Raw genomic sequence first — 57671 nt, forward strand, 5'->3', positions numbered from 1 at the left:
AAGTTCTTGAAACTGTTCAGCTTGCTGGGTTGGTTCGTGGCTTACCTGATGGGCTAGATACCGTGCTTGGTGAACAGGGAAATACCCTGTCTGTAGGGCAAAGACAGTTATTAGCGATGGCCCGGGTACTTGTGGTGACACCCAAAATTTTAATTTTGGATGAAGCAACCGCGAATATTGACTCAGGGACAGAGCAAGCGATACAAAAAGCGTTACGAGTGATTCGCCAACATACTACGTTAGTTGTGATCGCCCACCGTTTATCGACAATTGTCGACGCTGACCAAGTCGTTGTGTTACATCGTGGTGCAATTGTTGAGCAAGGTAAACATTTACAGCTTTTGCAACAAAAAGGACGTTATTATCAAATGTACCAGTTGCAGCAAGTTGGAGAATCATTAAATGCCCATAGTGATGCTGAAATTGAGGCTATACCTAGTTAATTATTCTGCACTCTTATAATGCATACCTTAAAGCCACTCATTCGAGTGGTTTTTTATTTTGTTCTTTCCTATTGAATTTTATGGATAAATATATTTTGGCACACGGTTTGCTATAAAGTCAGTGCTGTCCGAAGTATTAAGCAGCTTATTCATATGACTTATAGGAGTGAACATGAAATATATCATCGCGATCATTAAGCCATTTAAATTAGATGAAGTTCGAGAGGCACTATCAGATATTGGGGTTCAAGGGCTTACGATTACTGAAGTTCGAGGGTTTGGGCGGCAAAAAGGACATGCCGAATTATATAGAGGAGCTGAATATACCGTCGATTTTTTACCTAAAGTACGTATGGAAATAGCGGTTTCTGATGAGTTGGTAGAGCAGGTGATTGAAACAATTGAAAAAAAAGCTTATACGGGCCAAGTCGGGGATGGAAAAATATTTATTTTGTCATTAGAGCAAGCAGTACGTATTCGTACAGGTGAAAAACAAGACGAAGCACTGTAGGAGAGCAAATATGAGCAAAGGGTTCCAATACTTATTTTTATTGATATCAATGGGTGGTTTTCCAATAACCGTGTTTGCAGCAGAGGAAACCCTAGATAAAGCTGATAACGCATTTATGATGATAGCGACTGCTTTAGTTATTTTTATGATACTGCCAGGTATCGCATTATTTTATGGTGGGTTACTGAGAAGTAAAAATGTTCTTTCTTTAATGGCTCAAACTGCGGTTATTTTCGCTTTAGTGTCTGTTATTTGGATTGTTTATGGATACAGTTTAGCTTTTAGTGAGGGGAATGATTTTATAGGTGGTTTTAGTCAGATTATGTTGAAAAACATCACTGTAGATAGTTTATCTGGGCCGATCCCTCAATTTATTCACGTTGTATTCCAAGGTGCATTTGCATGCTTAACAGTTGCATTAGTGATAGGTGCACTAGGGGAGCGCATTAAATTTTCTGCAATTTTAATATTTACCGTTATCTGGACTACATTTGCTTATTTACCAATGGCACACATGGTATGGGGCGGCGGTATTTTATCCCAAGATGGTGCACTAGATTTTGCAGGGGGGACGGTTGTTCATATTAATGCGGCTGTTGCAGGTTTAGTTGGTGCTTACTTACTTGGACATCGTACCGGATTAGGGAAAGAAGCCATTAAACCTCATAACTTACCTATGGTATTTATGGGAACCTCTATATTATTTATTGGCTGGTTTGGTTTCAATGCAGGTTCGGCAGGAAGTGCAAATAGTATTGCAGCCTTAGCGTTTGTGAACACTATTGCAGCGGCGGCTGGCGCTATTTTATCATGGACTTTAGCAGAGTGGATTTTCAGGGAAAAACCTTCATTATTAGGTGCTTGCTCTGGGTGCTTGGCCGGGTTAGTCGGTGTTACGCCAGCGGCGGGCACTGTGGGTGTCGGCGGGGCATTAATCATCGGGCTGCTTTCTGGGCTAGCGGGTTTATGGGGGGTTGTGATTTTAAAACGCCGGTTAAAAGTTGATGATGTGTGCGATGTTTTTGGGGTTCATGGTGTCTGCGGAATTTTAGGTTGTTTACTAACGGGGGTGTTTACCTCAACTGCATTAGGTGGAAGTGGCTATGCAGAAGGTATTACGATGATGAAACAAGTGGGAATTCAAGCTATTAGTATTCTAGTTTGTGTTGTTTGGACTGCAATTGTTGCTTATATTGCATTTAAAATCGCAGAGAAAACGTCTGGCTTACGCATTAATGTTGAAAAAGAAAGGGAAGGTTTAGATATTACTTCTCATGGTGAAAGTGCCTACAATTAACCTTAATGTAATGATAATGACAGGATAATACTGTGTTTTATGTAAATTGATAATGGCAGCGTATTGCTGGCTGCCATTACCTTTTTAAACTGACAATTTTATTTTTCTAAGTAAGTAATCACTTACTTGAAGTCCCTTCTATTTTTGAGGTTACCTATGGCGGATTACGCCCTCTTGGACAGCCGTTGCAACAAGATCACCTTGTAAATTATAGATTTGTCCTTTCACAAAACCCCTCCCTCCTGATGCTGAAGGGCTTTCTACGGCATACAGTAACCAATCATCAATTTTAAATGGACGATGGAACCACATTGAATGGTCAATCGTTGCAACCTGTAAGTCGCGTTCCATAAAGCCTCTACCATGCGGTTGTAATGCGGCTGGAAGGAAATTGTAATCAGAAGCATAACCTAATAAATAGTGATGAAGTGAAGGTAGGTCAGGTAGCTGCCCTTTTGCTTTGAACCAAATATAGCGAAATGGTTCTTGAGGGGCGGAATCGAATGGGCTGTAAAACTCAACAGGGCGAAACTCAAAGGGAGTTGGCCTAAGAGCGTATTTTTTAACTGCTTCCGGTAATTTATCAGCCAAACTTTGAACAATATCATCTTGAGAAATTAATTTTGTCGGTGGTGGCACATCCGGCATTAAGTTTTGATGGCTATAACCTTCTTCTTGAGATTGAAATGATGCGGTCATAAAAAAGATAGGCTTGCCATTTTGAATGGCACTTACTCGGCGTGCACTAAAGCTTCCACCATCGCGCAAAATTTCAACGTCATAAACAATAGGACGAGAGCTGTCACCGGGGCGCAAAAAATAACTATGAAAAGAATTAATCGCTCTTTCTTCAGGTATGGTTTGTTTCGCAGCATACATGGCTTGCCCAACAACCTGCCCGCCAAAAACTTGAGGCAATCCAAGGTCTTCACTTTGTCCTCGAAAAATCCCTTCTTCAATTTTTTCGAGTTCAATTAGGCTAATTAAATTCTGTAATTCTGGGCTCATAGTCATCTTAGTTCTGTTATATGTAAATGAGATACAGGTATTTTCCCATTATTTACCCTGAATAGGTAGATTAATTGCTATCGAATAAATTGGGGTTACGTATTGTTACATTTAGAAATATAAATGTATTATTCTACCAATATTAGTTATACTTTTTATCATTCCTTGTCAGAAAATGATTTGTCTATTCCGATTATTTAAAAATGTTTTAGTAAACATTGTATTATAGGTAATAACTATGAAGTTTTTTCGCTACATTGTTAGCTTATTAGTGCTTTTAACGTTGGTTGGCTGTGAAGGGAATAGCACAAAGCCCAGTGAAAAAACACTTAATGCTAAAAATAGCAATAATAACCAGACGGTAGATTCAGGGAAAATTGAGGGCCGTGTGGTAATCTTACAGGATACTGTTTTACCCGAAGGTGCGGTTGTTACAATCACTTTGGCAGATACAACAGTTGCGGACTTACCTGCTCTAATATTATCTCAAAAATATTATAATTCGGTGAACAATCGGCCGACAATTCCTTTTGAACTAACTTACCAAAAAAGTGAAGTTAGGCAAGAAGGCACGCTAGTTGTGAATGCAACTATAAGCGCAAACGGAAAACTATTGTATATCAGTGATAGTGTTGTAGAGGTTATCAACAACGGTATTACAAAAAATGTTGAATTATTGATGGTCTCTGCGAATTAGCCAATGTACCGGCTCTTAGTTGAGTCTCTATTTTTATAGGTGTTTGTGTGATAAATCGCCACTTAGCTATGGGTTTCTTGCTATTTCAATGACTATCAAGCATAATGCCCCTGCTTTGAAAGAAGCAATCAATGGGGGCTCTGTTGGTTCTCCCGCAACGCTAACTTGTTAACTTGGTCAGGTCCGGAAGGAAGCAGCCATAGCAGGGGTCGTGTGTGCCGGGATGTCGCTGGCAGGGCTCCCACCCAATTCTAAGACCTTTCCTTGTATATCAATCTCCCTATTCCAATTTATTATAAATATAATTTTTAATTGTTTTTTCTGTTTATTCTTTTTTATTTTTATAAATGTAAATTAAACTTTAAGGTTTAAATGAATTCAAAAGTTAAAAAGAAAAGTTAAGAATACAACATTAATTGTTGAGTATTGTGATAAGAAAAAGTTGGCAGGCTAAAATTTAAAGTAAGAAAATCCTATTAGCATAATAATTATGCCAATAATAAAATGACAAATACATTGCGTTCAGCCGATAAGTGGATTTACCGGCTATAACCATTCACTATCTGTGCGTGTTAATAAGATATTATCTAACAAACTTCCAAACAGACGCTGGGATTTTATCATAAAGCTTATTCATTGTGAGTTCAGCTAAGCGGTGATCTGCTGCTGAATAGAATAGCTCTAGCTCATCATCAGATAATTCATACTTATTTTTTTCAATGACACGCTCAAGTGTTTCAATTGTGGTGCATTTTCTTAAACGCATCAGATAATCAGATTTGGTCATAATACCCTTTCTTTTATGCAAAATTACTTATTAATATACGGTTTTATAGTCTGAACTAAAGGTAAATAATACCTTTAAGTTTTGCTGGTTAGGCACTTTAGGTCATCATCCAGCACAGCGACAAGGCTGTGATTCATTGCTTCCCAGTCTATAATTTCACTAAGTGTGATAACTGGGCTGCCGAATAAATCATAGGTCTCATCGAGGTATTCTTCGATAAGTGATATAACAAGATTTTCTTTTGGGTATTTGATTTTAAACCGCCATACAAATGCAGCGATATGTTCAATGAGTTCATTCAAGGCTGCGCTTTGCGGGGAGCTTAAATCATTAATCCAGTGTGTATTTGTTTTTTGTAAGCTTAAAATAGCGTCTCTATTGAGACTATTACATAAGTATTTTAGTTCTGCTATATCATGTCTTTTGGGTGAGTATTCATCCATAATCACCTCCGCAGGCGAATCTGACTTTTGCTGTGTGTATTTTTTATCAATAATGTCATGTTAACTAATTAAAGCACCTATGTTCAATATAAAAGTTTGCACGTTAGTATATTGAAAAATATAAGATTATTGCTAGTTCGTTAAACTTTCGAAAATTATTAATATAATACATAAGCGATGTTCGAATACGGACTGGCTGCTCGGACTAAACTAGCCGCGATATAATAATAGCATTATTACCACATATGTCACCACCAATAAACGACTTTTTTCTAATTTATTAGTGAGTAGTTGAGGTTTGAGTTACGTATGTTCTGTTTAAACTCAATTTTATGAAGTATTTAAACTATAGTTTAACCATCGGTTATTCTAGTACAGCGAATATGAAACGTTTATACAAAAGATGTTATAAAAATTATTATCCTATTTAATTCATTCAAATAATTAATTTTTACTAATAAGAGAATTCAAAATAAAAAAGCTTTTATCTGAAATAGACAAAAGCTTTTTTGCTGAGATTAACTTAAAGGTAGAGGTTTAAGGTCACCCCTGGTTTCAGGTCGGCCATTTTAACACCTGAATTCCAAGTCATTAAATCATTGAGCTTTATGCCATGACGCTTAGCAATGCTATAGTAGGAATCGCCTTTTCTTACTTTATAGGTTTTTGCCTTACGGCTACTTGCTGTAGACGCTGGGCTAGCAACTTTTAATACTTGCCCAGGTTTGATAACGCTTGCGGTTTTTAATCCATTTAGCTTTTGAATATCTTTCGCAGTAGTATTGAATTTTTTTGCAATACTTGCGACGGATTCGCCTTTGCGTACTTTATATGTCGCTATTTTAGCTCGATTTTGACGCGCACTAGAAATTGCAGTAGGTTGTGCTGTTTTTATCTGCTGATTTTGTTGCGCTGCTAAGCGAATCGTGTTTAAAACGTCTTGGTCTGAAAGAGATGTTTTGAATTGTTCGGCTTTAGCCGTAGGTAGCATAATATAATGAGGGCCACTTGGTGATGTTATACCGCGAGTGTAACCAGAATTATATGTTTTTACCGATTCAACTGTTAACCCAGCCAACTCAGCAGCTTGAGATAACGTGATTTGTTGGCCAACATCAATTTGAGTGAGTGCTCTATTTTTATTACTTGTTGGCAAATTAACTTGATACCTTTCAGGATTTTTTAATACTTGGCTAAGCGCTAAGATTTTTGGTACATATTGTTTGGTTTCTTTCGGTAAAGAGAGTGACCAGAAATCAGTTGGTAACCCGGCAGCCTCATTTTTCTTGATAGCATTTTGTACACAGCCTTCACCACAGTTATAGGCAGCTAGAGTGAGCTCCCAGTCATGGCCGAACATAACATTTAAGTTTTCGAGAAGATCGAAGGCCGCTTTAGTTGAAGAAACGACATCTCTGCGTTCATCAACCCATTGTGTTTGTTTTAGGCCATATGAGCGAGCCGTGATAGGGACGATTTGCCATAGGCCTGCAGCTTGTGCCGGAGAAGTTGCTTTAGGATTAAACGAGCTTTCAATAATAGGAATTAAAGCTAACTCCATTGGTAAATTGCGCTCATTAATTTCGTCTACGATGAGGTACATGTATGGCTCAGCTCTTAATGCCACATCGTAGACAAAACGTTGTTTATTTAAATAACTATTTGCTAACTCCCTAATTTGAGGTTTATCAGGGACATCCATTTTTAGTTCATCACTAATATAACCCCATAGGTCATAATCAGATTTAGGTAATTGTCTACTGGCGGCTTGGTTATGTGGTGCAACAGTTTCAATTGTATGATTACTAGGAGTTTTGTTCTGCTTAATTTTTTTCGGGGCAGTTTGGCATCCGGCCAACAGAACAATGGCGATAAGCGTCGCGATTATCTTCATTCTTTTCTATTGTTCTTCATTTTAATGTTTAAAAGTCGAACAATAATACTTATCCCACCCCGATATGACAATCATTAAACTTTAATATTGGTCTTTTAATTGACGCAGTAGGGTAAAAATTGCTCTTAAAGGTGGGTTTTGTAGATTAATATTGAGTTTTTTCTGTAGTTGAGGGTTGTCACATTGCAGAAAAATATTTATTTTTTTCTCTATTTTCAATGTGGTAGGTACTGTTGGTTGATGTTTGTCACGTATTTGCGTTATTTTTTGTAAATATTGTGTAATCGCTTCATTTTCAGGCCATATATGGTGTGCAAATTTGAGATTAGATAAAGTATATTCATGAGCACAACAAATTAAGGTTTCATCAGGGAGTGCTGCAATTTTTTGGATAGATTCAAACATTTGCTCGGGCGTTCCTTCAAATATCCGCCCACAACCCGCAGAGAATAGGGTGTCACCACAGAATAAATAAGGTGCTTGGTAAAAGCCAATATGCTCAGATGTATGGCCTGATAATGAAATAACCTGTAGGTTGAACTCGTCAATTATGACTTTATCACCATTTTCGACTATTTCTGTTGCTCCTTTAGATTGAGTTTCTTTTGGGCCAAAAACGGGAAGAGTTGTAAATTTGCTTAAAATCCCTTTTACGCCACCCGTATGGTCATTATGGTGGTGAGTTAATAGGATTGCGACTGGGGTCAATCGCTTGGCTGTAATTATTTCAAGCACAGGCTCTGCCTCTGCAGGGTCAACGATGATACACTGTTGGTGGCTATCAGCTAAAACCCAAATGTAGTTATCGTTTAAGGCTGGTACTCGAATTAACTCCATAATGACCTCGATACTTGTTAATAGTTAATAGGGGAATTTCATGAAGCCTGCGCGTATTGATAAAAAAATTCAAATGCCTGTTAGTTGGTCTGACATTCCTTTTGGAGAACAATACCGTCAAGCCATAGAAAATCAACTTAGCCCTTGGTGGCCAAAGATATTTGGCTTTCATCTGCTTAAGTTAGGTCATTTAAGTACTGAAATCCAGACCGAAGGCTGTCTTATCTCTCACCAATTTAATGTTGGTACCGGCGATCCGCGTTTTAACCTTGTTGCCAAACCCGAAGCTTTACCATTAACCCAAAAATCTATAGATGCCTGCCTAATGACTCACTGTTTGGCTTATAGCCATGATCCTCATTGGCTCTTACGGGAGGTTGACCGGGTATTAATCGACGATGGCTGGTTAATTATTTCAGGTTTTAACCCTTTCAGTCTTCTTGGAATGGCGAAACTCGTGCCTGTTTTACGTAAACGGCAGCCTTATTGTAGCCGTTTTTTTCCATCCGTTAGGGTATTTGATTGGCTCAGCTTATTAAATTATGAAGTTTTGTATCATCGCAATTGCCAAATAATCCCTTGGCTGGGGGCGAATAGACGAGTGAATAAAAGCTGTGGGGGAGTTGGTGTTTTAAGCGTGATTGTGGCGCGGAAACGGACTTACCCACTAACTCCGACACCACTAAAATTTAAGCAACCAAAAGTTAAGATTGGAACAGCACTCGGTACAGCAAAGGAGATCAGTAAATCAATGAAGGTAAACGACCCTTCTTAGTTTTGTGCGGGTTGGTAACCCGTGTCTTCTTTAGTTGGTGCTGAAGCCGCAGCTCGAGCTAATTCATCACATTTCTCGTTTTCGGGGTGGCCAGCATGGCCTTTAACCCAACGCCAATCAATAGTATGTCGTTGGATGGCATCATCGAGGCGTTTCCATAAATCGACATTAACGACAGGGGATTTATCTGCTTTTCGCCATTGTTTACGCTTCCAGCCGTGGATCCATTGTGTTATTCCTTGTCGTACGTACTGGCTATCAGTGGTTAAAATAATATCACAAGGTCTTGTTAGCGATTCTAATGCTTTGATGGCTGCAAGTAGTTCCATTCGGTTATTTGTGGTTAAAAAATAACCTTCACTCAACGTTTTTTCATGCTGTTGGTAGCGTAAAACAACGCCATATCCACCAGGGCCAGGATTGCCCAAACAGGAACCATCCGTGAAAATTTCTACCTGCTTTGTCATTTCTGTTACACTCTATATTATTCGTTCCCCTCTAGTTTGACACAAAAAAACATTATGAGCACGGTGATAACCAGACAAATTGTCCTTGATACTGAAACAACCGGTATGAATAAACTCGGTGTTCATTATGAAGGGCACAACATTATAGAGATTGGTGCGGTTGAAGTGATTAACCGCCGACTAACAGGGCGTAATTTTCATGTGTACATTAAACCTGACCGTTTAGTGGATCCTGAAGCATTCGAAGTGCATGGGATAAGTGATGAATTTTTACAAGATAAACCTGTTTTTGCAGAAATTGCGGATGAGTTCCTTGAATTTATTCGAGGTGCAGAGCTTGTTATTCATAATGCTCCCTTTGATATCGGTTTTATGGATTATGAATTCCGTAAACTCAATAAAGGAATTCCACCCACGCAAGATTTTTGTACCATCACTGATAGCTTAGTATTGGCTCGCAAACTTTTCCCGGGTAAACGGAATAACTTGGATGCGCTATGTGACCGCTATTTAATTGATAACTCTAAGCGAACACTGCACGGGGCTTTACTCGATGCTGAGATTCTGTCAGATGTCTATTTGGCAATGACAGGCGGGCAAACTTCATTATCATTTTCGATGGATTCGGAATCGGCTAATAATGAGCAAGAGTATGAAATTCAAAGAATTGAACGTCCCCAAACTGGCCTTAGGGTGATTTTTGCTTCCGATGAAGAGCTTATTGCTCATGAAGCCCGGCTGGATATTGTTGATAAGAAGGGTGGCAAACCCTGCCTTTGGCGGCAATCTTCCGATGAGGCTGAAAATTTACACTAATGATTGGTGTTATCATTAATGGTTGCTTAGGAAAATGCATAGAAAAGCCTCTCAAGGCTAAAAACTGTTCAACTGCGCGATTTAACAAGAAAAAGTGTTGACGGGGTCCTTAAGTATTCGTAATATGCATGGCGTTCCCAGTAGGGAACATCAGGAGCGGTAGTTCAGTTGGTTAGAATACCTGCCTGTCACGCAGGGGGTCGCGGGTTCGAGTCCCGTCCGTTCCGCCAAATTATAATGCCACGCTAATATATTAGCGTGGCGTTTTTTTTATCATGACTGTATTTAACTGCATTAAGAGTTCCTTTCTTTTTGTATCACTTTTTTGTTGAATGATACATTTTTTGCTTCTAATGACTTCTTTGAGTTAATTTTTGATATAATGAGATCTATAAATAATAGATTTATGAGAATAATTCATATTCTTTTTAATCATATTAACTATTCTTAGGTTTTGTCGCGATTTTATCGAAATGTATAAGTTTGAGTTTTTTATGACTGTATTAATAATAATTCGCATGAACTCTAACTAAGATAACAGATCTGAAATAATCTAACCAATCTTTACCTAATGCTTTAAGGTATATATGAAGGCTATCAATAGAAATAGCAGATTGGCCATTCTCATACCTTGATATTTGTTGTTGGCTCAAATTTAATAATTTTCCTAATTCTGTTCCTGTTAATGATTTTTCAATACGTGCGGATTTCAAGTATTTTGCGGTAGCCATAACAATATCTAGGTCATTACTTTTATTCAATTCTTTAGTATTGATATATTTCATTTCATATTCTCTCTATTAGGAACTTATTATTTTAAAGTTAGCTATTGAAGATGGCATTACTTTAAATTTTTTGATTTTCTCTATGAGGAATAGATTATATTTTTTAGTTACTAATGTGAAATTGTTTTAATGAATCAAAAATAGTTTATTTGATAGCTTCCGTCTATTGATATAGGTATAAATAATGAATATAGACTATTGAATCAAAATATAGGTTTTTATAATTCAATAAAAACAATGCGTTATGTTAATCTTAGGGATTGGCTTAAAAGTGAGAATATAATAAATAATAAATGAAAAAAATGCATTTATAGTCATATAAAAGTAAGTATTTATATTTTTACATAAAATTACAAAAAAATATTTATAGATTAAGTTGAAATAGTGATTTATTTAGGGTTGATTTGGTACTTATCGGTAGGTAGCATATAAATTTAATTATAGGTAAAAGTATAATCAAGCCTGCTTAGTTGGAGAAAAAATGAAAAGGTTAATAGGAATCAGAGATGTAATATTAGCGATTACCTGAGCGAACTACTTTATAAGTAGAACGCTATGTGTTAAATTGTATTTAATTTATCTTGCCTGCTACAGACAAAATAAGGGCCAAACGAACTGGAAAAAAGGTACCAATCAGAAGTTATCTCATCAATTTCTACATATGCAATTGAGTTTAGATTGAATGCTTTAAAATATTTTTCGAATATATCATCAGGAACATTGTCATTTGAAGATTTTCTATCATAACTTATGGTTAACTTTAAATCTTTTATATACTTTCTTGATGATTGATTGAAATGAACAACTCGATTAACAGTATATGTCTTATCAGTTGTAATTGTTCCTAATAATTTAATATATCCACTGTTATCATTGTTTTTTACTAATTTCATATTTAGTGTATATGATGATTTATTATTAGCTAATATGAAATTAGAGGAAACAGTTGCTTCACAATATTGTGTTTTACTTTTTTCTAAATTCAAGTTAAATAACAAGAAAACGATAATTAATGAAAATAATAGTATCAATGAATATAGTGTTTTATTAGTCATTTTTATCCTGCCAATTTACTCTTGTTGAAATGCATTCTTTATTTTTTTTGCATTTTACTAATAAGCTATGTTTGTTTTTACCTAAGTTTTGTATATTGTTATAATAATAAAAAACATCAGAATCTTCACAGGTTAAGTTAAAATCAATTGCTTGTTTGCTTATTGTGTCACTCATATTTTTTTCATAGTTATCTTTAAACCCATAAACAGGGCAATCTCCAATTGTGCTAATTTTGTATGACTGTATTGATGCATATGGAAATTTTATTGCATGAATTTGATTTATAAGGTAAATAATCACCAAAAGTAAAAAAACACTAATTATCAATAATGTTTTTTTAATAATATGATTTTTATCACTAAGTAATAGTGATTTGTTAGATTTATTGCTTGAAGTGGGAGGGGGGGCTAGGCTTTTCTCTATTTTATTATTGAATTTGGCAATCGATTCTTCAATTTGAATTTCAGAAGAGATAACAAGGCCTTTTTTTGATATGCTTAGAATTGCATTTTCAACTAAAAGCTGTTGATGTAATACTTTTCTTAATGTACTAATGTATTGGTTAAGGGTGTTTATCGAAACTTTTAGGTCATATTTATTTAGTATTTTTTTTAATATCTCTTCACGAGTGATAGTCGTTTTATTATTCTGAATTAGTATTATAAAAATATAATTCAACACGGGTGTTAATTTCATTACACTGAGTTCTGTGTCCACCCTAAATATTTCACCTAAGTCAGAGTTATATTTTATTATGTTGTTCAGTATATATATCATACATGACTCTTATTTAGTTATTAAAATATGTGCTTAGTTTGATCACTTTAGCTAACATGATAGTCATTGATTTTAAAGTAATTATATCAGTGTAATATACTACTCTTTTTTTGAGAAGAAAATATGAAAATAAATTTTTGTTTATAACGATTGGTTATATATGTAATGACAAAAATTTCAGTGTATTGTATTAATGAAACTGACATTTTTTGTTTTGATGTTTTATATACAGATAAAAAGCAGTATTAACCACTATTTCAAGTCATGGAAACCTAAATTAATTTGCTATTTTTAATAGGCGGAAATGATTTTTTAGAACTGAATTTTATGAATTTGTAATGCTTTAAGGTAATTATAGATACAGAGTACCTGTCGAATTATGATTAGGTAATTCAATGTTTATTTTAATAGTAGTATAGCCAAATTTGTCATTTTATTTTTTTAATTAATTGATATGATTGAATTTTAGGTGCAGTTGCCAATTGGGTAATATTTATCAAATATTACAATATATTTACGGCTTTTCTTTTTAAGACGCTCATCTTTAGATTCTTGGCCGGGTAATAAGTAAAATATATAAGGCTCGGAATCATCATTAGCATCACAGTTTTCATGTAATAGCACTCTAAAATAGGTATTACCCGTATTTTTTAGAATACTAGTGCTTGGATTAAGCTCATATTTAAAATCTGGTTTTTTAGGTCTCACAACAAAATAGGTTTCTAGGCTAACCGTTGGATAAAATAAAGGTCGCTTTTTTTGTTCATTATCACTACGCATATCAAGAGGGGTTTCGCTAATGATAATCTTATAATAGCGCTCGGTCTCATCGGCTTCTCCTCGATAAAAAATCTTAAAAAATTCTTGTTCCCCAGGTAATAAAATTTTCTTCAATGGAGTAAAAATAATCTCGCCGTTATGGAGAGGTGCCCCATGTTCTTGGTTACCTGGTTTATCAATTTTGTAGGCACTAAAATTATATAAATTAGTTTTATCTGTGTCGTTGATGTATGGCTTAGAAAAAAACTCTTGCCCTGACTCCATCGAAGAAATATCTGCATTGATATATAAAGCAATAGCATTATTGCAAGACACTGATAGCAAAACCAATAATAGGATTTTAAGTAAATAAAATGGTTTCATATTAAAAAATCCAACTAAAATTTAAGAGTATATGGGGTTCAATAAAAGGGCCACTTGAACTTTTACAAGTAGCCCTAAAAGTAGTCATTAGATATTATTGAATATCGGGCCCAGTCCAAATTGCTTTGACAGTTATTGTGCCACTTGCAGAAACGGTTCCTAACCAATCAATACCATCCAATGTAAAAAATGATTCAGAGTCATTCATTGGGAATGATAAATCTAAGTTAGTTCGATAAAAAGATCCTAAATCCTCATTAGGTCTATCCCATGGTGTTTCAGACCATAATGCATTTTTTAATGAAATTTCATTATTATCACAACTTGCTCGGTGTGATTCTTTAGTGCCACTTTCATTTTTAAATGAAAGATAAGCGGAAAAAGGGACATTAAGTTTATTATCACTCGAGGTAAATAAGCAGTATGACTGTCCTTTTAATGTTGTGTTTGGTCCTTCAACTTTTGCCGTAATAGAATCCGCTTGCCTTGGCCCGCTAGTCGTAACGATATAATTAAATTCTATCGGTGGTTCATCATTGCCGACTTTTCCTGTTTTGGATTGGTTTGGATTAAAATCTGCAGGAATAATGCTAATTCCATAATCTCTCGGCTTAATTATTAAGAAATTTGAAGGTGTAAATTCGTAAAATCCAGATTGAGGAAGTGGTGATTGAAAACCAAAAGTATATACACTATCAGCAAGTGTGACTGTTGAATTAGGTGAAGCGTCAACAATTGATTTTAAATATTCATTTGAGAGAAAAACTTCAATATTTTGTGAACCATTATTAAAGATCTCTGACATGTTTGTTGTTGATGACCAATTTGTCCAGCGCGTGCTGTTACTTCCTTTATATTGAATAAGTGCAGCACGGGGGTCCCTAGCTAAACCTAACTTTGCACTATCAATATACATACGAACTGTAAATGTTCCGCCGATAGATTGTCCTTGGGTTTCTAATTCAACTAACTTACAAATAATTCCAGAAGTATTTCCAACAATCCCTGTCGAGCAAAAATTAGAACCGAGTCCAATAGTTGGATTGCCATTGCTATCCACAAAGACTTCTTGTAAGGCGCCCGTTCCTTTTAGAATAATATTGCCTTTTTTATTGGTTGGAATGTAGTGTTGTTGTGTTGTCGTTCTTCCTCCACTCGTCATACAGGTCGTATTACTTAAATCATAATCGTCGCGGCTTGTGCAGGTTCTTAAATCAAAAGTATATTCTGTTCCTGGTGGTATTTCGGCTAACCAGCGATAAAAAGATTCAGAAAATATCGGTCTTGAATATCCAGACTCACCCGGTGTTCCTGTTTGTTGGATTTTATATGCACCATTATCTCGTAACTGCTGAGCTGACCAATAAGACGTTGCCGGGCAATTTCGGTTATTTGTCATGCAACGATTTCCGATAAAAGGTTGGCTTACGGGAGAATTTTCTAACCAGATATCACCTGTATTATATGTTGAGCTAAAAGGTGTTCCTGTATATCCCATATAGCCTAAACTATATTGTCTATTGCGCTGGTATTTTGTGAATACATTTGAGCCCGAGAAGCGAGGGTCAACTCTATTAGCAACAATAAAGAATTCGTTATCAACTTGGTTTTCAACAATGACATACTCTTGTAATGGTGCTGTTGCAGAAAACGAATTCGGTATTAGAACCGAAAATGAAATAAAAAGTGCTGTTATCGATAATAATCGCATATTAAATTAGCCTTTAAAGTGATAATTAACGTTTAGCAAATGCTTCTTGAGGTTCACATGTCACCTCACCGACCCACAATGCACCACGTGCACCTTGAAGGTTTAAATCTGCTTCGCAAATTGTTTGCTGATCATCTTGTAATAACGATATCACTGGATATCGGACGTCAACATCCATGGAAAACTCACCATTTTGATCTGTTTTTGTGCGACCAATATGATTTCGAATTGAGGCATATTTTATGTATTCACCATTTGGTGATTTCAGACGGCCAAATACCGTGACTAATTGCCTTACCTCTGGTTGATAAAGAGCAATGTTTCCTGGGTATAATGTGACGGATTTATTTCGCCCTGAGACAATATCAAAGCTGTCTTTTGATTTTCCGTCATTCATTAACTGAATGTCATAATCCGAATAAGGGGATAATGGAATAAAGGTATTTTTTCCGCTAATTGGGTAATTTTGCCCATTTACTTTTGCGACCATGCTGCCGCTACCTTTTATATCGGAATTAATAATGACGCCTGATTTACCTTGCTGCCCACTTGGCATGATCATGCCGTTGCTATATGCCACAGAGCCACGAGAGGTTAAATTGCCATTAAGTCTGTTATTATCGGGGCGATTAATCGTTACGGTACCTGAATTATATTTAGTATCATAAGAAGCATAGCCTAATGTTGAAAAATTGGATTCACCATTATCTTTATCTCGGACTAATTTGGAGACAGAAACCCCTGCATTGGTAATCACCGAATTTTCAAAGTTTTTATTCGCATAAATATTTGCTTTCACATTACCATTTGTTGAGGAAACACCCGTACTCAACCATGTTGATAAAGGTAAGGAAAAATCGAGGTTAATATATTTTTCGTTGGTACTATTTTGGTTATCATAATGATAGCGCTGTACACCCGCTCTTAGCCCCACCGTTCCATAACGGCCAGAGAATAATGTATTCGCATATTCATAGTTAATTGAATCACTGCCAATACGGCGATCTTTAGTATTACTAATAGTCAGTGACCCAGTTCTATCAATTATTTTGTCAAAATTAATGGTTCCGCCATAAGAATAACTGTCAGCATCATAAAGTGGTAAATCACCACTCACTACAGTTTTTTCTTTAGATGCCCATAAAGAACCATAACCTTCCGGTATATTGATAGAAAGAGTCGCAATGTTCCGATAACTACCATGGTTTTCTAGCATCCCTTGCCAGTTAACTGAGATATAGTTATTTAAAGCCGCGTTGATACTCGTTTCTTGTACAACAAATTTATCAAACCCATAATTTGACATTTGAAAACGCACGCCAGACAACACTGGGAAGTTATAAGCGAAAGAGGCTCCGATTAAATGGCTTTTACTCGGAGTTTGACTCGTTGAGCCTTCATTTCTTACATAATGGCGCTTATCAAAGTCAATATAACCACCATAAATTTCCCAATTGAGTTTATCAAAACCGCCTGTTATCGCACCGAAGGATTTATTAATTGTTTGGTGCTGTGTTGTGACAATTTTGCCATCGATAACCGTCTCAATAGTGACGTCGTAAATACCATAGGGTAGTACACTGGTATCAACTTCAAAATTACCCATTGGAAAATTTTGAATATTTAATAATTTACCTTGTCGATAAATGCGTACTTCGCCTGGGCTATTTAAAAAAGCATAAATCGGCGTAAGTGATTGCTGCTTATTTGTCACCATACTTGAGGAATTGTTTCCTATTGATGCCGCATAAATTTTACTGCTGCTAAGGGTAGTTAAGCTGGCAATAGACTGTAAATTCCACGTACTCATGAGCCCAAGTGCAAAACGAAATCCGTTGAAATCACGCTCATACATTGCGCGATACAGCTCAACATTAGAATTAGATTTTCCAATGCTATATGCTGATGCATTTACATTAAAGTGATGTTCCGCAGCTGCGAATAATGTATCTAAATTGAAATAGCTGCTGGATGTATCTTTTGAATCTTTAACACGGCTCTGGAATACCCCTAAATCATAGTTAGCTACCGCTGAAAATGAATTAACTGAAGAATTTCCTAGTACAGATTGCCGCGCATGTTCTTTTGGCGAAAAAGCAGCTTTATCAACATCTAATGATAAATTAAAAGAAGAAATGTTTAATTGAAGGGTTGCATTATTATCAATAATAATACCATTACTTTCATTAAAAATGGCATCCTTTTTTTCTTCAAGTTTATCAACTAGTAAATTATTTAATTTCGCACCTTGCTCATTTTCAATGAGATGAATACTTGATAATTTAATATTACCATGATCGATTACAATAACTGCATCTGCAATTTTACTTTCGCTCTGATTGGTTGCTGCATCATCATTTAGTCGTAAAAAAACAGGTACAGACATTCCTTCTTCCAATGCACTAACAAATGCAGGAGGAATAATATATCCACCGATCTTAACGCTTTTCATTTCATTGGCATTAATTGTATTCGAAAAAATAATACTTAATATTGATAAAGCAATAGCACTCTTACGCATAATTTAAGTCCATTCTTAATTATTTGACAACAATGAACTCTCCTTTGTGCCAAATACCTACGCTTGATTTTTTATTTGTGACATCGACAAATTGTAATTTGACGGCTAAGTTTGGCATGAGGTAATAACGCTCGCGACAAATGCCATCCACTCCGTATTTTTGTTTTTCTGCTAAACAAGGGCCTGAAGCCACTACACGGAAGGTGCTATTTCCAGTATTTGAAATTTGGGAATTAGTATATTTATAATTAAAGTTTTCAATTCTTGGTGCGACAACAAGAATTGTGCTAATGGTTGCTGATGTTGTTGCTGATGCCGATTTCGCACTTTGTGTAACACCACTCTCGCCAATAGGATCATCTTTCCAATTTAATCGATAGTAACGTTCTTTATTATCTTTTGGGCCTTGATAAATTATCTTAAATATATCTTTTGCATGGCCTGGAAGAATTAAATTAGCGGGTGTTGATAATATTTCATTAGGATCAGTAACTGTAATTACTTTTCCAGTATCAAGTGGTGAATCTATTTTTTCTATCGTTAAATTTACCAATCTTGCTGTATCTACTGTATTTTCAATTTCTTTAGATAAGGTGTCTTCATTCGATGATATTATTTCAGTAATATTTCCCACGTTGACAGCAAAACTGCTTTTTAATGGTAACAATGATAATAAAATTAATGCTAATGTTATCTTTTTCATAATCGTAAATTTCAAAAATGAATGACGATAAAGATATTATTTCCCTATAGTATCTTTATCGTAATATTTAGTTATCTAATAAGGGGATATTGAATTAAGGAGCTGGCGTGAAATCACCGTCCCAAGTTGCAGTAAATTGAACTTTCACATCACCATCCCATGTACCATCAGTCAGTGCTTTAAAGTCAGTCGCTGCACCATCAGCTTCAGCGCCAGCAATAACAAAGGTGAATTCACCGCGATCTGCTGCACGCTCAGAGCCATTATAGATGCCATCAGCCGCTAAATTGTCTAAACCAGAAGTTAAACCGGTTGATGTATCAATTAATACTAAATCATTATTTTTAGTCAAGTCTTCGCCATTCCATTTAACCCCAACAGTTAATTTAGAATCGTCAGTTGTTCTTGCTAATGTATTAGCAATAATTTTTGACGCTAATTTAAAATCTGTTGCACCAGCTTGGCCTTGAATAGCGATATCAAATGCTCCATTCTGTTGGTTAAAGCTTTTTTGGCCTTCGGCATAATTAAAAGTTAAACTTCTTAATGGAGTTACAACTAACATACTTGTCGTGTCTTTAATTGCAGTCGCTTGCCATGTTGCTGTTGCTTGAGCGGTACGTGTATCTGCATTTGCAGCTGTAGTAAAAGAAGCTGCGATAATTGTTGATAACAATACAGAAGCCATTTTTTTATTTAACATACTAATCTCTCTTTTTATATTGATAGAAAACAATAGTAAAATTAGTTATTTAATTTTTACATATTGATATGGTTTTATTGAATTTAAAATAGAATATTTAAATATCTTTCATGCTGTTTAGTAATATTTCGATTGTTTTTTTACTTAAATTTATATTGTTTCTTTTATTTTCTTCAGAGAAACAATCAATATAGTAAATCATTTCAATCCATCTTTTGTCTAAAACGGTTAATATTTCATTTAATTGATCTAGCGATAATGAACTACTACCAGTTTCATAGCGAGATACCTGTTGTTGGCTAATGTTAATTAATTCTGCCAACTGTTTTCCTGTCATGTTTTTTTCTTTGCGTGATTTTCGTAAATAATTTCCTACATGACTACTAATTATATTAGCTTTCATTTTTTCAGCCTCTAATATTAATAGATCTATTTATATGATATTCGTTAGCTCACTCGCTTGCTTAATTGAGTGTTATAATAAATACATTAAAAAAAGAGTAAATGGTAGGATTTCTATTAAAGATTAACTTTTAATAGGTTTTTTCTATTAAATCTGTTTTTTTTAGCATTATCTAATTAAAAAATATCTTCTCACCAGTTTAATTGGTTAAAAATACACTTAATAGTGTTGAAATCAGGGGGATCAATAAAAAAATACACTAAATAAGCGTAAAATTATTATAATTGTTAACAAATGTATATTTAATTAAGAAGTATAAAGAATCTACATTGAAAGTTACAATTTATTACAATTAAAGGGTGGGAAGAATTTAGAATAAAGGTAGGAAACCAGTTATATTGGTAAAATTATAATTTGTAATGTGTTTTTAGCCCTCTTATTTATTAATAACTCAACTAACTAGTTTAATGTGTATGATGTTAAAATTACACTTTGCTAACTAGATATATGATATGACATAAGTGTCTAGTAGGTTGATACTATAGTATCAACTTTTTAATATCATGACCCTATTGTGGCACATAGGGTTTAGACCTGAAATTTTGTCTTACAGGCCAATTTATTTTCTATAGTCTCATCAGATATTTTACCAGTGAAAATAGAATCAGCGATAGGTTACTACGTTCTCTAGTGCCCCTTATTTTAATTTCAGCAATATCAATTATGATGTCTTTATCTGTGGATGTCGTGTGCTATAGAAATAATAATGGGAAAGCTTCCTCTTTGTAATTAGGTCACTAAATGAATATAGGTTTTGCAGTGCCTAATACTATACACGTTTGTTCTAAAAGCAATTCTTCACTTAGAGATTCGCTAATTATTACTTAATAAGTTAGATATACCGATTTACCTAGCCGCTAATTAAGATTGCACTGCGGGCTTTTGAAAGCCACTTTTATTCAAAACTATACATATAAGAACTGTGATCTGTATAGGAATTTCTGTTGTAAAAACGTTGGTTGTTAGAAGTGCACGCATTATCTATATATGATGAGCAATCTAGATAAGCTTTGCAGAATAGCTTATCTAGATTATTTTGAACGATTCTTATTTTCTCCTTGTTAGGTGTGGAGATAGACCATTCTATAGGCTATAGGCAACTGCGATTAGCCAGTAATATTTATTGCTACTGTTTTTTCAATTCATGTTACTTCTATTTATTTCTAATCATTGGAAGGGTTGGGTATTTGACTTAATCTAAACAAAAATATTCGGGCATATTGAGGCTTTTTTTTGTCTAAAACTTTGCCAATTATCACTAATGTGGCAGCTAAATGCGCTAGATGCATAAATCACCTTGATCCCAGACACTGAACTCAGGTTTAATAAGGTTAGTCACTTGCGCAAAAATGTAAGCATTAAGGGATATTTTGCGCAATGGAATGGATTCAGCTTTGCGGCAGTTCAATTTATTAGCGATCTGCTGCCATGAACATAGCAAATATTGCGGTATGGGTAGAATTGGGTTACTTTCAATCGCTCTATTCGTGAAATGCTCAGTTTGTTGTCGATGCGCTATGGCCCCTTAAAGTAGGGTACATATGGGATACATCGCTAAATTGATGTTTTCATGTTACAGCGAAATTAAAGTAGCACTATCCGTATTGCGTTGTAAAAATTGGTTTAAGTACGTTTTTATCCTACCTGGAGTATACTGATGACGACTCGTAAAACCCTTGCTAATGCTATCCGCTTTCTAAGTATGGATGCGGTTCAAAAAGCAAAATCAGGGCATCCTGGCGCGCCAATGGGCATGGCTGATATTGCTGAAGTACTGTGGCGTGACCATATGAATCATAACCCAGCTGACCCACACTGGGCAGATCGTGACCGTTTTGTACTGTCAAACGGCCATGGCTCAATGTTGATTTATAGCTTACTGCACCTCACTGGTTATGACTTATCTATTGAAGAGTTAAAAAATTTCCGCCAATTACACTCTAAAACACCGGGCCACCCAGAATATGGCTATACTCCAGGTGTTGAAACAACAACCGGTCCTTTAGGTCAAGGTATTGCAAATGCAGTGGGTTTTGCGATTGCAGAACGTACATTAGCAGCGCAATTTAACCGCCCTAACCATGACATTGTTGACCACCACACTTATGTGTTCATGGGTGATGGTTGTATGATGGAAGGTATCTCGCACGAAGCGTGTTCTTTAGCGGGTACACTGAAATTAAATAAACTGATCGCATTCTATGATGACAACGGTATCTCTATTGATGGTGAAGTTGAAGGTTGGTTTACTGACGATACCGCTGCACGTTTCGAATCTTACGGTTGGCATGTTATCCGTGATATCGACGGCCATGATGCATCACAGATCAACGCGGCAGTGAATGAAGCGAAAAGCCAAACTGATAAACCAACACTGATTATGTGTAAAACTATTATTGGTTTTGGTTCACCAAACAAAGCGGGTTCTGAGTCTGTTCACGGTGCGCCTTTAGGTGATGCTGAAATTGCAGCAACTCGTGAAGCTCTGGGGTGGAGCTACGGCCCATTCGAAATTCCTAAAGATATCTATGAAGCTTGGGATGCTCGTACTGCAGGTAAAGAAAAACAAAGCGCATGGGATAAAAAATTCGCCGCATATGCAGCGCAATTCCCTGAACTAGCTGCGGAATTCACTCGTCGTATGAATGGTGAATTACCTGCTAACTTTGACGCGGATGCGAAACAATTTGTTGAAAATCTGCAACAAAACCCAGCAAATATCGCAAGCCGTAAAGCATCACAAAATGCATTAGAAGCATTTGGTAAAGTATTACCTGAATTTATGGGCGGTTCTGCGGACTTAGCGCCAAGTAACTTAACCATGTGGTCAGGCTCCAAAGCACTGAACGTAGACCCAGCGGGTAACTACATTCACTATGGTGTTCGTGAATTTGGTATGTCAGCTATCATGAACGGTATTGCGTTACATGGCGGTTTCATTCCTTACGGTGCGACATTCCTGATGTTCGTTGAATACGCACGTAATGCGGTTCGTATGGCAGCACTGATGAAAGTGCGTAGCATCTTTGTTTATACTCACGACTCTATTGGTCTGGGTGAAGATGGCCCAACTCACCAACCGGTTGAGCAACTGGCAAGTCTGCGTGTGACACCAAATGTCAGCACATGGCGCCCTTGTGACCAAGTTGAATCTGCTGTGGCGTGGAAATATGCTATCGAACGTAAAGATGGCCCAAGCGCATTAATCTTCTCTCGTCAAAATTTAGAGCAACAACCTCGTACTGCTGAGCAATTAGCCAATATTGAGAAAGGGGCTTACATTCTGAAAGATTGCGCAGGCACGCCTGAGTTAATCTTTATTGCGACAGGTTCTGAAGTGGAACTGGCCGTTAAAGCGGCTGAGCAATTAACATCAGAAGGCCGTAAGGTCCGTGTTGTTTCTATGCCATCAACCGATGCATTTGATAAACAAGATGCGGCATACCGCGAAGCTGTTTTACCTGCCAATGTGACAGCACGTGTTGCTATCGAAGCGGGTATTGCAGATTACTGGTTCAAGTACACTGGTTTAAACGGTGCCATCATCGGTATGCATACCTTTGGTGAATCTGCTCCAGCCGAAGTTCTGTTTAAAGAATTCGGTATTACAGTAGAGAAAGCGGTTGAAGCTGCAAAATCTTTACTGAAATAAAATAAGAAGGAATGAGCCCCGAATTTTGGTTCTCATTTCTAATTATCTTGCTGAACAACGCCTAGTGATAAGCTAGGCGTTGTTTTTTTGTGCACCAATATAGGATTTTCTATTGCGTTCTGTAAATATATCCCTTAATCTAACCTTAGATAAGCTGAACCGTTTCAGTCATGTATTGCTGAATGAAAATATTTTTTAAAAATGTCGGTTGAAGCACACTTTTGATGTTTGACAGCTAAAATGAGCAGTAGAGTTGGTGTGAGTCAGTTATCCTTAGCAACCGTGTGATTTTGCTCAGATACAAGGTGTAGAATGGCAATCAGGGTAGCAATAAACGGCTTTGGCCGCATTGGTCGAAGTGTTCTAAGAGCGTTGTATGAATCTGGCCGTCGGGCAGAGATTATCGTGGTGGCGGTTAACGAACTTGCTGAACCTGAAGGTATTGCGCATTTGCTGAAGTATGATTCCAGCCATGGGCGTTTTGCTTGGGATGTACGGCTTAACGGAACACTTTTACAAGTTGGTGATGATAATATTCGTTTATTTCATCAACGTGAGCTGCATGAGTTGCCTTGGAAAGAGTTGGGTATTGATGTCGTTTTAGATTGCAGTGGGGCTTATGGCTCACGGGATGATGGGTTACTGCATTTAGCAGCAGGGGCGAAAAAAGTGTTATTTTCTCACCCGGGTACTGACGACCTTGATGCCACTATCGTTTATGGTGTTAACCATGAAAGCCTAACCGCTCAAGACAAGATTGTTTCCAATGCTTCTTGTACCACCAATTGTATTATTCCAATTATTAAATTACTTGATGAGGCATTTTCGATTGAATCGGGAACCGTGACGACGATTCACGCGTCAATGAATGACCAGCCCGTTATCGATGCCTATCATAAAGATTTACGCAGAACTCGCGCAGCGAGTCAGTCTATCATTCCTGTTGATACCAAGTTAGCCGCAGGAATTACACGAATTTTTCCGAAATTTAAAGACCACTTTGAAGCCATTTCTGTTCGTGTACCGACGACGAATGTGACAGCGATTGATTTGAGTGTTACCGTACATGACGATGTTTGTGTTGAAAAAGTTAACCAACTACTGCGAAGCGCTGCACAAGGGCATTTTCGTGGTATAGTGGACTACACAGAATTACCGCTAGTCTCGATGGATTTCAATCATGATCCACACAGTGCTATTATTGATGGTACACAAACGCGAGTTAGTGGTAAGCATTTAATTAAAACCCTGGTTTGGTGTGATAACGAATGGGGGTTTGCTAACCGGATGCTAGATACAACATTAGCAATGGCAGCGACAGGTTTAAACTAATTGGCGACTGACAGACAGCAGGGCATGATAACTTTATTGTTTTGCACAGTCGCTGATGGAAACTTTATAGAGAATCAACGAGAGGATTCACCATGTCTGTAATTAAGATGACCGATTTAGACTTAGCGGGTAAACGCGTATTCATCCGTTCTGACTTAAACGTTCCTGTAAAAGATGGCAAAGTTACTTCTGATGCGCGTATTCGTGCTTCATTACCAACAATTGAAGCTGCTCTGAAACAAGGCGCTAAAGTCATGGTCACTTCTCACCTTGGTCGCCCGACCGAAGGCGAGTACAACGAAGAGTTTTCACTGCAACCTGTTGTTGACTATCTGGCCGATAAAATGGATTACCCAGTCCGTTTAGTTAAAGACTACCTTAACGGTGTTGACATCGAAGCTGGCGAGTTAGTTGTGCTGGAAAACGTTCGCTTTAATAAAGGCGAGAAAAAAGACGACGAAACGCTGTCAAAACAATATGCGGCATTGTGTGATGTTTATGTGATGGATGCGTTTGGTACGGCTCACCGTGCACAAGCGTCAACACATGGTGTTGCTAAATTCTCTCCAGTGGCTTGTGCTGGCCCACTACTGAGTGGTGAGTTAGAAGCATTAGGTAAAGCATTAGATAACCCAGCTCGCCCAATGGTTGCGATTGTTGGTGGTTCTAAAGTGTCAACTAAACTGACTGTATTAGATTCTCTATCTAAAATTGCAGACCAGTTAATTGTTGGTGGCGGTATTGCGAATACCTTTATCGCAGCGGAAGGCAACAATGTTGGTCGCTCATTATATGAAGCAGACTTAATCCCTGAAGCGAAAAAATTACTGGCAAACTGCCAAATTCCAGTACCGACTGATGTTCGCGTTGCAACTGAGTTCTCCGAAACTGCACCTGCAACTCTGAAAGCAAGTACTGAAATTAAAGACGACGAACAAATTCTGGATTTAGGTGACGAATCTGCACAGCGTTTGGCTGAGATCCTGAAAAATGCCAAAACCATTCTTTGGAATGGCCCAGTAGGCGTGTTTGAGTTCCCTAACTTCCGTAAAGGTACTGAGATCGTTGCAAAAGCGATTGCTGATAGCGACGCATTCTCTATCGCTGGTGGTGGTGACACCCTAGCGGCTATCGATTTATTCGACATTGCTGACAAAATTTCATATATCTCTACTGGTGGCGGTGCTTTCCTTGAGTTCGTTGAAGGCAAAAAGCTCCCTGCCGTTGTGATGCTAGAAGAACGTGCTAAAGCGTAATTAATTGTTCATACACAACAGGCAGCGTAGGCTGCCTGTTTACCACAGGACCTTTTCACATGTCTAAAATTTTTGATTTTGTTAAACCGGGTGTTCTTACTGGTGATGATGTACAGAAAGTTTTCGCAGTTGCTAAAGAAAATAACTTTGCATTGCCAGCGGTGAACTGTGTTGGTACGGATTCAATTAACGCCGTACTTGAAGCGGCCGCTAAAGTTCGTGCTCCAGTTATTGTTCAGTTTTCTAATGGCGGTGCTGCATTTATCGCAGGTAAAGGCCTGAAAGCTGAAGGCCAACAAGCTGCAATTTTAGGTGCGATCTCTGGTGCTTATCATGTACACCAAATGGCTGAGCACTATGGTGTTCCTGTTATTCTGCATACTGACCACTGTGCGAAGAAATTACTGCCATGGATCGATGGCCTGTTAGATGCAGGTGAAAAACACTACGCAAAAACCGGTAAACCACTGTTCTCTTCTCACATGATTGACCTGTCAGAAGAAACACTGGAAGAAAATATCGAAATCTGTGCTAAATATTTAGCGCGTATGGCTAAAATCGATATGACTCTGGAAATCGAACTAGGCTGTACTGGTGGTGAAGAAGACGGTGTTGATAACACAGGTATGGACAGTTCTGAGCTGTATACTCAACCAGAAGATGTTGCATATGCATACGAAAAACTGAATGCAGTAAGCCCGCGTTTCACTATCGCGGCTTCTTTCGGTAACGTTCACGGTGTTTATAAACCAGGTAACGTTCAGTTAACGCCAAAAATCCTGCGTAATTCACAAGACTACGTTTCAGAAAAATATAACCTGCCACACAACAGCTTAGACTTCGTATTCCACGGTGGTTCTGGCTCAAGTGCTGCTGAAATCAAAGAAGCAGTTAGCTACGGTGTTATCAAAATGAACATCGATACTGATACTCAGTGGGCAACTTGGGATGGTATTTTACAGTACTACAAAAAGAACGAAGGCTATCTGCAAGGTCAGTTAGGTAACCCAGAAGGTGCGGATAAACCTAACAAAAAATACTATGACCCACGTGTGTGGCTGCGTAAAGCACAAGATTCAATGGTTGTTCGTTTAGAACAAGCATTCAAAGAACTGAACTGTGTTGATGTACTGTAATTAACGCGCATTAAGTTTTTTGTGATTAATCCCCTAGTAAGGTAACTTGCTGGGGGATTTTTTGATCATGTAGATACTGGTGCTTTACTTAATTGTGAAAGTAGTTTTAAAAACAGCGCTTCACTTTGTGTTAGCGGTTTACTCGCCTCGGTGATTGCACATATGTGGTTATGAAAGACAGGGGAGTCGCTCATTTCTATGAGTGAATGGCGGAAATTAATATGTGAGGCATAGTTTTCCGGTAAAATACCCACATAGTGGCCTGAAGCGATAAAGGTAGCTACAGCCTCAAGGCCAGCGGCTTCAGGGCCTCGGCTAAATTCACCCGATGCTAAAATACTTTCAGTGAATGGGTGTGGCCGATAAACTAATGCTAGATTATGTTTGTTGTTGGCGGTATTGGCAGAAACATAAAGTTTATGGTTTTCTATAAATAAGAATTGATAATTATAACGGTTATTTTCGTGATATTGCCCGCGAATACCGATTTGAATTGTTCTGTCACTAAGCGCTTTATTTAATTGATTATGGTTGAGGATGCTTAGCTCTAATTTAACATTAGGCGCCTCTTGGGTAAATTGAGCAATAGTGGCTGATAGATGACAGAGTGGATCCGTTAATATATGTTCAATAACACCAATAACTAATGTTCCAGATAAAATCCCATGGCGTTCATCGACTTCAGTTTTGATATTATCTAATGCTTTCAAAGCAGTATTGGCTTTTTCGATAACAAATAAACCTGACTCAGTTAGCTTAAAACCAGAAGGGCCTCTTTCACACAATTGGACACCGAGTTTTTCTTCAATTTCACGGATATGGCGGCTTATTGATGCTTTTGACATATTTAGTTTTTTTTCTGCAATGGTAAAGCCACCAGCTTCTGCAACGGAAGTAAAAACACGTAATGATTTTAAGTCTTTTTCAGTTAATTTTTTATTATGCATATTTATACCTATTACGTGAAATCAATCACTAAATGCTAATCTATCTTATTTTTTATTGGGATACAAATAGCATAATTAATACTATTTTATTTTAATTATTAAAATTGTTTTTATTTATATAAAAGGTTTCATTTTATGAAACCATAGGATCAAAAATATCACTTTTATTCCTAGCGGATACGTATATCTTAAAGTTGTAGTTGTTAATAGATTATTACCAAAGTGGCGCCACAAAATAATAATTAATCCAAATATATATAAATACAAAAGGATTCTAATTTATGGTCACAGATGAATTGTTAACAATAAAATTAGATATGATTACATTTACAGCATTAGGGGCCTTATTATTAATTGCTAGTAATGTAATCATAAAGAAATTTCCATTTTTTATGAAATATTCAATTCCTAGTCCGGTGATCGGCGGGTTTATGTTTTCTATTGTAATGTGGTTAGCTTATCAATTTAATATTGTTGAGCTTAATTTTGATAACACATTATATGACTTATCGATGTATATATTTTTCGTCACAATAGGTTTAATGACAGGTGTTAAATTATTAGTGAGTGGTGGAAAAATATTGCTAATTTATATGGTGATTTGCTGGGGGCTGGCATTTATGCAAAATGGCGTCAGCATTGGTTTATCATATGTTTTAGATATTGAACCACTAGTTGCTATGATGGCAGGCCAAGCCTCGATGCAAGGTGGTCATGGTATGGCGGCATCTTTAGCACCGCTGATTGAGTCCTTTGGTCACGACCAAGCCCTGAATGTTGGGTTAGCGGCTTCGACTTTTGGTTTGATTGCAGGGTCAATTCTAGGAGGGCCTGTTGGGAACTGGTTGATCCAAAGAAATAAATTAAAAATTGAAACTGACCATGTTGATTTGGACAATTTAGCGGAAAGTAACGATACCGAAGATAAAATTACGGCTCAACAATGTATTATTACAGGAGCAGTTATTTTAAGTATACTCGCTATCGGAATGCCGACAGCAAAATGGATAAGTACAGTAACAGGGTTTACTATTCCTGGACATATTTTTAGTTTGTTTGTTGGTGTTATATTTCATTCAATCAATGAAAGAAAACCAATAATTAAAATATCTCGCAATACAGTAGTATTAATTTCTACTTTATCACTAGAAATGTTTTTAGTGATGGCTATGATGAAGTTAAAACTTTGGGAATTATATGAGTTAGCGTTACCTCTAACTATCATATTAATATCACAAGTTATTACAACAATATTAGTTGCCATATTTGTTGTTTATCGCGCATTAGGTAAAAACTATGATGCTGCTGTTATGTCCGCTGGTTTTATTGGACATGGTTTAGGTGCAACACCAAATGGCTTAGTGGTTATGGACGCTATTTGTAATAAATATGGTTTATTCTCACGAAAGGCATTCATTATTATACCAATCGCCGGAACAGTATTAACGGATATTGTTGGTGTCCCTCTATTTGTATTCCTAGCTAACACATTTGGTGGCTAAGAAATAAAAAAACAACAAAAGAAAGAAAACTAAATCTAAGAAGGAATAGTTTGTATGAAAAAATTAACGACACCCCCACATGTTGGCCATAAAACATTTTTATATTCAGAATTAGTGACTGAATTGACCAACATTGAAGCGGATATTGCCATACTAGGGATGCCATTTAGTTCAGCTTATAGTGCTCATGCATTTACCAACGACCAATCTCGTGCTCCACAATATTTACGTGATATGAGTGACCGAATTGTTAGGCATCCAGATCATTATGATTTTGATATTGATGGGCCACTACTCCAAGGCCGTAAAGATATTAAATTTGTTGACTGTGGTGATGTTATTCCTGATTTATCAAAGCCTTTGGGGGAGCACCATCAGCGTGCAGCTGAGGCAATTCGACAGTTATTAAGAGCTAAAGCACTTCCCATTGTTTTAGGGGGCGATCATGGGATCACAACGCCTATTTTGCAGGGATTTGATGAAGTAGGGCCAATTACACTTGTGCATATTGATGCACATTTAGATTGGCGTGAAGAGGTTAATGGGGTGGATACCGGCCTTTCAAGCCCGATCCGCCGCGCTTCTGAAATGAAGCATATAGGTGAAATTTTCCAAATTGGTTTACGTGCACAAGGTAGCGGACGCCCTGCGGATTACCAAGCGGCTAAAGACCATGGTGCGCATGTTATTCCGGCCTATGAACTGCATGAGGTTGGCATGCAAGCCATTTTAGACCGCATTCCAGATAATTCGAACTACTATATTAGTATTGATGCCGATGGTATTGACCCGAGTATCATGCCTGGAGTTGATGGCCCGGCTCCTGGTGGGGTGACTTATTTGCAAGCTCGTAGCCTAATTCACGGTTTAGTGAAAAAAGGTCGCGTTGTTGGTATGGATATCGTTGAAATTACACCCGCAAAAGATATTCCCTCTAAGCTAACTGGGGTGACTGCTGGGCGTTTTGTTGTGAATTTAATTGGAGCATCCATTCGCGCAGGCTATTTTAATAAGAAATAACGCAGCCAATTAATGTTGTGCTAACAATAAAGTGGGAGATACATTTCCACTTTATTGTTAATTTGCAGGTGTCCCTTGATGAAACCTTAATTGCCATTGGTTTGCTGAATTTTTTAGCCAAATAGATGAGCGGTTAGTTAGCTTGGTTTTATCCCCATCTTGCTGTTCAAAACTGATATAAGTCATCAACACCGTATTATCACTCAATTGCGAACAGTGGAAATTTTCGGCGTAAATCGTTTTAGCTGTTTCATTAGCCAATGACGCTAAGGTATCGAGTTTATCGGTTGAAAAGCCAGAACGACCAAATTCAAAAAAATCCTCATGTAATATCTCGCGAAGAAAATCGCTATTCTGTCGGTTAGTACTGTTATGTAATTTTTTTTCTAATTCAATCAGTTTATTCATCACTCGCGTGCCCCCAATTGTTGTGCCAGTTTCTCAGCGAGTTGAGTCACCGTATCCGAAGTATTTGCTTGGAAATGCATCGCAATTTCCATTTCTTGAGCAGCAGGGAAACCTTCTTCTTCTGTTAAAATTCGATGTTGAGGAAGTTTTGCTCGTAAAGGTAATAAACTAACACCTAACCCATCTGCGATAGCACTTTGAATACCTGCAAGGCTAGAACAAGTATAAGTTATGTGCCAAGGGCGCTGTTCACTATCTAATAATTTGAACATATCATTACGGTAGAGACCGTTTTCAGGAAAAACCACCAAAGGTACTGAATCATTACTTAAACGTTTATATTGGTTGCTTGTTAGCCAGCACAAAGGCTCCGGCCAATGGTAATCACTTTTAAATTCCCCTTTTTTCTGTTTCACAATAATTAAATCTAATTCGCCATGTTGGTAGCGCTGATGAAGTTGTCGGCTTAGGCCACTCGTGACTTCTAACCGCACATTGGGGTTAGCTTGCATAAATGCGGCCAGTGTCGGCGTGACTTGGCCAGAAGCGAGGTCTTCAGGAAAACCGAGCCGAATAGTTTGAATGACGGCATTGCCAGTGATTTTCATAAAGAAGGTATCATTGAGCGCCAATATATTTTTTGCATAACTCAACAAAACTTCACCAGTTTCGGTTAAGGTTAGTATGCGGTGCCCTCGGACAAATAAAGGCTGACCGACTAAAGCTTCTAGCCGTTGAATTTGCTGGCTCAATGTTGATTGTGTTGAATTTAAATGCTGTGAAGCCACGGTGAAATTCCCTGTTTCAGCAACAGTGACAAAGGTTTTTAACAAAACAAGATTGAGCAATGGATTCATTTTATAAATACCAATCATTTAGTTATTTAATTTTTAAATAGCATACTTTTTCAGTAGATTAAAGGGTCATAGTGGAGATTAATCATGAAAACATTCTTTTTACGTGCAAAATGGTTGGTTCACTTAGCTAGCATTCTTATGATTTCATTGATATTTATGGGGAAAGGTATGGCAAACCCACAAGCTAACTCTTTGGTATCATTGGCTGAGCAAGGTAACTTACAAGGTGTTAAGTCCTTAGTTGAGCAAGGCGTGGATATTGAACAGCGCGATTCGCGCCAACGTACTGCGTTGATGGCGGCAACCCATGAAAACCATCTTGAAGTTGCCCGTTTTTTGATTGAGCAAGGTGCGGACGTGAATGCACGGGATAATATGCAAGATTCCCCTTATTTGTACGCAGGAGCGCGTGGTTTGCAAGAGATACTAATATTGACTCTACAACATGGCGCTGATTTAAAAAGTACCAATCGCTACGGGGGAACTGCTTTGATCCCTGCGGCAGAACGTGGACATGTTGCAACGGTTAAAACCTTGATTGATGCGGGTGTTGATGTCAATCATGTTAATCGATTGGGTTGGACGGCACTAATTGAAGCGATTATTTTGGGTGATGGTAGCGATAAGTATGCACAAATTGTCACTGAATTAATCAAAGGTGGCGCAGATGTTAACTTAGCTGATGGTTCGGGGATATCACCGCTGACGTTGGCAAAAAGTAAAGGTTACCGTAACTTGATTGAAATTCTTGAGAATTCAGGAGCGAAATAATGTCGGATACGCAATTTTTACAACAAGCTATCAACTTAGCAATGGAAAACGTGCGAGCTGGCGGGCGGCCTTTTGGCGCAATTGTTGTCTGTGATGGGCAAGTCGTTGCGAGTGGCGTTAATCAAATGCTTGAGCTCAATGACCCAACCGCCCATGCGGAGCTGATGGCATTGCGTCAAGCAGGGCAAAAATTAAGCCGCGTGAAATTAGATGACTGTGTGGTTTATGCAAGTGGGCAGCCTTGCCCGATGTGCTTGGCCGCGATGCGAATGGCGGGTATCTCTCGGGTCGTCTACGCCTATTCAAATGATGATGCCGCACCTTTTGGGCTTTCTACGGATGCGATTGCAAAAGCGCTGAGGGTCATTCCTGAGCAGCAATCAGGTTTACGGTTTGAGCAACTAAAACCCAATGATGAAACGCGCAGTACACTGTACCAACAGTGGTGGGAACGGCAATCTAAATGAGTAAAGCGGCACCATCTTCGCTGGCGTTAGTACTGACCATTGTTTTAGTCGGGGTGAACTTACGCCCCTTTATGACGGGCCCAGGGCCTGTTATCGACAATATCATTCAAACGACAGGGATGAGTTATCAAAGCATTTCGCTTTTAACATTGTTACCCATGTTATTGATGGGGGTTGGCGCATTGGTTGTACCAATGCTAAACCAACGAATAGGTGAACGTGCGGGTATCAGTAGCGCAATGCTATTACTGCTGGTCGGTTCACTCGCTCGTTACTTTGTGGTTGATGGTGCAGCTTTATTATTAACCGCTTTTTTATGTGGAGTGGGTGCGGCTTATATCCAGTCGGTATTTCCAGGGCTCATCAAAGCGAATTTCCCCCAAAAAATGGCGATGATGACAGGGTTATATTCAGCCACGTTAATGGCGGGGGGAGCTATCGGCGCACAGCTCACCCCGTTGGTTGAGAAAATAACAGGCCATTGGCAGAGTGCCTTAGCGTGGCTTGCTTTCCCTGCTTTGTTGGCGCTGTTGGCGATTTGGGCGAATGTACACACGGAGCGGGGCTCAAAAGCAGATCGGGTCTCAGTATTGACATTCTTACGCAAGCCGAGAGCATGGTTGTTGATGGCAGGCTTTGGGCTGATTAATGCAGGATATGGCACTGTAGTGACTTGGCTAGCGCCTTTTTTCCAAGAACAGGGAATGAGTGCTGCACAAAGTGGCACTTTTGTTGCCATATTAACGGTGTTTCAGGCGTTATCTGCACTCATGATCCCCGTGTTTGCTTCGCATAATATTGATCGTCGTTTTTGGCTGATTGTCACGCTCAGTTGCCAAGCTCTTGGTTTTTCTGGGTTGATGCTGTTTGCCAGCGATGTGCCACTTTTATGGGTCGCGTTATTAGGTATGGGGCTAGGCGGCTGCTTTGCATTAAGTATTATTACTGCTTTAGATCATTTGCCTCATCCCGTTAGCGCAGGCGCATTGACTTCGTTGATGCAGGCTGGAGGATTTATTATTGCAGCCTTTGGGCCATTATGCGCCGCGTGGATACAGCAATTGAGCCAGAGTTTTACATGGGTATGGGCAATGCATGTGATTTTTGTATTAGTAACATTGATTCTTTATTTGCGTTTGAACCCTAAAAGCTACAGTCAAATCTTCAATTTAAAATAATTAATTTCCTCTTTATTTATTGCGAATGATAATTATTGTTATCTTGGTGTTTTTTTGTCACTATACTGTTTATTTATTCGTCTAGGTAAGAGCCCTATGCAGCAGCGTATCGAAGATAAATTCACACAAGCGCATTCAGCCCGTGAAGAACACTCTGTTGGTGAGTTTATTCTGGCGGTTTTATATTGGGGGCGTTAATTGCCTTTATAGCGTTGCTAATGACATTCTCACATTACCGTTATGTGCAAAGATTAGAAGCAGAGCAAGTTTAATATAAATAGAGCCGGTGCTATTTTTTACGTTTCTTATTTTGTTTTTTGACTTCTTTATTCGCTTTCTTTTCAATGGAATTGAAGTAGATATCTAAATAATGTCGGTTGCTTAAAAATGAAATTAAGCAACTGGCAACAATCACCACCCAAACAAGTTGCAACTTAATTGAGTTTTCAATACTGAAAAGTAGTAATAGTGGGATCATGATCATCATGCTTATGAAAATGGAGCACAATAACGCGCCAGCAATATAGAGTGAGTACTTTTTTAACCCGAATATATTGAGGATGGTAAGCACGACAAAAGTTAACAGTAGCGTACCAAATGTCGCAAACATAATGATTAGCCCAGCCTCTTGCTCAATAAGCCAATCCGTGAAACCAAACCAAGAAAAAGGGATACTTATCATTGTAAGCGCTCCTGTTTACTAAATAGTAGGGGGATATCTTTAAAACGAAATAACCTGGCAAAAATAATATTGGGGAAAACATGAATATCAGTATTGTAGAGTGTGACGGTTTGGTTGAAAAACTCACGTCGGTCTGCAATTTGGTCTTCAACATGTTTTACTTGGGTTTGCAATTCCAGTAACACCCCTTTACTTATCAGCGTTGGATAGTTTTCAGCGATAGCAATCAGCGGTTTTATTTTTGCTGGAAATTGGTTTGCAGTATCGACTTTGGTTTCAATAGCGGTACTGGATAAATAGCGCTGACGGCTGGCAATTAACTCGCTAAACAGCTGTTTTTCATGTGCCATCGCTTTATCTGCAACTTGAGTTAATACAGGAACTAATTCAACCTGCTTCTTTAATAGCACATCTATATTCGCAAATGCTTTATGGCAATTGTTTTTTAAAAATACAATATTATTATAAATATTAATTATATAGCGTATAAAAATATAGCTAATAACAGCGATAATAATGAAAAAAATAAGCTTTTCCATGTTAGTTATCACCGAATAATGAGATCTGGTCGAAATGCATATTTAGCAGCCCGTTTTGATAATCCATTGGCGTAACTAGAATCACACCAATCAGAAAAAGTGCAATCATGGCGGTAATAGCTAAATTTCGACGTAATGGACCTGTTTTGTTCCAACGAACGACATAGTCTGAGGGCGAGACGCCTAATAGCATATGAGGTGCCTTACGTATAATAATCGATTCGCCTTTTTCATTGGCATCTGCTGTACCAATTAATAAATAACTGCGGTTTGCTTCAAGTAAATATTCTTTGTAACGGCGATTACCGCTTTCAATATCCATATGCGGTTCTAAGCCAGGGTAAACAAAATAGTCTGGATCGCACTCTACTTTTACCGAACCAGTATCATCCGTAAGAGTGAAACTATGCATGTTGTATTTACTATTTTGTAAGGTATAGCTTTTTTTACCGTCTTTATCTTTTGATATGGAATATTCAAAATAAAATGAGCCGTAACAGGTTTTATTACCTAGTTGGCTTTTAATGGCTGTGCCCGCCGTGATTTTTCCTTCAATTTCCACAAGCCCCATTGCCATTGAGCGTATTTTAGAGGTGGCTAAGTTTTTCTGAAATTTTAAGAAGCGCTTGGTTGGTGTATTTTCAATCGCTTTAAATACAAAGGCTAAGACAAATGCGATAAAAAATACGCGCATGTCGATGAAGAACCCTGCAAATAGGCAAGTGGCGATCAGAATACCTATAAGGGTTTTAAGAAACGCACTAAACTTTGATGAGCCTTCATTTTGTAAACGTTGATAACGTTGATAACCAGCTTTACTAGCCTTGACAACATTACGGGTAATAAAAAAGGTGATGACGAGAATAACGACGTAATAAATAATACTGCCATAGTCGCCGATAGAAGGGGAGAGCGAGCACCACATACCACAAGCAACACTGATAAAAGGAATAATCCCCCAGTTTACTTTTTTATTTATCGAAAATTTGTTATCAATAAATAAAATTAAAGCACCAATAGCTGCTCCGAGTAAAAAATACATATTCACGCATTAATACCTTTAGGCTGACATTATTTAAACTGGACGCCCTGATATTTTTTTTCATCTTCAGAAATATCAAGTAATGGCAGTGCTGAGAAACGAAATGCATTGGCAATTAGGCTGTCAGGGAACATTTGTATTGCAGTATTATACTCTGTTGTTGCATCGTTAAAGCCTTCACGTCGTTGGGCTAATTTATTTTCAACATCACTTAAGGCGATTTGTAATTGGGTAAATTGCTCACCAGAAATAAGAGTAGGGTAATTTTCTGCAATGGCAATAAGGTTACCCAGTGCACGGTTCATTTCATTCGATGCCGCGATTTTATCGTTCATGTTTTTGGCATTAAAGTAGTTCTGACGCGCATCACTTAGTGAAGTAAAAAGGCTTTCCTCATGTTCCATAGCCTTTTCTGTAATGGTAACGAGTTGTGGGATCTGATCGGCTCTTTGCTTTAAAATAACATCAATATTGGCAAATTGATTGCTGACTTGATTACGGGTGTTGATCAGGCGGTTATAGATAGAGATCCCCCAACCTATAGCCAATAAGAGTAAAACAAATACAACGATAAGTGTGATGGTCATATTGATGCCTTTTAACCCGTGATAAGTAATTTGGGTTAAAAGTATAAGAGCCTTACCGCTTATGCAATCAGAAAAGAATGAAAGTAAGGTGAGAATAAAGAAAATCTGATCTTTTTGAGTGACAAGATCAGATTTTACTTTTGAATAGTGCTTAAAGATTTGTATTTACAAGAGAAAGGTTCTTATAGCTATTTTGTTCAAGAAAATAATCTAGGTCACACTGCAATACATTAGCAAATATACAGAGCCGATGAATCGTAAAATTCTGCGTACCGCGTTCATAACGGGAGATTTGCTGTTGGCTTAATCCCGACTTTTTCCCTAAAGTGTGTGCTGTCCATCCCATCTGTAAACGGCGTTTACGAACTTGTAGTCCTATATAGGCATTTGAAATTTCAGTTTGATATATTCTCATAATATTATCCTGATTAATATCACACTACTTAAGTGTAAATAAGGTTTAGTTATGTGTTCTTATATTGATACGTTGTTTTTTCGAAAGTAATTGAATCTGATAGTCTAATTGCTATGTTTTCATTTCGATAATTACCCTGAGTATAAAAAGATTTCTCTCCATTAAACAGAAATAACCCAATAATAAATACGCCTAATCCAATAATAAATACAATAAAGCTGAATAGATAAGATAGTTGCTTGTTAATATAAAATAGGGATTGTTCCTCTAATGCAAAAGCGGCATCTGAGAATGATAAAAATAATATGACGATCCCCCAGTGTAATACAGAAAGCAAAAAAGGGTATTCAACATGATTATGTATAATAATAGGGATTATTGATAGAATGATTGCCAATGGATAACCATTTCCATTAATTTTATATTTTATAAAAGATTGAAATACGACATAGATACCTCCGGTTAATAGTAAAGATAAAAATATCAAATTAATGAGTCCTCCAGTCATCAGCCAGAGTAGTATTTCATTGTGTGGGTGAGGAACAATATACATTTTAGGACTAAAAAAAGGAATTGCTGTTCTTTCATAACTATTTTCAAATAAAAATGATTGCTCCCATGCATCATACGGTTTTTCTAAGAATAAAGTAATAGAAAAACGTAGCATTTGTTTTAAATGGAATTGATTCATAACATCAGTTCCAATGTACTGTGGGCATAGTTTTATTAAATAAACTCCAATAAAGATTGCTACAGCAATAATAAAATAACTAGCACTAACACGTAGAGGGTTTTTCTTGTAAAAAAGACAAATGAAAATAAATGCACAAACAGTAAAGCTTAGCCAAGCAATAACAGATTGCAGAACGACTAAAGTTAATGTGAAAAATAAAATGCATGTTCCTAGTAATACAATCCTGATTTTTTCATGGCGTTTAGATAACAACGAAAATTGTGATAATACAAGAGTCATAAGAGATAATAAGCATGCAGTCGCCATGTTAACCGATAATATATTAACTTGCTGTGATAAGCCATTTGAACGCATGCCTGATGCAAGATAAAAAATATCAGTTTCAAATATATATTGATATGCAGTAATAAAGACTTGAGCTACATTAATAATGATATAACAGTAAATACAAAATGATTGTATTAACCATTTTTTTTTCACTTGTAACCCTGCAATATATAGTAATACGCCAACGGTAATACCAGAAAAATACCAAAAATCAACATTATTATTTTCTCCCTGATGAGATATTAACCCCATCATTAAAATAGCTAAAGAAAAACAGTAGCAAATAGCAGGTAATGTAATGATTATTTTAATTTTCCGATAGAAAACTGTAAATGCTATAATGGATATCGTCAAGGAAATAGATAACCAGCTAATAATGTTTTGTGGTAATGATTGTCTCAAGCTTCCTAGACTGTCAATATAAATAAGACTAGCAAGGTGCCAAACAATAAAGATACCAATAAATAGTGAGCGGGATATTATGATCATAGTACGCTTACCGCTATATTAAATAAATGTTGCTATTAACCAAGCATTGCCTTTGTAGTCTCCAGGTTCGGCGTCATAGCCTGAAACTTTACTTTCAATCGTAATGTTTTTTACTTTATCTATTGTTGTTTCGAGCGTTTTTCCACTTTGATTATTTTGTTCATCATAAAGTATAAGCTCAGAATAAATAGTATTATTTCCTGATTTTAAGGGAAGTCGTTTTTGTGGATCACTATCCGTGGCATAATCTAATGCTAATTTTACTTTAACTGGCTGTACTCTATCGCATGTATAAGTAACAGTACGCGTTTCTTTACTATTAAATTCATAAGCATCCAATGTTTTGTGATCAATGTTTAAATTATCAATATTAGAATGGCAATTTGACGGATAATTGATAACCGATGTAGTGAGATCTAATTTAACGGTGGCTTTATCAATAGGTACATAAATATCTGGTGTCCCATAGTCTTGGAATAATCGTGTGTAACCTGCAATCATTGCATTTGGAATAACAATTTTTCCATCAACAGGGATATCTTTGACATAAACTCTAACGGTAAAAGGAAAATGAACAGTAAAGAATGATGTTGCTAATGGCCCCATTTCTTCATTAGAGCATCCTCTCCCTGAAATATTCCGCCAGCCACTGGTTATTCCATTCTCAGAATAAAGTGTAAAAAATGTATTATTGTTTATTTTAAATGCGGTCAGCCCTCCAATAGTAAAGCCTGCTTCTGGCATATAGGCAAAAACACGGTGGTAGGCATAAGCCGGAACAAGGCCTGCTGAATAATTACCTTGTAAGAAATTCACAGTACAATATACAGACCCATAAGGCTGAGATGTGTTTTCATTAATAACAATACCGGAGCTATTTGCTGGGGCTATTAAAAAATATTTATTGTTATCACTTCCAATTGCTGGTGTATCAGAAACAACAGAATTGTTAGATACTAAACTCATTTTATAGCCACCACCACTTCCTGAATAGCGAGTCGCACTATAGGAATTTAAGTTAACTAATAGCAGCAACAAAAATAATGGTGAATACTTTTTTATATTTTTCATAAAGACTTCCCAATATTACAGATAATCAACCATCACTGATAAAGCGGCACTAAATGGCCCAGCAGTGAGATTTTCAATAGCTTGATTAGTGACTAATTGTGATTGGATAACAACTTTCCCTGTATCACCACTTACGGATGGAGCAATCCTTTCCCATTTATTAAGGTTGAGCGCATTACTTTTATTTTCTTCTGAGAAACGAATACCCAATCCATTAATAGAGGTTGCAAGTACGGTTTCATTGTTTATTGTCAAAGTGCTTCCTTCTCTTGGAGATAGGTAAACTTGTAAATTTTTTCGAAGTTCACATTGTTTAATGAGAATACCAAAGGACTGTTTTTCTTCAGTTAGTCTGTCTAGCGCTACCTCACGGAAATTAATGACTAATTCTTTTTCACCATTTTCTGCTGTAAGTACACATGGTGGTCGAACCAATTTTGCAGAAAGAGAAATTAGTACATCCGCTTGAGTGCCTAAGGAAACTAATAAACTAATTAAAGGGAATGAAAAACAAATAAATTTCATTTCAATTCTCCTTATTGATAATCAAGATTAAAAGTAACAGTTGAGGAGAACCCCCCTGTTTTTAAAAGAGAACTAAAGGGCTTCTGAGCATAAACACCGAATAAAAGTGTATTAACGGACCCTTTACCTGATTCAGTTACTGTACTGACATCAATTGTTGTATTCAGTTCTAGTTCCTTACCACGACTATCAGTCAGTGCTAATAACACATTAGATTCACCAGTGGTTTTTAAATAATTAATACCATTATGTGTTTCAATATTTTGGGTATTTAACGTTATTTTGATCGTTTTATTCAAAGCCATCGCTGAACAGTCCATGATATCCAATTTAAATGGTTGCATATCTGAACGTCCTAATGTTTCGATTGAAGAAAAACGTAGCCCAGAAAGATATATTTTTTTCTGTGTATCATCATCACTTAGCCGGCAACCAAGCGGTACTAACACTCCTTCTAAGTAAACTGTTAGTGTATTGGCAAAGCTGGTATTCCATGTTAGGAATAAAAAACTAAATAATAATATTGAGCATCTAATCATAATTTATCTCCACACGTTGCATCTTATTACTAGCAGGAATAGAGAATAAAATGGTGTTATTGCGTAGTGGTTGAGTTAGCACATATTGGTTACTGCCTAATTTCAGTCTTAACGGTACCCAAGCTTGCTTTTGTATTGGTTTGCTACAATGAGAAAAATGCATTTCCACACTATAGGTTGCTGCAATTAAAGTACTTTCATTTAATTTTAATGAGATATTAGGTAGACAAGGAGCAGTAACAATACGCGCATTAACATATATCGTGCCTGTTGTCACAGGTACAGCAGACTCAGCAAAAATAGGTATAGTAAAAGCCCATAGTGCTAGGTAATTCAATTTCATTGTTCTGCTCCTATCTATTTTTTACTCATTATTCCGTCACACTGCACGTTGAAGCTTGGCATTTGAAAGCAAGTGAGGGCTTTCCACCATAATCATTGATATATGTCAGGTAAGGTGTTGAAAATTTGGATGATTTAATCAGTTGATTAGATTTTGGCGGTATCATGACTGCGTCAAAATCACTTTCTTCAGATTGTTTTTGGCTGTTCCCTATACCAATTACAGTTAAATAAAATGGTGTTGGGTTATCTAACGTATAACCCGATGATGTTGCTGTTAATGTTATGTATTTCGTCCAATCGGTTTTGCTTTGTGCAACAATGCTTTCAGGGCGATAAAATAGTTTTACACGGCTCTGTAATGCAATTTGCAACACACCCGCTTCTGATGACTTAGGCGGGATTTCACGCAGGTTGTAATAAAACAGGGATTCCCTGTCTTGCGGTAACTTTGCAATGTCGGGTGCGGTGCTTAGGCGAACTAGGCTAGTGGATTTGGGTTCCATGCGCTGAATCGGCGGAGTGGCAATAATAGGGCCTATTTCCAGTTTTTGTTCTAACGCATTTTCTAACCACGACTGGGCCAAATAAGGCAATTCCGGGTTATCATTACGGATCGTAATATTAATAGACGACTGGTTTCCATCGAAAATTATACGAGTACGATCAAGTGTAACCGCGGCATTCGCAGCTGAAATTACACTTATAGTCAGCGTGAATACGCTAGTAAGTAACAAAAAAGGGGAATTCAATTTCATCTTAGTTCTCTTATTAACGACAAATAATAGTTGGGTAAATTTCTTGAGGATTAATCACGTCAGGCACATCGGCACTACACTGGTGTTTATTTCCCCAGTAGAGATTGAGTAAGTCTTTAGGCTGGATACCAATAATCCACGTAATACCTTGTTCGCCAACAATTCCGAGTTCAATATTGTTGCTATTACGTACGCTGGCGCCAAAAGGCGGATAAGTGTCATCAGCTAGTTTTAAGCGAGCAAACGTTTTTTCACCTTGAATTACGTTGAGGCGACGATATCCGATTGCCCCACGAGTCAGAGTCGTATCAGTGACGGTCTCTAATGCTTCAACATCTTTTGGTAATTTACTGGTATTAATTGATGCGCTGGTTTTCCGATAACTACTCACGTTTGGCAATACAGCGAGTCCAAAGTGATTAGTTTGATAAACGCCACCACTCAGAGGAACGTTAGCTGCACCAGGTGTTTCTATAACGAGTCGAGTACCACCATAAGCGGCTTGGTGCATGGCAATACCTTCTTTAATTAAGGTAATTCCACCATTAATTGATCCCCCAACGCTGTGATACTCGTTCGGGACATAACTCGCATTTCCTGAAATTGAGGCATAAGGAAGATTTTGGTTTAAATAACCACTAAAGCTGGTTTGGTCATTCTGATGACTTCCTGTTTGATAACCGACATTTAAGTTATAATTGCGCTGCTCACTATATCCGCTATAACCGATATTATGTGTTGAACTGCGTTGGCCATTTTGGTTTCGGGTATAACCTTCAGAAAAGCTGACGCTGCTTCCTTGACTTAAAGGAATAGTGAAATACAAGCTGATCGCATCATCTTGATATCCCGCTCTTTTTGAACGAGAAGCAGAAGCTGTCAGGTTAATATTTTTGAGCCCAATAGCCGCCCAATTTAAAAGAGTACTTAGGTATAAGCTGTATTGTTCTTCTGTTTCACTATTCCAATACGTATTGTATTGATAGTTTCCACCCAATGAGAAATCATCAAAATATTTATTAATATTAATTTGATAGCTTTCTTTTTGAGCTTGGCTTTCATTACCTGTACGTCGTTCATCCAACGTTTGTTGCAAAGAGCGATAGGTTTCATCAGAGAAACGATACCCTGCGAATGTAATGTCAGTTCTGGCTTCATCAAATGATTTTGAATAACTAAGTCGATAACTTCGGCCAGTTAACGTTTTATCAAGTAATTGAGCATGTGACTGAGTCGCATCGAACGAAAGGCTACCGAATGAAAACAGGTCACGACCAAAGCCTGCTGAAAATGCCTGATAATTTTTTGATAAAACGGAGCCCCCATAGATAGACCAAAGGTTATTTAACCCGTAAGAGAGTTCTCCCGAAGCAGTTAAATCACCTTCGAGCTGGCGGCCATTAAAACGTGGTTTACCCGCTGCAAATTTATAGCGGATTTGCCCTGGTCTCGTTAAGTAGGGTAATGCTGCTGTGGTAATGCTAAATTGTTGTTCTTCACCATTTTCTTCTCGCACAGTCACATCTAATGTTCCACGAATAGAGCTATCTAGTGTCTGGATACGAAAGGGACCAGCAGGTACGGTTGTTTCTAAAACTATACGGTTATGGCTTTTGACAATAACAGTGGCATTAGTTTGAGCAATACCAATAATCTCTGGTGCATAACCTGTTAATTTAGGGGGCATCATATTTTCATCGGTTTCAAGAGATACCCCGGTGTACTGCCAAGAATCAAAAATAGCAGAGTAAAAGTAGTTCTCACCTAACGTTAAAATAGACGCAATGGATTTTATTGAGCGGTATGCAAATAATCGGCTAAATGTGGCATCACTATATTGGTTTTCGAAGCTTCCTGTCGATTTTCGATAGTTTGCTTGGTAATCACCGCGTAAACGCCATGCACCAAAATTAAGCCCTGTTGTTCCGTTAGCAGAAAGGTACGATTCTCGTGAACCTGAATTTTGATGCGTTAAAGAACCTGTTAGGTTGTAATCTAATAAAAATCCATTTACACCTTCCTCCCAACGTGAAGGAGGAACCCAACTTGGATCTGTATATTCTAAATAGCTTTGTGGGATTAAAATGGATAGCGTTAATGTCGATAAATCTACACTTAATGAAGCACCTTCAAGCGGAGATAAATCAAGGCATTTACCCTCATCACGATATTTAATTAATTTAATTGCGTCCGGAGTAAGCCCTAAACGATCAAGAATATTAACGGGAACACAAACGGTATCGAATAAATTATTGTTTTGGGATTGTGGCGCTATCACAGTGATATCTTGCGCACTACCCATGCCCTCATTATTGACTTTGAGATTTAAATGATAAATACCAGGCATAATAAATCCAGCCTGAGAAAATTGGCTAAAGTCAATATTTTGAGTGTCTTCTGTATCTAACATATCGGTATTGAATTCGACAGCATAGGCTAACGAAGAGATTGAAGATAAAAAAGAAGTCACAATGATGTAAGAGTAAATATTAAATTTAACCATGATTTTTTCATCAAATTAATTATGAGTTTATTTACTAGTCGTAAGTAACGTTGAATTTAATTGTGGTAAAGTAATCACCAGGTGTAATTTCGTTATTACTTGTGCCTAATTCTGTTTCATATTTTAAAAAGCTCTCTTTACTTTTGTTATCAAAATAAACGTAATTATTAGAAATAGAGTAGAGCTTATTTGGTATTAATAAATTATTGTTAACGTCGTATATATATAGAACAACTCCAGGCTTAGGGCCTGATAGTTTTATTGCATTAGTATACGTATCTTGCAGCGCAAAAAAACGAATTTTAATACCTTTATGATTACTACTGTCATATTCACTAATACAGTTATTTAATTTTATATAGAAAGGTCTTCGCATTAATTTTTCATCATCTATATTATTTATACTGTAATTAGAAATGTAATTATAGTTTATATATTGATACTGACTATCAGTTTCAATTGAACAAGGTGCCGCAACGATATAACCTTGCATTACTGTTTCGCCTCGGAGGCCATCTTGAATATGTCCAAGGTTAGAGCTAGTCGCATTAGAGTTAATAGGGTTAAATAATAAGGCAATCCATAGATAAGTATTTTTTTTCATAATGAGCCTTTTATGGGGAGAGAATTCTCTCCCCTAAAAAAATTACTCGTATGTGATTTTAAAGTCAGCGATAGAACTAAATTCACCTTCAGTAACTGGTGTTGCACCATCAACACGTTTAGCTAATGCAGTAAATTCTAAAACGTTTTCACCTTGGCGGTTACGAATTTGGCTTAGGATAGATTTAGCTTCATCAAATTTAAAATCTTTGATTTGAATACCGATATTCGAAGCGGTACCAGTAGTACCTAAGAATTCTTTATCAGTACCGACATAGTTTTTACCACCAAAGGTAATTTTAATATCTTTAACAGCAACCCACTTACCTTCAGTGTCTTTGCTAAACTCATCAAAATTACATTCTTTTAATTTGATAGCGATATCTTTTTCTGCTGCATTACCCGCTTCTAAAGATGCACGAGAAAGTTGACCAAATGGAACTTCTTGTTTTGTACTTTCTGATTCAATATTACATGGAGCATTAACAACTTGGCCGCTGAAATGTAATTCACCGCTATTACCACTAGCAAAGATAGAAGTTGAAATAGCAGAAGACGCGAATAAAACAGCAATAGAAAGTTTATTTAATTTCATATCTTACATCCTTAAAAATAAGTAAATATTTGATCCCTAGTGAGCCTTTATATAAGTACTGCCATAGGAATAAAGTTCAGTATCCATAAATGGATTTTCAAATGTCCTAATCACAGAACGCTTAACGTAATCGTTTTTAGCGTGGGTCATTTCGACGGAAGGAATCTTATCCCTATCAGGTGTAAAATGGAATAAAACTCTTTGATTTTAATTAAATTTGAATTATTTAACTTATATTTAGTTTTTTTTAATATGTATCAATGTTTTTATGCTAATTTAATTGTCTGTGAAATGTTTAATGTTTGTGCTTTTAAGGTGTTTTAAGGTTGGGGGTGTTTAGAAATAAAAAAAATGCATCAAAATATCAATATTTGATGCATTTCTTATGATTTTTTTTGGTGCTACAGAGTGCAAATAAAAAGTGGAGAGAAATTTTCTTCAAAAATATAACTTGTGTCGGTTAATTTTTTTATTTTTAAAAAATAAAGTTGGTTAATTTCAGGAACACCTCGAATATTGATTTTGTCTTGAGCCTGATCAGCTGGGTCTATAAATATATTTTCAACGCGTAAAAAAAAATGGTCACCTAAGTATTCATGTTTCATCAGAAATTTTCGTGAAATAGTATAGTTTTTACCATTATCACTAATGCTTCCATTCATGATGAATGTGTGTTGGTCAGGTTTATTTTCGTTAGGGATAACACTTAGCAGGTAAAATCCTTTTAAGGTAGAACGATGGTCAGAGATATTTATTTTTAAGGTTGTTTGGCAATCAGGAATAATAGGAGTGTTAATTATGTGATGAACATATAAGCTAATGAAAACCAAAATTATAGATATAAAGGACAAAAAAAACATTCTTGTTGATATTTTATTTGACATAAAAATTCTCACAGCTCACAGTTGCACTTTCTTTCGGTACTGTTGGGCAATAGGACAAAAATAGGAAGTTGTCATATAAATTTTTATCATTTGCTACGATACCAACATTATAATAAAAAACAGTTGCTGGCTTTTTACAATCTAGGTTTAATTTCGTGAGTTCATTTTGAATTGTCGCAAAGCTGATGGTTGTTGTATCGGGTTTATGGTAACTATTAATGTAGCGGATACTGCATTGATCGATACGACCAACTTCAGGGTATTCTGTTCGGCTTGCAAAGAAATAACTTTTAAAAAGGTATAATAAGCAAAAAATAATGAGTCCAATAAGTGAAATTTCAACATATCGGTTATTCAACATGTAGCTTTTTTTATTTTCGACTGCTTGGGGGGAAGTCCCTTCGGGTACTTTTGATGAAGAGTCTAGTTCTTCCTCACTAGTGAATAAAGCTTTGTGATTATTATCACTAATTTCCTGTTGCTCATTTTCAATTTTCAGATCAGCAGAAAATTTAATCCCAACTTTAGGTACAGTCGTGATAATTTCATCATCAGAAAAAGATGATAAATGGCGTCTGAGTACAGAGACACTACTATTAAGGTTATTATCGGAGACAACTTGGTTATGTTCCTCCCAAACCCGACGTAATATGGTTTCTCGGTCAACAATATCATGATTATTTTGCACTAAGACTAATAACAAACGGTTTAAGGTGGTTGTTAGTTTTAATGCATTATTAACATCGTCGATATATAACAGCCCCTGATGACTGTCATAATTAATATGATTATTAATCAAATAGTTCATTTTTAGATTGATTTTATTTATAGGAAAAATATTTATATTATTTGAGTTTATACCTGTTATTTATGTTATGTCAATTAAGCATATTTGGTGTAATTTTGAAAGTTATTGAAAATCATATAGTTAAGTTTTTATTTACGCATGTTATGTTTAAGGCGGGAGGTTGAAGAGGTATTTATTTTTTTTAGAAAAACACTATTTTTTTAACATTATACAAAATAACTAATAGTTATTATGCGTAAAAAATTTTAGGCTGAAACATTTTATGAGGAGTAAGTCTGTTGCTAGCTATTATTTTGGCTAAACGATGATATATAAAAAATAGCCTCAAATATAAGAGGCTATTTCATATAAATACTTTACCAATTAAGCCGTTGGCTCAAGGATTTGGTGCATAACAGGATGGAATTTACGTTTAAAGTAAACGAGACCATGCCCAGTATCGTTAACAATGATTTGTTTCATTTCAACCATGTAGACAGAGTGCGTACCGATATCTTGAACTTGAGTTATTTCACCTTCAAGGTTGGCAAGCGCGTTTTTTAACATTGGTTGCTGTAAAATACCGCTTTCCCATACACTCCAGCCAAAACGTTCTTCCATCGTTGAACCTTTCATACCTGCGAAATGGCATGCAAGTTCTTCTTGTTCATGGCTTAGCACGTTGACACACAGGCGGCCATTCTTTTGAAATACCGCATTCATAGCGCTATTGCGGTTAACACAGACCATCAAAGTGGGTGGCGTATCTGTAACTGAACAGACTGCAGTGGCTGTAATTCCACAGCGACCCTCAGTCCCATCCGTGGTGACGATATTGACTGCTGCACCAAGACTTGCCATCGCATCTCTGAAACGCAGGCGATGTTCATTTTCTAAAGACATTTTGACCTCCTGCTGCCGACTATTTCAGCAGCGAATCTAACTGATTAATATCATTGTTGTTATGCAGGTGTGGACGTTTCCATCCGTGTTGATCGTAGTCTGATAAACAGCGATCAACCATATCTGTCATGGCTTTCATATTGCCAGAACCGTATGCATGACGCAGACATTGCAGACGAATTTCATCTTGGCTTCCTGCGTAGTTAATTTCATACAGTTCATGGCGACCACCAAATTCACTACCGATTGCATCCCACATGAGTTTAAGGATCTTAATACGTTCAACGTGATCCATACCATTAGAGCCGCGAACATATTTAGCTAAATACTTATCAATTTCTGGATTATTCATATCACGAACGCTTGATGGTAGGTAAATCAGGCCACTTGTCACGTTACTTTCAATGATATTCTTGATTTTGGTGTAAGCCATTGGTGCCATAACACGGTAAGTTTGTATAGCTTGAGTATCGGGTAGATAAGCGCCGCCTTCCCATGCTTGTGCTTCAGAGGTCATTGCATCGGTTAATGACCAGAACAGATTACGCCACGCAACCACTTCACCCAGATCAGCTTGTACACCACGGAAATCAATAACACCTGTACATTCTAAACTTTTTTGTAACAATCCGGTAATGAAGTCTAATTTAACGGCTAAGCGGACACAAGCTTGTAATGGGAATAAACGTGCAAAACCACCTTGAACTGCCCAATTACGTGCACGGTCGAAATCACGATAAATTAATACGTTTTCCCATGGAATTAACACATGGTCCATCACCAAAATGGCATCATTTTCATCGAAACGGCTTGATAATGGGTAATCAAATGGTGCGCCAGTTGCACCAGCAACTAATTCATAAGATGCACGTGAGATTAATTTCACGCCATCTGCGTCCATTGGTGCAACAAACATCAATGCGAAATCAGGGTTATCGCCCATGACTTGTGCGGAACCAAAACCAATAAAGTTATAGTGTGTTAACGCTGAGTTGGTCGCAACAACTTTAGCACCACTGACGATAATCCCCGCATCTGTTTCTTTTTCGAGTTTGATATAAACATCTTTAACTTCATCAGCTGGCTTGTGACGGTCGATTGGTGGGTTAACAATGGCATGATTAAAGTACAGGCCACTTTCTTGAATACGTTTATACCAGTGACGTGCGTTGTCTGCAAACTGACCATAATATTCTGGGTTAGCGCCTAAACAGCTGGCGAATGCCGCCTTATAGTCTGGAGTGCGTCCCATCCATCCGTAGCTCTGACGTGACCAATCTGCGATAGCGTCACGCTGTTGGCGTAGTTCATCGGCACTTTTAGCGAAACGGAAGAATTTGTGAGTGTATCCGCCGTTTCCTGTGTCGGTGTTCCAGCAAAGTTGGTCATGAGTCGTTTTATCATGAAGCGCATCATATAATTGTCCTATAGAAGCGGCTGAATTACGAAAAGCGGGGTGAGTGGTGACGTCTTTTACACGCTCGCCATAAATATAGATTTCGCGGCCATCTTGTAAGCTTTTTAAATATTCTTGGCCATTAAAAGGGCGTTTAGCATCTGAACGAAAATCTTCTGGTTTCATGTCTACCTCGTTATCTCACAATGAGGGCTTGCATTGATAGGGTACAAAGGTTGCAAGCGAAATATGTTAATTTTATGTTTGTTTTGTGTTTCTTAATTGAATCGCTTTACGAGGGAGTTTTAAAGAGACTTTCTAAAGGTTTGCTGGTACTTTTCGTTGGGAGCTGTGTTTTGTGAAAGAAATGTGATCATCTCGATGTTTTGATATTAATATAAATTTTTATTTATCTTACAGTGCATTGATTATTAATCATTAATTAAATGGTTATTATATTAATATTAATATTTTTTCTTGGGTTGTTTGTTCTTTTTTTAATCTTCACATTCACTTTTTGTTAAGCATTATTAGCATCTTTATAAAGTTAAAACAAAATTTATAAGATATCAAAAATGTTTTTAAAATGTAAAATTATTTGAAGAGTGGTTTGTAGAGATAGGTTAGAAGTAGGTATGATATAGCGTTCAGGAGGCATTGATGATTTTTACCTAAAAATACGGATAAAATCACTAAGCCTCTCTTTAATGAATGTTTTGTTCTCGCCATAGGCTAGGAGAGCACCCGACTAACCGGTTAAAAAATCGCGCAAAATAGGCGGGGTCTTTGAAACCGAGCTGGTAGGCAATTTCTGAAACGGGGCTGTCGGAAAACAGTAACATCCGCTTAGCTTCACGCAATATTCGGTCAAAAATCAACCTTTTCGGTGGCCGGTTAGCAAACCGCCGGCACATATCTTTAAGGCGTGACTCTGTGACATCAAGTTTTTTGGCATATTCAGGTACCGCAAGGTGTTCATGATAATGTAAGTCAATGAGCTGATTAAAACGTTGGAATAGGCGGTGTTCGCCTCTAACCCCCGTTGTAGGGTGCTCATCAAGTGGAATAGAGCGCAGTAGAAAGGTAAACAGCGCTTGGGCTAAAGAGGCGAGGGCTTGGTCTTTGCCAATATAGTTATTCGCCGATTCGCGAGCCATCAATGCCCAATAATGATTAAAGGTATCGATATCATCAGGCTTATCGGCAACAGATAAGCAAATAGCAGGGATATCGACCAAATCTGGATTCGCTGGGTACAATGAGCTAAGAAGAGGCGTGATCAGGTCTTGCCGTACGGTGAGTACGTGGCCATCAGTGTCTTCTTGAGTGAAAAATGCATGTGCAACCGAAGGGGGCGTAAGAATAAAGAGCGGCGCTTGAACAGAATAGCGCGACTCATCGAGCTGCAAAGTAATATGGCCCGTAACCAAATAGTGCAACTGGAAGAAACCATCATGGCGATGAGCTTGCATGTCGCGACCAAAGAAGGCGGCCATGTTGCCAAAGGTTTGGTAGTGGACGTCGTCGGTGCCTTGGGTTTCGTCGTAGTCTGTGCTGATGTCAATATTCGTAATTAAAGTTGAGTTACCCTTCATTCTTCGGCTCGCAGCGTTGTTGGCCTCACAAGCCAACCCTAGTCACATACTTCAGTATGCTCCTAGGGATTAACTTGCTTGCCGCCTAGCTGCAAACCAAATTATTTTGGGTAACACCCTTTAATAATTATTTGCAGCATAAGTTATTAAAACATTTAAAACATTTAAAACATTCAAAACATTCGAACCATCAAAATTTTAAGGTGTTGCCCTTGGTCTTGAGTTTTTCATTGGGATAGCAATGACTAACAGCGCACCGACCACCAATAGGCCTGCAACAAAATAGAGGCCAGAGTTAAAGCTACCGGTTTGGTCTTTCAGCCAACCGATAAGGAGTGGGCTGACAGCGGAACCTATATTACCTGTTGCGTTGATAACCGCAATACCGATGGCACGAGCACGTAAACTGATTGACTGGTCTGGGGTTGTCCAGAACACTGCCATCGCAGTAAATGAACCTGTTGAGGCCATAATAATACCAATCAACTGAATGACGGGATGGCTTGTCATCGCAGCGAGAACCCATCCTGCGGCCGCAAATAAATACGGTAGTGCAGTATGCATTTTCCGTTCTTGTAACCTATCAGAACGGCGACTCCAATAGATCATTCCTAAGATAGTACAAAACTGTGGGATTGCAGTTAATAGCCCAATCATGGCATTACTACTGCCTTCATTGAAGCTTTGCATGATCTGCGGGGTCCAAATATTAATCGCACTTAACGTATTGGTTAAACAGAAATAAGCGACGGTATACATTAAGATCACAGGGGTGAAAATTTCTTTCCATAAGCTTTTGTTCTGCAATGCGGTATGGCTTTTGGAACCATGCGGCTGGACGAGTTCCAGCTGGTCTTGGTCCATCATTTCTTGCAGTGTGTCTTTGTCTTCTTGGGTCAACCATTTGGCTTTCTTTGGCGAATCATCAAGATAGAACCAAACTAGCACACCGAGGATCACGGATGGGAAACCTTCTAGTAGGAACAGCCATTGCCAACCTTTTAGGTCTAAAATGCCATCCATACCTAGAATATAACCGGATGCGAGTGAGCCGAATGCCATGGTGACTGGCATCGCAATCATAAATAAGGCATTAGCACGAGCGCGGAAATAGGCAGGGAACCAGTAAGTCAAATAAACTAAAATCCCGGGTAAGAAGCCCGCTTCAGCGATACCCACTAACATCCGTAGGACGTATAAACTGGTTGGCCCTGTGGCAAACATGGTGGCTGTAGAAGCAATACCCCAAAGCACCATGATGGTGGCTATCCAGCGGCGAGCACCAACAATCCCCAACATGATGTTACTTGGAATACCAAAGATTACATAAGTGGCATAGAACAAGGTCGCGGCTAAGCCGAACATGGTGGAAGTTAGGCCAATGTCTTTCCCCATGGTTAGACCCGCAAAGCCAATATTAATACGGTCTAAGAAGGAAAAAACAAATAGCACAAATAAAAATACAATGAGACGTTTAAATAACTTATTAATCACCCGCTGCTGCGGTTCGGTTAAATTTTTATGTTGTTCAGCAGGGTTAGTGCTTGCAAGTTGTTGATTACTCATATTGTAGGGCCCTCAATTCTTTCTTTTACAGATTATTATAGGTACAAGGGACGAGTAAGCAGTCATGGTGCTGTCTGCCCAATGTTGCGATATTGATTTCTTAATTTATCTAATTAAGTTATTTGTCTGTAGGGTTAAAATTAACTTATTTAGAGACAGTTTAATTAATAAACGCTTGGTGCACTCGAGGCCACCTCTGAGACGGTTTTACCAAATTTTGCTGCTAGCGCTTCTGCGGTACGTGCTAGTAGCGTGGTATCAACCCCGACGGCAACAAATAGTGCGCCGAGTTTAAGATAATGTTCAGCGACATCTGGGGCTGCCATTAAAATACCGGGTGCCAAGCCAGCCTCACGAATTTGTACAATTGCTTTTTCGATTGTGGCTTTGACTTCAGGGTGGTTAGGGTTCCCTGAGAAGCCCATATCTGCGCTAAGATCCGCAGGGCCGATAAACACACCGTCGACACCTTCAACTTTTAGGATCTCGGGAAGGTTATTCATGGCTTCACGGGTTTCAACCTGTACTATCACACACATTTCATCATTGGCACGGGTTAAATAATTAGGTACTCGGTTCCAACGAGAAGCACGTGCCAAAGCACTGCCGACACCGCGTATCCCAGCTGGCGGGTAACGTGTTGCGCGCACCGCTTGCTTGGCTTGCTCTGCATTTTGTACCATCGGTAGCAAAAGGGTTTGTGCGCCAATATCCAGTAATTGCTTAATGATCACCGGATCATTCCACGGTGGGCGTACCACGGGCTGTGACGGATAAGGGGCGATCGCTTGTAATTGAGATAATGTCGTTTGCACATTATTTGGTGCATGTTCACCATCAATTAATAACCAGTCGAAGCCTGCACCAGCAAGTAATTCAGCACTATATGGGCTGCACAAGCCAAGCCATAAACCGATTTGCGGTTGACCACTTTTTAGTGCTTTCTTAAATTTATTTTCTAAAATATCCATGCCATTTTCCTTACACGAAGCGGCAGCTAATTGAACCCATATTGCCGTAATCAACGTGGAACACATCACCTTTACGAGCCGGAACAGGGCGTGTAAATGAGCCACCTAAGATAATTTGACCAGGCTCAAGTTGCACATTATGCGGTGCTAATTTATTTGCTAACCATGCCACGCCATTTGCTGGGTGATTGAGTACAGCGGCTGCCACGCCAGATTCTTCAATGACGCCATTACGATATAACAGGGCGCTAATCCAACGCATATCCAAATCGCGTGGTTTGATTGGGCGACCACCTAAAATTACCGCGCCATTTGCTGCGTTATCCGAAATGGTGTCGAACACTTTGCGTGGGCGGTTGGTTTCAGGGTCAACGTTATGACAACGCGCATCGATCAGCTCAAGGGCTGGGATCACATAATCAGTCGCGTTATACACATCAAAGATGGTGCAATTTGGCCCACGTAATGGTTTCGCCAGTACGAATGCTAATTCAACCTCAATACGCGGTACGATAAAGCGGTCTGTTGGAATATCACAGCCGTCATCAAAAAACATATCGTCAAGAAGCGCACCGTAATCAGGTTCATCAATCTGTGAACTTGCCTGCATGGCTTTGGATGTTAGCCCAATTTTATGGCCTTTTAGCACACGTCCTTCAGCAATTTTTACGCCAACCCACTCTTTTTGGATAGCGTAAGCATCGTCGATCGTCATTTCTGGGTGATCGAGTGAGATCTGACGGATTTGCTCACGTGATTTTTCAGCCTGATTTAGGCGCTGCGCGATTTGTGATATGACATCTTTTTGTAACATGCTGTTAATACTCCTATTCACCTATTCTATTTCGAGAGCAGCGCTGCACTAAAGCGCTTTGCTGCCACTCGGACTATTCAAGGTGTAAATTGAATGCGTACCCAGCGGTACTCAATTTAACTAATTGGAAAGACCACCAAAGCAGAGGTATTTCACTTCCAAGTAATCTTCGATTCCGTAGCGTGAACCTTCACGCCCCAGACCTGACTGCTTAATGCCACCAAATGGGGCCACTTCATTTGAAATAATGCCTTCATTAATACCCACCATGCCGCTTTCTAATGCCTCAGCAACACGGTAGATACGCCCGATATCTTTTGAATAGAAATAAGATGCCAAGCCAAATTCAGTATCATTGGCAAGATCAATAGCTTCTTGCTCATCGCGGAATTTAAATAAAGGTGCCAGTGGGCCGAATGTTTCTTCTTTAGCGACTTTCATGGCTTCAGTGACGCCAGTGATAACGGTCGGTTCAAAGAACAAGCCACCTAATTCTGCCGATTTACCACCAGCGATGACTTTTGCACCGTGGGAAACGGCATCAGCAATATGTTCAGTGACTTTATCGACTGCGGCTTGATTAATCAGAGGACCCTGCTGGGAGTCTGCTTGTGTGGCAGGGCCGATTTTCAGTTCATTCACGGCTTTTGCCAAACGAGCCGCAAATTCATCGTAAACGCCTTCTTGGACTAAAATACGGTTAGCACACACACAAGTTTGCCCGCTATTACGGAATTTAGCCGCTAATGCACCTTGTACTGCTGCATCTAAATCGGCATCATCAAACACGATAAATGGCGCGTTACCACCGAGTTCCAGAGACATTTTTTTCACGGTGTTAGCGCACTGTTCCATCAGCAATTTACCAACTCGTGTTGAACCCGTGAACGTGAGCTTACGAACGATTGGGCTAGAGGTCATCACGCCGCCAATGGCTTTAGCATCCGTACCTGGGACAATGTTAAATACACCAGCAGGAATACCGGCTTCTTCCCCTAACGCTGCCAACGCTAATGCAGATAATGGTGTTTCTGCCGCGGGTTTTAATACCATCGTACAGCCTGCTGCTAGCGCAGGGCCGACTTTACGGGTGATCATGGCGTTTGGGAAGTTCCACGGTGTGATAGCCGCAACCACCCCCACGGGTTGTTTTATCGTCACAAGGCGACGCCCCGGTAAAGGTGATGGAATGGTTTCCCCATACACACGTTTACCTTCTTCAGCAAACCACTCAATAAAGCTGGCACCGTAGGCAATTTCTCCCATCGATTCAGTGATCGACTTACCTTGCTCAGCACTGAGTAACTCAGCCAGTTCTTTTTGGTTATCCATCATTAAACGGAACCATTTATTTAAAATTTGGCTGCGCTCTTTGGCGGTTTTAGCACGCCATGCCGGCAGGGCTTTTTCTGCGGCTTCGATAGCTTGTTGAGTTTCTAAAGCACCGATATTGCTGACGTTAGCGATAACTTCGTTATTGGCTGGGTTAGTGACCTCAAACACACCTTTATTTTGGGCATCAACCCATTGGCCGTTGATATAAGCTTGTTGGCGAAATAACGTAGAATTGGTATTTATGCTCATTTTTCGTTGTTCTCCGAAGACACTGATTGGACTTGTGGGCGGATATTTTTAGCTGATAGCTGTTGGCTAACAAAACTTAACCCGGCACACAGCGCCATAACAAGTGCCATAGCGAATGGGGATTCATCTTGTAATACAGAAACTGCAACGCTGGCGACAGCCGCTAAGGCAAACTGAATAGAAATAGCAAGTGCACTGGCACTTCCTGCAATTTTCCCGCGATGTTGCAGTAATAGTGACAAACTGTTGGTGCCGATAGCATTGACCATCGATAAGAACAGCACGACTAGAATAACAATTATGGGCAAACTTTGTTGGTAAAATATGAGTAACAGCAGACCAAATGCTAATTGAAACCCACTTTGTATAGTCAGTATGCGCGTTAAACTATAGGTTTTTAGCAGTTTAACGTTCAACAACAACATGACAATCATCCCCAAGATGTTACAACCGAACAGCAAACCATAATGTTGTTCAGAAACACCGAAATAATTGATGTACACAAACGGTGAACCACTGATAAAGGCAAACATACCGGCAAAAGAGAATGCCATGGTGCCAATAATACTCAGTGCTTCTCGGTCTGTGAGCACCTGTGCATAATTCTTAAAAGCGACACAAAGTATATTTTCAGAACCGCGCTGGTGGGTTAGAGTTTCAGGGAGTAAGAAAAAAATCGCACACACCGAAGCCAAGCCAATTACTGCCAGCAAATAGAAAATCACTTGCCACTGAAAATGAACAAGTAAAAAACCACCTAAAAGTGGTGCCAGTAATGGCGCTATCATGGTCACTAGTGTCATTAATGACAGCACTTTAGGTAGTTCATGAGCAGGGTAAACATCCCTTGCAATCGCCCTAGCCATAACAATGGCCGCTCCACTACCAAAAGCTTGCAGCGCTCGGAATACAATCAAGGTATTTGCGTTGGTGGCTTGTGCGCATAACAAACTGGCAATAGTGAAAATGGCAAGGCCACTTAACAACATTTTCCGCCGGCCAAGAAGGTCACTTAATGGGCCATAAAACAGCATTCCCACGCAGAAACCAGCAAAAAAAGCCCCAAGGGTGTACTGTATTTGCCCTTGAGTGGCCTG

57 protein-coding genes, 1 tRNA gene and 1 other RNA gene (2 of these 59 cut by a window edge) are annotated in these 57671 nt (G+C 38.0%); 17 read left to right on the top strand and 42 right to left on the bottom strand.

From position 1 onward, the window contains the following. From PZ638_RS03695 to amtB, 3 genes are all read left to right on the top strand, one after another. A protein-coding gene (locus PZ638_RS03695; RefSeq protein WP_004905423.1) for a SmdB family multidrug efflux ABC transporter permease/ATP-binding protein crosses the window boundary here: on the top strand, window positions 1–443 show its end. Its footprint begins 1342 nt before the window's first position; only the last 443 of its 1785 coding nucleotides appear in the window; its start codon lies off the left edge, out of view; it ends in the stop codon at window positions 441–443. Between the two features lie 172 nt (window positions 444–615). Then, window positions 616–954, top strand: a complete 339-nt coding sequence (glnK, locus tag PZ638_RS03700) for a P-II family nitrogen regulator (RefSeq protein WP_004905421.1) — start codon at window positions 616–618, stop codon at window positions 952–954. 10 nt (window positions 955–964) lie between these two features. Then, window positions 965–2251 (top strand): ammonium transporter AmtB, encoded by a 1287-nt coding sequence (gene amtB / locus PZ638_RS03705; protein ID WP_004905420.1) that lies wholly within the window; start codon window positions 965–967, stop codon window positions 2249–2251. Between the two features lie 150 nt (window positions 2252–2401). Here the strand turns inward: amtB and tesB are convergent, their stop codons facing one another. Continuing rightward, entirely contained in the window at window positions 2402–3259 is an 858-nt protein-coding gene (gene tesB, locus PZ638_RS03710; protein ID WP_275612183.1) for an acyl-CoA thioesterase II, read from the bottom strand. 238 nt (window positions 3260–3497) lie between these two features. Here tesB and PZ638_RS03715 point away from each other — a divergent pair, with 238 nt between their 5' ends. Both PZ638_RS03715 and ffs read left to right on the top strand, forming a co-directional pair. Next, window positions 3498–3956 (top strand): YbaY family lipoprotein, encoded by a 459-nt coding sequence (locus tag PZ638_RS03715; RefSeq protein WP_004905418.1) that lies wholly within the window; start codon window positions 3498–3500, stop codon window positions 3954–3956. Window positions 3957–4097: 141 nt separating this feature from the next. Further along, window positions 4098–4194: signal recognition particle sRNA small type (ffs, locus tag PZ638_RS03720), an RNA gene on the top strand. Window positions 4195–4539: 345 nt separating this feature from the next. Here ffs and PZ638_RS03725 read toward each other — a convergent pair. From PZ638_RS03725 to gloB, 4 genes are all read right to left on the bottom strand, one after another. Further along, window positions 4540–4743: an HHA domain-containing protein gene (locus tag PZ638_RS03725; protein WP_004905417.1), complete on the bottom strand. Its 204-nt coding sequence runs from the start codon at window positions 4741–4743 to the stop codon at window positions 4540–4542. Window positions 4744–4817: 74 nt separating this feature from the next. Beyond that, window positions 4818–5186: an Hha toxicity modulator TomB gene (gene tomB / locus PZ638_RS03730; protein ID WP_004905413.1), complete on the bottom strand. Its 369-nt coding sequence runs from the start codon at window positions 5184–5186 to the stop codon at window positions 4818–4820. A gap of 523 nt (window positions 5187–5709) precedes the next feature. Continuing rightward, window positions 5710–7080 carry a murein transglycosylase D gene (gene mltD, locus PZ638_RS03735; RefSeq protein WP_094962148.1) on the bottom strand — a complete coding sequence of 457 codons (1371 nt, stop codon included), beginning with the start codon at window positions 7078–7080 and terminating at the stop codon, window positions 5710–5712. 81 nt (window positions 7081–7161) lie between these two features. Then, on the bottom strand, window positions 7162–7917 hold the full coding sequence (gene gloB, locus PZ638_RS03740; RefSeq protein ID WP_004905408.1) for a hydroxyacylglutathione hydrolase: 756 nt from the start codon (window positions 7915–7917) through the stop codon (window positions 7162–7164). A 40-nt stretch (window positions 7918–7957) separates the two neighbouring features. Here gloB and PZ638_RS03745 point away from each other — a divergent pair, with 40 nt between their 5' ends. Next, window positions 7958–8692 carry a class I SAM-dependent methyltransferase gene (locus tag PZ638_RS03745; RefSeq protein WP_094962149.1) on the top strand — a complete coding sequence of 245 codons (735 nt, stop codon included), beginning with the start codon at window positions 7958–7960 and terminating at the stop codon, window positions 8690–8692. Here PZ638_RS03745 and rnhA read toward each other — a convergent pair. Next, the gene (rnhA, locus tag PZ638_RS03750) at window positions 8689–9159 is read right to left on the bottom strand and encodes a ribonuclease HI (RefSeq protein ID WP_004905405.1); all 471 of its coding nucleotides are present in this window, start codon (window positions 9157–9159) and stop codon (window positions 8689–8691) included. The genes PZ638_RS03745 and rnhA overlap by 4 nt on opposite strands. 54 nt (window positions 9160–9213) lie before the next feature. On the opposite strand from rnhA, the gene dnaQ reads away from it, so the two are divergent. Continuing rightward, window positions 9214–9975, top strand: a complete 762-nt coding sequence (gene dnaQ / locus PZ638_RS03755; protein WP_094962150.1) for a DNA polymerase III subunit epsilon — start codon at window positions 9214–9216, stop codon at window positions 9973–9975. A 153-nt stretch (window positions 9976–10128) separates the two neighbouring features. After that, window positions 10129–10205 (top strand) — tRNA-Asp (locus PZ638_RS03760). A gap of 273 nt (window positions 10206–10478) precedes the next feature. Here the strand turns inward: PZ638_RS03760 and PZ638_RS03765 are convergent. From PZ638_RS03765 to PZ638_RS03805, 9 genes are all read right to left on the bottom strand, one after another. After that, entirely contained in the window at window positions 10479–10760 is a 282-nt protein-coding gene (locus PZ638_RS03765; RefSeq protein WP_004905402.1) for a helix-turn-helix domain-containing protein, read from the bottom strand. Between the two features lie 560 nt (window positions 10761–11320). Further along, window positions 11321–11815: a FidL-like protein gene (locus PZ638_RS03770; RefSeq protein WP_004905400.1), complete on the bottom strand. Its 495-nt coding sequence runs from the start codon at window positions 11813–11815 to the stop codon at window positions 11321–11323. Beyond that, the gene (locus PZ638_RS03775; protein ID WP_164561215.1) at window positions 11808–12533 is read right to left on the bottom strand and encodes a winged helix-turn-helix domain-containing protein; all 726 of its coding nucleotides are present in this window, start codon (window positions 12531–12533) and stop codon (window positions 11808–11810) included. Before PZ638_RS03775 ends, PZ638_RS03770 begins: the two co-directional genes overlap by 8 nt. Before the next feature lie 525 nt (window positions 12534–13058). Beyond that, window positions 13059–13736, bottom strand: coding sequence for a fimbrial protein (locus PZ638_RS03780; protein WP_094962152.1), 678 nt, complete (start codon window positions 13734–13736; stop codon window positions 13059–13061). A 94-nt stretch (window positions 13737–13830) separates the two neighbouring features. Beyond that, complete coding sequence (locus PZ638_RS03785) at window positions 13831–15447, bottom strand: fimbrial protein (RefSeq protein WP_112307852.1); 1617 nt, start codon at window positions 15445–15447, stop codon at window positions 13831–13833. Between the two features lie 25 nt (window positions 15448–15472). After that, window positions 15473–17968, bottom strand: coding sequence for a CS1-pili formation C-terminal domain-containing protein (locus PZ638_RS03790; protein WP_094962154.1), 2496 nt, complete (start codon window positions 17966–17968; stop codon window positions 15473–15475). Window positions 17969–17987: 19 nt separating this feature from the next. Beyond that, window positions 17988–18671 carry an EcpB family pilus assembly chaperone gene (locus tag PZ638_RS03795; RefSeq protein ID WP_275612182.1) on the bottom strand — a complete coding sequence of 228 codons (684 nt, stop codon included), beginning with the start codon at window positions 18669–18671 and terminating at the stop codon, window positions 17988–17990. A gap of 94 nt (window positions 18672–18765) precedes the next feature. After that, window positions 18766–19374, bottom strand: coding sequence for a common pilus major fimbrillin subunit EcpA (ecpA, locus tag PZ638_RS03800; RefSeq protein ID WP_112307853.1), 609 nt, complete (start codon window positions 19372–19374; stop codon window positions 18766–18768). 97 nt (window positions 19375–19471) lie between these two features. After that, window positions 19472–19777 carry a helix-turn-helix domain-containing protein gene (locus PZ638_RS03805; RefSeq protein WP_004905391.1) on the bottom strand — a complete coding sequence of 102 codons (306 nt, stop codon included), beginning with the start codon at window positions 19775–19777 and terminating at the stop codon, window positions 19472–19474. 1717 nt (window positions 19778–21494) lie between these two features. Between PZ638_RS03805 and tkt the strand changes: the two genes are divergently transcribed. The 4 genes from tkt to fbaA all read left to right on the top strand — a co-directional run bounded on the left by tkt (window position 21495) and on the right by fbaA (window position 27213). Next, window positions 21495–23489 (top strand): transketolase, encoded by a 1995-nt coding sequence (tkt, locus tag PZ638_RS03810; protein WP_004905389.1) that lies wholly within the window; start codon window positions 21495–21497, stop codon window positions 23487–23489. Between the two features lie 312 nt (window positions 23490–23801). Further along, window positions 23802–24821: an erythrose-4-phosphate dehydrogenase gene (gene epd, locus PZ638_RS03815; protein ID WP_004905387.1), complete on the top strand. Its 1020-nt coding sequence runs from the start codon at window positions 23802–23804 to the stop codon at window positions 24819–24821. A 92-nt stretch (window positions 24822–24913) separates the two neighbouring features. Continuing rightward, complete coding sequence (gene pgk, locus PZ638_RS03820; protein WP_004905385.1) at window positions 24914–26077, top strand: phosphoglycerate kinase; 1164 nt, start codon at window positions 24914–24916, stop codon at window positions 26075–26077. A gap of 59 nt (window positions 26078–26136) precedes the next feature. Further along, window positions 26137–27213, top strand: coding sequence for a class II fructose-bisphosphate aldolase (fbaA, locus tag PZ638_RS03825; RefSeq protein ID WP_094962157.1), 1077 nt, complete (start codon window positions 26137–26139; stop codon window positions 27211–27213). A 65-nt stretch (window positions 27214–27278) separates the two neighbouring features. On the opposite strand, the gene PZ638_RS03830 is transcribed toward fbaA, so the two are convergent. Beyond that, window positions 27279–28160 carry a LysR family transcriptional regulator gene (locus PZ638_RS03830; RefSeq protein ID WP_206277868.1) on the bottom strand — a complete coding sequence of 294 codons (882 nt, stop codon included), beginning with the start codon at window positions 28158–28160 and terminating at the stop codon, window positions 27279–27281. A gap of 317 nt (window positions 28161–28477) precedes the next feature. Between PZ638_RS03830 and PZ638_RS03835 the strand changes: the two genes are divergently transcribed. Beyond that, window positions 28478–29662 carry a sodium/glutamate symporter gene (locus PZ638_RS03835; protein WP_257468751.1) on the top strand — a complete coding sequence of 395 codons (1185 nt, stop codon included), beginning with the start codon at window positions 28478–28480 and terminating at the stop codon, window positions 29660–29662. Window positions 29663–29716: 54 nt separating this feature from the next. Then, window positions 29717–30682, top strand: coding sequence for an agmatinase (locus tag PZ638_RS03840; protein ID WP_094962160.1), 966 nt, complete (start codon window positions 29717–29719; stop codon window positions 30680–30682). A gap of 57 nt (window positions 30683–30739) precedes the next feature. On the opposite strand, the gene PZ638_RS03845 is transcribed toward PZ638_RS03840, so the two are convergent. Both PZ638_RS03845 and PZ638_RS03850 read right to left on the bottom strand, forming a co-directional pair. Next, complete coding sequence (locus tag PZ638_RS03845; protein WP_165879170.1) at window positions 30740–31090, bottom strand: nuclear transport factor 2 family protein; 351 nt, start codon at window positions 31088–31090, stop codon at window positions 30740–30742. Then, the gene (locus PZ638_RS03850) at window positions 31090–31947 is read right to left on the bottom strand and encodes a LysR substrate-binding domain-containing protein (RefSeq protein ID WP_164455009.1); all 858 of its coding nucleotides are present in this window, start codon (window positions 31945–31947) and stop codon (window positions 31090–31092) included. The genes PZ638_RS03845 and PZ638_RS03850 overlap by 1 nt, the downstream gene beginning before the upstream one ends. 84 nt (window positions 31948–32031) lie before the next feature. Here PZ638_RS03850 and PZ638_RS03855 point away from each other — a divergent pair, with 84 nt between their 5' ends. From PZ638_RS03855 to PZ638_RS03865, 3 genes are read left to right on the top strand one after another with little or no spacing between them, the layout of a single operon-like run. Continuing rightward, complete coding sequence (locus tag PZ638_RS03855; RefSeq protein ID WP_004905375.1) at window positions 32032–32718, top strand: ankyrin repeat domain-containing protein; 687 nt, start codon at window positions 32032–32034, stop codon at window positions 32716–32718. Continuing rightward, a complete protein-coding gene (locus PZ638_RS03860; protein WP_094962163.1) occupies window positions 32718–33185 on the top strand; it encodes a nucleoside deaminase in 468 nt (155 codons plus the stop codon). Before PZ638_RS03855 ends, PZ638_RS03860 begins: the two co-directional genes overlap by 1 nt. Beyond that, window positions 33182–34363, top strand: a complete 1182-nt coding sequence (locus PZ638_RS03865) for a cyanate transporter (RefSeq protein ID WP_094962164.1) — start codon at window positions 33182–33184, stop codon at window positions 34361–34363. Before PZ638_RS03860 ends, PZ638_RS03865 begins: the two co-directional genes overlap by 4 nt. Before the next feature lie 289 nt (window positions 34364–34652). Here PZ638_RS03865 and PZ638_RS03870 read toward each other — a convergent pair whose 3' ends face one another. From PZ638_RS03870 to PZ638_RS03985, 24 genes are all read right to left on the bottom strand, one after another. Next, on the bottom strand, window positions 34653–35045 hold the full coding sequence (locus PZ638_RS03870; protein ID WP_094962165.1) for a hypothetical protein: 393 nt from the start codon (window positions 35043–35045) through the stop codon (window positions 34653–34655). Then, window positions 35042–35584, bottom strand: a complete 543-nt coding sequence (locus PZ638_RS03875; RefSeq protein ID WP_164455011.1) for a LemA family protein — start codon at window positions 35582–35584, stop codon at window positions 35042–35044. Before PZ638_RS03875 ends, PZ638_RS03870 begins: the two co-directional genes overlap by 4 nt. 1 nt (window position 35585) lies before the next feature. Next, the gene (locus tag PZ638_RS03880) at window positions 35586–36626 is read right to left on the bottom strand and encodes a hypothetical protein (protein WP_172412265.1); all 1041 of its coding nucleotides are present in this window, start codon (window positions 36624–36626) and stop codon (window positions 35586–35588) included. Between the two features lie 29 nt (window positions 36627–36655). Further along, window positions 36656–37213: a LemA family protein gene (locus PZ638_RS03885; RefSeq protein WP_094962168.1), complete on the bottom strand. Its 558-nt coding sequence runs from the start codon at window positions 37211–37213 to the stop codon at window positions 36656–36658. A gap of 151 nt (window positions 37214–37364) precedes the next feature. After that, window positions 37365–37628: a helix-turn-helix domain-containing protein gene (locus tag PZ638_RS03890; protein WP_004905357.1), complete on the bottom strand. Its 264-nt coding sequence runs from the start codon at window positions 37626–37628 to the stop codon at window positions 37365–37367. A gap of 49 nt (window positions 37629–37677) precedes the next feature. Continuing rightward, entirely contained in the window at window positions 37678–39138 is a 1461-nt protein-coding gene (locus PZ638_RS03895; protein WP_226617044.1) for an O-antigen ligase family protein, read from the bottom strand. Window positions 39139–39156: 18 nt separating this feature from the next. Beyond that, entirely contained in the window at window positions 39157–40209 is a 1053-nt protein-coding gene (locus PZ638_RS03900; protein WP_094962169.1) for an adhesin, read from the bottom strand. 15 nt (window positions 40210–40224) lie between these two features. Beyond that, window positions 40225–40734: a fimbrial protein gene (locus tag PZ638_RS03905; protein WP_004905345.1), complete on the bottom strand. Its 510-nt coding sequence runs from the start codon at window positions 40732–40734 to the stop codon at window positions 40225–40227. A gap of 11 nt (window positions 40735–40745) precedes the next feature. Then, a complete protein-coding gene (locus PZ638_RS03910; RefSeq protein WP_096864809.1) occupies window positions 40746–41273 on the bottom strand; it encodes a fimbrial protein in 528 nt (175 codons plus the stop codon). Then, on the bottom strand, window positions 41266–41616 hold the full coding sequence (locus PZ638_RS03915) for a hypothetical protein (RefSeq protein WP_004905343.1): 351 nt from the start codon (window positions 41614–41616) through the stop codon (window positions 41266–41268). The genes PZ638_RS03910 and PZ638_RS03915 overlap by 8 nt, the downstream gene beginning before the upstream one ends. 28 nt (window positions 41617–41644) lie before the next feature. Beyond that, window positions 41645–42373: a fimbria/pilus periplasmic chaperone gene (locus PZ638_RS03920; RefSeq protein WP_144141138.1), complete on the bottom strand. Its 729-nt coding sequence runs from the start codon at window positions 42371–42373 to the stop codon at window positions 41645–41647. Window positions 42374–42386: 13 nt separating this feature from the next. Continuing rightward, window positions 42387–44876 (bottom strand): fimbria/pilus outer membrane usher protein, encoded by a 2490-nt coding sequence (locus PZ638_RS03925; protein ID WP_004905341.1) that lies wholly within the window; start codon window positions 44874–44876, stop codon window positions 42387–42389. A 34-nt stretch (window positions 44877–44910) separates the two neighbouring features. Beyond that, window positions 44911–45480, bottom strand: a complete 570-nt coding sequence (locus PZ638_RS03930; RefSeq protein WP_144141142.1) for a fimbrial protein — start codon at window positions 45478–45480, stop codon at window positions 44911–44913. 42 nt (window positions 45481–45522) lie between these two features. After that, window positions 45523–46074 carry a fimbrial protein gene (locus tag PZ638_RS03935; RefSeq protein ID WP_004905332.1) on the bottom strand — a complete coding sequence of 184 codons (552 nt, stop codon included), beginning with the start codon at window positions 46072–46074 and terminating at the stop codon, window positions 45523–45525. Window positions 46075–46475: 401 nt separating this feature from the next. Further along, on the bottom strand, window positions 46476–46958 hold the full coding sequence (locus PZ638_RS03940) for a FidL-like protein (RefSeq protein ID WP_110592374.1): 483 nt from the start codon (window positions 46956–46958) through the stop codon (window positions 46476–46478). Then, window positions 46948–47766: a winged helix-turn-helix domain-containing protein gene (locus PZ638_RS03945; RefSeq protein ID WP_110592373.1), complete on the bottom strand. Its 819-nt coding sequence runs from the start codon at window positions 47764–47766 to the stop codon at window positions 46948–46950. The genes PZ638_RS03940 and PZ638_RS03945 overlap by 11 nt, the downstream gene beginning before the upstream one ends. A 363-nt stretch (window positions 47767–48129) precedes the next feature. Next, on the bottom strand, window positions 48130–48648 hold the full coding sequence (hpaC, locus tag PZ638_RS03950) for a 4-hydroxyphenylacetate 3-monooxygenase, reductase component (protein WP_004905327.1): 519 nt from the start codon (window positions 48646–48648) through the stop codon (window positions 48130–48132). A gap of 19 nt (window positions 48649–48667) precedes the next feature. Then, complete coding sequence (gene hpaB / locus PZ638_RS03955; protein ID WP_004905326.1) at window positions 48668–50230, bottom strand: 4-hydroxyphenylacetate 3-monooxygenase, oxygenase component; 1563 nt, start codon at window positions 50228–50230, stop codon at window positions 48668–48670. 518 nt (window positions 50231–50748) lie between these two features. Beyond that, on the bottom strand, window positions 50749–51639 hold the full coding sequence (gene hpaA / locus PZ638_RS03960) for a 4-hydroxyphenylacetate catabolism regulatory protein HpaA (protein ID WP_004905325.1): 891 nt from the start codon (window positions 51637–51639) through the stop codon (window positions 50749–50751). Between the two features lie 198 nt (window positions 51640–51837). Continuing rightward, entirely contained in the window at window positions 51838–53205 is a 1368-nt protein-coding gene (gene hpaX, locus PZ638_RS03965; protein ID WP_094962172.1) for a 4-hydroxyphenylacetate permease, read from the bottom strand. A gap of 164 nt (window positions 53206–53369) precedes the next feature. Further along, window positions 53370–54176: a 4-hydroxy-2-oxoheptanedioate aldolase gene (gene hpaI, locus PZ638_RS03970; protein WP_004905322.1), complete on the bottom strand. Its 807-nt coding sequence runs from the start codon at window positions 54174–54176 to the stop codon at window positions 53370–53372. Window positions 54177–54186: 10 nt separating this feature from the next. Then, window positions 54187–54990 carry a 2-oxo-hept-4-ene-1,7-dioate hydratase gene (gene hpaH, locus PZ638_RS03975; protein WP_004914311.1) on the bottom strand — a complete coding sequence of 268 codons (804 nt, stop codon included), beginning with the start codon at window positions 54988–54990 and terminating at the stop codon, window positions 54187–54189. 120 nt (window positions 54991–55110) lie between these two features. Then, window positions 55111–56574: an NAD-dependent succinate-semialdehyde dehydrogenase gene (locus tag PZ638_RS03980; protein WP_144141144.1), complete on the bottom strand. Its 1464-nt coding sequence runs from the start codon at window positions 56572–56574 to the stop codon at window positions 55111–55113. Further along, a protein-coding gene (locus tag PZ638_RS03985; RefSeq protein ID WP_272674221.1) for a Bcr/CflA family multidrug efflux MFS transporter crosses the window boundary here: on the bottom strand, window positions 56571–57671 show its 3' portion. The gene runs 126 nt beyond the window's last position; 1101 of the gene's 1227 nt are visible here — the last part of the coding sequence; its start codon lies off the right edge, out of view; it ends in the stop codon at window positions 56571–56573. Before PZ638_RS03985 ends, PZ638_RS03980 begins: the two co-directional genes overlap by 4 nt.

Source organism: Providencia hangzhouensis, from assembly GCF_029193595.2.
Taxonomy (GTDB): Bacteria; Pseudomonadota; Gammaproteobacteria; order Enterobacterales; family Enterobacteriaceae; genus Providencia; species Providencia hangzhouensis.

Coding starts and splice junctions, on each gene's coding strand:
- glnK (WP_004905421.1), top strand. CDS start 616: ATGAAATATATCATCGCGATCATTAAGCCATTTAAATTAGATGAAGTT.
- amtB (WP_004905420.1), top strand. CDS start 965: ATGAGCAAAGGGTTCCAATACTTATTTTTATTGATATCAATGGGTGGT.
- tesB (WP_275612183.1), bottom strand. CDS start 3,259: ATGAGCCCAGAATTACAGAATTTAATTAGCCTAATTGAACTCGAAAAA.
- PZ638_RS03715 (WP_004905418.1), top strand. CDS start 3,498: ATGAAGTTTTTTCGCTACATTGTTAGCTTATTAGTGCTTTTAACGTTG.
- PZ638_RS03725 (WP_004905417.1), bottom strand. CDS start 4,743: ATGACCAAATCTGATTATCTGATGCGTTTAAGAAAATGCACCACAATT.
- tomB (WP_004905413.1), bottom strand. CDS start 5,186: ATGGATGAATACTCACCCAAAAGACATGATATAGCAGAACTAAAATAC.
- mltD (WP_094962148.1), bottom strand. CDS start 7,080: ATGAAGATAATCGCGACGCTTATCGCCATTGTTCTGTTGGCCGGATGC.
- gloB (WP_004905408.1), bottom strand. CDS start 7,917: ATGGAGTTAATTCGAGTACCAGCCTTAAACGATAACTACATTTGGGTT.
- PZ638_RS03745 (WP_094962149.1), top strand. CDS start 7,958: ATGAAGCCTGCGCGTATTGATAAAAAAATTCAAATGCCTGTTAGTTGG.
- rnhA (WP_004905405.1), bottom strand. CDS start 9,159: ATGACAAAGCAGGTAGAAATTTTCACGGATGGTTCCTGTTTGGGCAAT.
- dnaQ (WP_094962150.1), top strand. CDS start 9,214: ATGAGCACGGTGATAACCAGACAAATTGTCCTTGATACTGAAACAACC.
- PZ638_RS03765 (WP_004905402.1), bottom strand. CDS start 10,760: ATGAAATATATCAATACTAAAGAATTGAATAAAAGTAATGACCTAGAT.
- PZ638_RS03770 (WP_004905400.1), bottom strand. CDS start 11,815: ATGACTAATAAAACACTATATTCATTGATACTATTATTTTCATTAATT.
- PZ638_RS03780 (WP_094962152.1), bottom strand. CDS start 13,736: ATGAAACCATTTTATTTACTTAAAATCCTATTATTGGTTTTGCTATCA.
- PZ638_RS03785 (WP_112307852.1), bottom strand. CDS start 15,447: ATGCGATTATTATCGATAACAGCACTTTTTATTTCATTTTCGGTTCTA.
- PZ638_RS03790 (WP_094962154.1), bottom strand. CDS start 17,968: ATGCGTAAGAGTGCTATTGCTTTATCAATATTAAGTATTATTTTTTCG.
- PZ638_RS03795 (WP_275612182.1), bottom strand. CDS start 18,671: ATGAAAAAGATAACATTAGCATTAATTTTATTATCATTGTTACCATTA.
- ecpA (WP_112307853.1), bottom strand. CDS start 19,374: ATGTTAAATAAAAAAATGGCTTCTGTATTGTTATCAACAATTATCGCA.
- PZ638_RS03805 (WP_004905391.1), bottom strand. CDS start 19,777: ATGAAAGCTAATATAATTAGTAGTCATGTAGGAAATTATTTACGAAAA.
- tkt (WP_004905389.1), top strand. CDS start 21,495: ATGACGACTCGTAAAACCCTTGCTAATGCTATCCGCTTTCTAAGTATG.
- epd (WP_004905387.1), top strand. CDS start 23,802: ATGGCAATCAGGGTAGCAATAAACGGCTTTGGCCGCATTGGTCGAAGT.
- pgk (WP_004905385.1), top strand. CDS start 24,914: ATGTCTGTAATTAAGATGACCGATTTAGACTTAGCGGGTAAACGCGTA.
- fbaA (WP_094962157.1), top strand. CDS start 26,137: ATGTCTAAAATTTTTGATTTTGTTAAACCGGGTGTTCTTACTGGTGAT.
- PZ638_RS03830 (WP_206277868.1), bottom strand. CDS start 28,160: ATGCATAATAAAAAATTAACTGAAAAAGACTTAAAATCATTACGTGTT.
- PZ638_RS03835 (WP_257468751.1), top strand. CDS start 28,478: ATGATTACATTTACAGCATTAGGGGCCTTATTATTAATTGCTAGTAAT.
- PZ638_RS03840 (WP_094962160.1), top strand. CDS start 29,717: ATGAAAAAATTAACGACACCCCCACATGTTGGCCATAAAACATTTTTA.
- PZ638_RS03845 (WP_165879170.1), bottom strand. CDS start 31,090: ATGAATAAACTGATTGAATTAGAAAAAAAATTACATAACAGTACTAAC.
- PZ638_RS03850 (WP_164455009.1), bottom strand. CDS start 31,947: ATGAATCCATTGCTCAATCTTGTTTTGTTAAAAACCTTTGTCACTGTT.
- PZ638_RS03855 (WP_004905375.1), top strand. CDS start 32,032: ATGAAAACATTCTTTTTACGTGCAAAATGGTTGGTTCACTTAGCTAGC.
- PZ638_RS03860 (WP_094962163.1), top strand. CDS start 32,718: ATGTCGGATACGCAATTTTTACAACAAGCTATCAACTTAGCAATGGAA.
- PZ638_RS03865 (WP_094962164.1), top strand. CDS start 33,182: ATGAGTAAAGCGGCACCATCTTCGCTGGCGTTAGTACTGACCATTGTT.
- PZ638_RS03870 (WP_094962165.1), bottom strand. CDS start 35,045: ATGATAAGTATCCCTTTTTCTTGGTTTGGTTTCACGGATTGGCTTATT.
- PZ638_RS03875 (WP_164455011.1), bottom strand. CDS start 35,584: ATGGAAAAGCTTATTTTTTTCATTATTATCGCTGTTATTAGCTATATT.
- PZ638_RS03880 (WP_172412265.1), bottom strand. CDS start 36,626: ATGTATTTTTTACTCGGAGCAGCTATTGGTGCTTTAATTTTATTTATT.
- PZ638_RS03885 (WP_094962168.1), bottom strand. CDS start 37,213: ATGACCATCACACTTATCGTTGTATTTGTTTTACTCTTATTGGCTATA.
- PZ638_RS03890 (WP_004905357.1), bottom strand. CDS start 37,628: ATGAGAATATATCAAACTGAAATTTCAAATGCCTATATAGGACTACAA.
- PZ638_RS03895 (WP_226617044.1), bottom strand. CDS start 39,138: ATGATCATAATATCCCGCTCACTATTTATTGGTATCTTTATTGTTTGG.
- PZ638_RS03900 (WP_094962169.1), bottom strand. CDS start 40,209: ATGAAAAATATAAAAAAGTATTCACCATTATTTTTGTTGCTGCTATTA.
- PZ638_RS03905 (WP_004905345.1), bottom strand. CDS start 40,734: ATGAAATTTATTTGTTTTTCATTCCCTTTAATTAGTTTATTAGTTTCC.
- PZ638_RS03910 (WP_096864809.1), bottom strand. CDS start 41,273: ATGATTAGATGCTCAATATTATTATTTAGTTTTTTATTCCTAACATGG.
- PZ638_RS03915 (WP_004905343.1), bottom strand. CDS start 41,616: ATGAAATTGAATTACCTAGCACTATGGGCTTTTACTATACCTATTTTT.
- PZ638_RS03920 (WP_144141138.1), bottom strand. CDS start 42,373: ATGAAATTGAATTCCCCTTTTTTGTTACTTACTAGCGTATTCACGCTG.
- PZ638_RS03925 (WP_004905341.1), bottom strand. CDS start 44,876: ATGGTTAAATTTAATATTTACTCTTACATCATTGTGACTTCTTTTTTA.
- PZ638_RS03930 (WP_144141142.1), bottom strand. CDS start 45,480: ATGAAAAAAAATACTTATCTATGGATTGCCTTATTATTTAACCCTATT.
- PZ638_RS03935 (WP_004905332.1), bottom strand. CDS start 46,074: ATGAAATTAAATAAACTTTCTATTGCTGTTTTATTCGCGTCTTCTGCT.
- PZ638_RS03940 (WP_110592374.1), bottom strand. CDS start 46,958: ATGTCAAATAAAATATCAACAAGAATGTTTTTTTTGTCCTTTATATCT.
- PZ638_RS03945 (WP_110592373.1), bottom strand. CDS start 47,766: ATGAACTATTTGATTAATAATCATATTAATTATGACAGTCATCAGGGG.
- hpaC (WP_004905327.1), bottom strand. CDS start 48,648: ATGTCTTTAGAAAATGAACATCGCCTGCGTTTCAGAGATGCGATGGCA.
- hpaB (WP_004905326.1), bottom strand. CDS start 50,230: ATGAAACCAGAAGATTTTCGTTCAGATGCTAAACGCCCTTTTAATGGC.
- hpaA (WP_004905325.1), bottom strand. CDS start 51,639: ATGAAGGGTAACTCAACTTTAATTACGAATATTGACATCAGCACAGAC.
- hpaX (WP_094962172.1), bottom strand. CDS start 53,205: ATGAGTAATCAACAACTTGCAAGCACTAACCCTGCTGAACAACATAAA.
- hpaI (WP_004905322.1), bottom strand. CDS start 54,176: ATGGATATTTTAGAAAATAAATTTAAGAAAGCACTAAAAAGTGGTCAA.
- hpaH (WP_004914311.1), bottom strand. CDS start 54,990: ATGTTACAAAAAGATGTCATATCACAAATCGCGCAGCGCCTAAATCAG.
- PZ638_RS03980 (WP_144141144.1), bottom strand. CDS start 56,574: ATGAGCATAAATACCAATTCTACGTTATTTCGCCAACAAGCTTATATC.